A 57,237-nucleotide genomic window follows, 5' to 3' on the forward strand; every position below is an offset into this window, starting at 1 on the left:
CCTCCTGCGCGGACATCCCCACCGCCTCCTCCATCCGCCGCGCCACCCGCACCGCCCGCAGGATCGTCGACGCCCGCTTGTTGTCGACGCCCGCCCGGTGCCACTCCCACGACGGAATCAGCGCCCAGGTCCGCGCCGGGGGCATCACCCACAGCCGTCCGCCGGCCGCGGGTCCCGGTGCCGGCTCCCCGAACTTCCGCACCAGCGACCGCCACGCCCGGTACGCCTCGTCGGTCGTGACCTTCTGCTCGAGAATCGACGGGATCAACGAATCCAGCACCAGTCCGGTCCGCGTCAGCCGCAGCCCCGGCCGCCGGTGCCAGGCGTGCGCCACCACCCGGTGCCTCGGCACGAACGCCTCCGGCTCGTCGCCGGCGCCCAGCAGCTCGGGCAGCCCCTCCAGCAGCCACTCCGCCCCCGGCCCCCACGCCTCTCCCCGTACGACACCGGCGCCGGGCGCCACCGAGACCCGCAGGGTCCCCGCCCCGGCGGGCGTCAGACTGGCCCGCCACACCGACCCGTCCGGCATCGCCCGGAACGTCGGGTCCTGGGCCCCTCGCCGCAACGGCCCCAGCACCAGCCCCAGATCGACCGGCCCCCGCGGCACCCACTCGCGCACCCGCCCCGGCCCGTCGGTGTCCCGCGCCGCCGTCCGCGCGGGCACGGGGACATGCCCGCCGCGCACGGTCGTACGCGTGGACCTGGGTGCGAAACGTCCCGCCACGATGCCCGTCCCGAATCCGGAGAACCGATGGAAGCCCTGCCTGCCGACCCGCCTCTCACCGCACCTCGATGAACCCCTCCACCTCGCGCGCGCCCCGCTCCCGAGGCTCCTCGGCCGCGTGTCCGACGGCCACCGCACCCATCGGATCCCATTCCCGCGGCAGCCCGAGCACCTCCCGCACCACGTCCCGGCAGAACATCGTGGACGACACCCACGCCGAGCCCAGCCGCTCCCCGGCCAGCGCCACCAGGAAGTTCTGCACGCCGGCCCCGGTCGCGACGACGAACATCTCCCGCTCGGCCCCGTCCCGCCGCGGGTCGCCGTAGGTGTGGGAGCCGTCCATCACCAGACAGGGGACCACCAGGTAGGGCGCGTTGCGCAGCACGTCCCCCCGCCGCACCCGCTTGGCGATCGACTCCTCGGACTTACCGTCCCGTCGCAGATCCGCGATCCAGGCGTCCCGCATCGCGTCCAGCAGCCGGGTCCGGGACTCCGGCGACTCCAGCAGCACGAACCGCCACGGCGTCGTGTGATGCGGCGCCGGCGCCGTGACCGCCGCGGCGACCGCCCGCCGGACCGCACCCGGGTCCACCGGCTCGTCGGTGAAGGCCCGCACCGTCCGCCGCTGCGTCACCGCCAGCCGCACCGCCTCCGAGGTCCCCAGCCGGAACATGTCGTCCCGGGCCCCGCGCACCAGCGCCGAGGCGCCCGACTCGAAACCGGAGCCGGCCGGGCCCCCGGATTCCTCGGAGCCCTCGGAGCCCTCGGAGCCCTCGGAGCCCTCGGAGTTCCGGGAGCCGGCCGAGCCGTCCGAGGGTGCCACCACGACATGCGCCAGCCCCCGCACCACGGCGACCGGCAGCCCGGCCGCCTTGCCCTTCACCAGGTCGCCGGCCGCGGCCAGTTCGTCCGCGGTCGCGACGACCGTCGCGCTCAGCGGATTGCCGTGCGCGTCCGTGCCCCCGCGCAGATCGTCCAGCACCCGCACCCCGGCGGCGCCGATCGCCACGTCCGTCAGCCCCGCCCGCCAGGGACGCCCGAAGGTGTCGGTGACGACGACCCCGACCTCGACGCCGAGCGAGTCCCGCAGCCCGTCCCGGATCGCCCGCGCGGACGCGTCCGGGTCCTCGGGCAGCAACAGCACTGTCCCGGCAGGGGTGTTGGAGGCGTCGACCCCCGCCGCCGCCATGATCAGCCCCTGCCGGTTCTCCACGATCCGCAGCGTCCCGCGCCGCGCCACGACCCGTACGGTCTCCGCGTCGATCGCGGCCTCCCGGTCGTCCGCCCGGACGATCCGCCCCTCCGCCTTGGACACGATCTTCGACGTCACCAGGAGCACGTCCCCGTCGGCGAGACCGGGCTCGGCGGCGGCGATCAGCTTGGCGATGTCGTCGCCGTCCCGCACCTCGGGCAGCCCGGCGACCGCCCACACCCGGTAGCCCCGCTCCCCGCTCACGCCGTCCGCACCTCCTCCGCCAGCTCCAGCGCCTCCCGGGCCATCCGCGCGGTCGCGTCGAGGTCGCTCATCATCAGGGGGACGGCCCGGCAGCGGATGCCGGCCGCCTCGATCCGCTCCACCGAGCCCGCGTCCACGGTGTCCACGAGCCAGCCGTCCAGCAGCCCCGAGCCGTAGTGCTCGGCGACCGCGGCGGCCGTCGACTCCACACCGACCGCGGCGAGCACCTTGTCGGCCATGCCCCGCACGGGCGCGTCCCCGACGATGGGGGAGAGGCCCACGACCGGGACCCCCGCGTCGGCGATCGCCTCCCGGATGCCGGGCACGGCGAGGATGGTGCCGACGGAGACGACCGGGTTCGACGGCGGGAACAGCACGACGTCCGCCGCGGCGATCGCCTCCAGCACCCCCGGCGCCGGCTTCGCCTGTTCCGCGCCGACCGGCACGACCGCCTCGGCCGGCACCGACGCCCGCAGCCGCACCCAGTACTCCTGGAAGTGCACGGCCCGGCGCTCGCCGTCGATCTCGGCCGCGACATGCGTCTCGACCCGGTCGTCCGTCATCGGGATCAGCCGCACCCCGGGCTTCCACCGGTCGCACAGCGCCTCGGTCACCGCGCTCAGCGGGTACCCGGCGCCGATCATCTGCGTCCGCACGATGTGCGTGGCGAAGTCCCGGTCGCCCAGCCCGAACCACTCCGGCCCGACGCCGTACGCCGCGAGCTCCTCCTTGACCCGGAAGGACTCCTCCGCCCGGCCCCAGCCCTGCTCCTCGTCGATGCCGCCGCCGAGCGTGTACATCACGGTGTCGAGGTCCGGGCAGACCTTCAGCCCGAAGAGATGGATGTCGTCGCCGGTGTTGCCGATGACGGTGATGTCCGCGTCCGGCACGGCCTGCTTCAGACCGCGCAGGAACCGGGCACCGCCGATGCCGCCTGCCAGAACCACAATGCGCATGGGAGTCAGTCTCGCAGGCCCCGTCGGCGACCCGCCCGGCGGTTGTGGACAACCCCCCGCCTGACCCCCCGCCTGTGGACAACCCGGCCACCCGTACGAGCGCCGGCCCGTGCGTACCGGCCTTGCGCACCGGCCGCGGCCGGCCTACGCGCCGACGGCGTCCACCGTGTCGTACGTCTCCCGCGCCGTGCACGCCGTGTGGTGCATGGGCATCTCGGTGAGCCCGGGGAAGTACACGTGCAGGCTCACCGCCGGCTCCAGCGCGTCGTTGGCCACGTCGTGCGCGTACCCCGGCGCGAACACGCGCTGCGCGCCCGCTCCCAGCACCCGCTCGCCCCGCTCCGTGCGCTCGGTCAGCTCTCCGTCCAGGACGGTCAGCACACCGGAGGAGCGGCCGTGGTCGTGCAGGCCGCTGCCCTGACCCGGCACCCAGGACAGCAGCCACACCTCGTAGCCGGGGCCGGTGCGCAGCCGGTGGTACCAGCGGCTCGCCGCGTCGTAGCGGACGAGGTGCTCCCACGCGGCACGGTCGGCGGCGATCGAGCGGGCCAGACCGACGAACTCGGCCACGGTGGCCGGGTGCTCGCGCGGTGCCTGGAGAAGATGGGGGACTTCGAGGATGTCGCCGGCGATCTGGAGGTCGCTGTCGCTGTTCATGGGGTGGGGTGGTTCCTCGGCGGAAGAGTGGGGGGCGGCTGGGAGTCACGAGCCGTCCACCCGGATCACGGGTGGATCAGGGGTGCCCTGGTGCGGGCCGAAGGGAAACAGCGGCCGGGACGCGGTGGACCCGGGAGGAGCAGCCGGAGCGCGTTGGCTCAACAGCTGGAACAGCGACAACAGCTACAGCGAGCACGAGCAGCACCGTGGGACCCGGCGGAGCGGGTCGAGGTGAGTGCCGAGTTCGCGAGCATGCCCACAAGGACATCGGGTCACACCTGCCGGTGTCAACTCGGCGCCCGGTATGTGGGACACGGTTCACCTCATCCGGTGCATCTGGAAGGTGAAAGGTTTGTGCACAAGTCGGCCGGGACACACGAGGCACAAGTCCGGACGTGTGAGCCGTTGCGACGCAACGGGATCGAACTTCTGGGCGTCTTGCCCCGTGGAAGCACTGTGCGGGGTCCGCCCCCTCCAGGGCCCCCATCTGCATGTCAAGGTTTATGGCGATTTGAACACTTACCGCACGGCCTTGGTTCCGCAGAGTGAATAAGGGGCTCAATAGCAGATCTCGGCTTGACTCGCCCGGAGCAGCACACTTGTAATTTCACTCGTGTCGTTCAGCCGACATCGGTAATGGGCCAAGGCGCCGCCATCGGTGAACGGCCAGGTACACGGGGACGCGAAAGACAGAGCGAGGGGCGCACATGACCGAGCTGGTGCAGCAACTGCTGGTCGACGACGCGGGCGAAGAACTCGGCTGGCAGGAGCGCGCACTGTGCGCCCAGACCGATCCCGAGTCCTTCTTCCCCGAGAAGGGCGGCTCGACCCGCGAGGCCAAGAAGGTCTGTCTCGCCTGCGAGGTCCGCTCCGAATGCCTCGAGTACGCCCTCGCCAACGACGAACGCTTCGGCATCTGGGGCGGGCTGTCCGAGCGCGAGCGCCGCAGGCTCAAGAAGGCCGCCGTCTGACCGACGGGCCCCGCCCGGACGCGAGCCGCCCCCCGGGGCGCGCTGCACCCGGACCGGGCGGACATGGCGGTGAACGGCCCGTCGCAGGTGGGTTGTCCACAGGCGGCGGGCCGCCGTCCTGCCCAGCCGATAGTGTGGGCGCTCGTCCGAGACACCCCGCCGCCCACCCGCGGCGCAGGCGTCCACCACGTCCACCGAACCGGGGCCCGTACCTCGATGTCCGTGCACAGCCACACGGCAGGCCACCAAGGCGGCGCTGCCACACCTGAGTTTCCGCGTCATGTCGTCACCGCGGTCCTCGTCGCCCACGACGGTGCCCGCTGGCTGCCCGACGCGCTCGCCGGGCTGCTCGGCCAGGAGCGCCCCGTCCAGTCCGTCATGGCCGCCGACACCGGCAGCTCGGACGACTCCGCCCGCCTCGTCACCGAGGCCCTCGGCGACGACCGCGTCCTGCACCTCGCCCGGCGCACCGGCTTCGGCCAGGCCGTCGAGGAGGCCAACCGCACCGCACCCGTCCTCACCCCCGAGGAACTGCCGTACCTGAAGCGGCCCAGCGGCTGGGACCCCGTCACGCGCACGTGGCGCGACGACGCCTACGACCTCCCCGACCTCCCGCACGGCGAACCGGTCCAGTGGCTGTGGCTGCTGCACGACGACTGCGCCCCCGAACCCGACGCCCTCGCCGAACTCCTGCGCGTCGCCGACAACGAACTCGAACTCGGCCGCGACGACGTGGCCGTCGTCGGCCCCAAGCTCCGCGGCTGGTACGACCGCCGCCAGCTCCTCGAGGTCGGCGTCACCATCGCCTCCTCCGGCCGCCGCTGGACCGGCCTGGACCGCCGCGAACAGGACCAGGGCCAGCACGACCACGTCCGGCCCGTGCTGTCCGTGTCCACCGCCGGCATGCTGATCCGCCGCGACGTCTTCGAGGAACTCGGCGGCTTCGACCGCCGCCTGCCCCTGATGCGCGACGACGTCGACCTGTGCTGGCGCGCCACCGCCGCCGGCCACCGCGTCCTCGTCGCCCCCGAAGCCGTCGTACGGCACGCCGAGGCCGCCTCCCGCGAGCGCCGAGCCGTCGACTGCGCGGGCCGCACCACCGCCTCCCCGCACAAGGTCGACAAGGCCGGCGCCGTCTACACCCTCCTCGTCAACAGCCGTACCGCACAGCTGCCCTGGATCCTGCTGCGCCTGGTCCTCGGCACCCTGCTGCGCACCGTCGCCTACCTCGTCGGCAAGGTCCCGGGACAGGCCCTCGACGAGATCCGCGGCCTGCTCGGCACCCTGCTGCGTCCCGAGCGGATCATCGCCGGACGCCGCAGGCGCGGCACACCCCGGATCGACAAGGGCGAACTGCGCGCCCTGTTCCCGCCGCCCGGCGCGACCGTACGGGCCACCGTCGAACAGGTCGCCGGCGACCTCTTCGGCTCCTCCGACACCGAGACCCCCGGCGGTGCCGGACGGCACGGCGGCGGACTGGAGTCCGGCCCCGGCGGCGACGACGCCGACTTCCTCGAGATCGAGCAGTTCGCCCGCCTCAAGCGCATCGCCCGCAAACCCGGCCCGGTGCTCTTCCTGGTCCTGCTGCTCGTCTCCCTCGTCGCCTGCCGCGGCCTCCTGGGCGGCGGCGCCCTCGCGGGCGGCGCCCTGCTGCCCGCCCCCGCCGACGCCTCCGACCTCTGGTCGCGCTACCTCGACGCCTGGCACCCGGTCGGCGCCGGCGGCACCTCCGCCGCCCCGCCCTACCTCGCGATCGTCGCGACCCTCGCCACCCTGCTGCTCGGCTCCACCGGCCTCGCCCTCACCCTGCTCCTCGTCTGCTCGGTGCCCCTGGCCGGCCTCACCGCCTACTTCGCGTCACGCCCCCTCGTCGAGTCACGCCTCCTGCGCGCCTGGGCCGCCGTCGTCTACGCCTTCCTGCCCGCGGCCACCGGCGCCCTCGCCGGCGGCCGCGTCGGCACCGCCGTCCTCGCCGTCCTGCTGCCGCTCATCGCCCGCGCGGGAGCCGCCGCGAGCGGCCTGACGCACGCCTCCGGCGCACGCGGCAGCTGGCGCGCCACCTGGGCGTACGCCCTGCTGCTGACGATCACCACCGCGTTCACGCCCATCGTCTGGCCCCTCGCGCTGGTCCTCGGCCTCGCCGTGCTGGCCGTGCGCCGCGCCGACATCACCGCCTACGGCCTGCGCTTCCTCGCCCAGCTCGGCACCCCCCTGCTGGTCCTCGCGCCCTGGTCGCTGTCCCTGCTCCCGTTCGGCTTCTTCACCCAGGCCGGACTCGACTACGCGCCGTCCACCGCGTCCGCCCTCGACCTGCTCGCCGCCAGCCCCGGCGGACCCGGCACCGTCGACGGGCTGATGCTCATCGGCGTCGTCCTCGCCGCGCTCGCCGCCCTGCTGCGCGGCGAGCGCCAGTCCGGCATCTGGACGGCCTGGGCGGTCGCCCTGGTGGCGCTCGTCCTCGCGGTCCTGTCCAACAACTCCACCTGGGCCGGACCCGCCACCCTCGTCTACGGCATCGCGCTCCTGGCCGCCGCCGTCCTCGGCGCCGACGGCGCACGCACGCGTGTCGCCGAACAGAGCTTCGGCTGGCGCCAGCCCGTCGCGGCCCTCATCGCCTTCGCCTCCGCCGCCGGCCCCCTGCTGCTCGCCGCGGGCTGGATGATCGGCGGCGCCGACGGCCCCCTGGAGCGCCGCGACCCCGTCCAGGTCCCCGCGTTCGTCGCCGAGGAGGCCGGCAACCGCGACCAGTCCCGCACCCTCGTCCTCGACAGCGACTCCACCGCCCACGTCGACTACATGCTGGTCCGCGGCTCCGGCGCCCGCCTCGGAGACGCCGAACTCGCCGCGGCCGACGGCGAGAACCCGCAGCTCGACAAGGTCGTCGCCAACCTCGTCGCCGGCTCCGGCGCCGACCAGGCCGACCAGCTCGGCAAGTTCGCCGTCGGATACGTCCTCGTCCACAAGGGCGCCCCCCGTGACGTCACCCGCGTCCTGGACGCCACCCCCGGCCTGAAGCGACTCAGCCAGCAGGACGGCAGCGCCCTGTGGCGGGTCGGCCAGGAGGTCTCCCGCGCGGCGGTCGTCACCGAGTCCGGCAAGGGCACGGCGACCCCGGTGGCCGCCGGCCCGGTCGACATCCACACCACGATCCCGTCGGGCGCCGACGGCCGGATCCTGCGCCTGGCCGACGCCGCGGCCGAGGGCTGGACCGCCACCCTGGACGGCAAACCGCTCACCCGCACCACCGTCGACGGCTGGGCCCAGGGCTTCGAACTGCCCGCCTCCGGCGGCAGGCTGGACGTCACCTACGACGACCCGTTCACCCACACCGCCTGGCTGTGGGCGCAGGGCATCCTGGCCCTCGTCCTCGTCGTCCTCGCCCTGCCCGGCCGCCGCCGCGACGTCGACGACGACCTCCCCGAGGAGGAGCTCGCCGAGGACCGGCCCGCCGAGGGCGAGGGCCGCCGCGCCCGCAGACTGCGCGCCCAGGCCGAGGAGACGGAGGAACCCGCCCCGCAGGACGACGGCTTCCCGTCCTCGCAGGACGACTTCCCCACCCCTCCCCAGGAGGAGACCCCGCAGGACACGCCGGACCAGGCCCCGGTCGACATCCCGCAGCAGCAGTCGTACGGCGACTGGGACCAGCCGAGCTACGCGGGCGCCGAGTACGGCGGCTACCAGGGCGAGCAGTACCAGGGCGCCCAGCAGTACCCGGCGGGCGGCTACGACCAGCAGTCCTACGACCCCTACCAGGCCGGCCAGTACGACCCCTACGCCTACGACGGCCAGGGCGGGCAGGCGCCGTACGAGCAGACGTACGGCTACGACCAGGGCTACGGCAACCAGGGCTACGACCCCGCCTACGACCCGGCGCAGCAGCACCCCCACGGCACCGGCAGCGAGCGTCCCGACGGGAGCCAGCAGTGAACCGCACCACCCTGTCCCTGATCGCCGGCACGGCCGCGCTCGCCGCCGTCACCGGGTTCGCCACGCTCAACGAGCCCAAGGGCGCCGGCGCGGAGGACCCGGCCAAGGCCGCCGCCGTGCTGCCCGTGGAGCGCAGCAGCCTGCTCTGCCCGGCGCCCAGCACCTCCGACATCGCCCAGACGTCCTACACGTCGTTCACCCCCGTCACCAAGGGCACGGCAGGCGACGGCACGGCCGAACTCGCCGCCGCCACCGCGGCGTCGGCGGACCCGGCCGACGACACGTCCGACAAGGACAAGAAGAAGGACGGGACCGGCGGGACGGGCAAGACCGGCGATACCGACAAGGCCGGCAAGGACGGCAAGGACGGCAAGGGTGGCAAGAAGGCGGAGAAGTCCGTCGTCACCCCCAAGGAGCCCGGCACCCCCGCCAGCGGCGACGCCGACGGCGGGGAGTCGCCCGCGCTCGTCGGCACCGCCGAGGGCAAGTTCGCGCCCGGCTGGACGGTCCAGGAGACCACCGAGGTCGCCGCGGGCTCCGGCCGCGGTCTCCTGGGCGTCACCTGCACCCCGGCGGACACCGAGTTCTGGTTCCCCGGCGCCAGCACCGCGGCCGACCGCACGGACTACGTCCACCTCACCAACCCGGACGACTCCGCAGCCGTCGCCGACATCGAGCTCTACGGCAAGGACGGCGCCCTGCAGACCACGGTGGGGGAGGGCATCACGGTCCCGCCGCACTCCAGCGAGCCGATCCTGCTGTCCACGCTCACCGACGCCAAGGAGGACGACCTCACCGTCCACGTCAACGTCCGCGGCGGCCGCGTCGGCGCGGCGGTGCAGGCCCTGGACGACAAGCTCGGCGGCGACTGGCTGGCCGCCGCCACCGACCCGGCGCCCGACCTGGTCGTCCCCGGCATCCCCAAGGACGCCACCGCCGTCCGGCTCGTCGTCTACGCGCCGGGGGACGCCGACGCCGACCTCAAGATCCAGCTCGCCTCCCCGAGCGGACTGATCACCCCGGCCGGGCACGAGACCGTGCACGTCAAGGGCGGCATGACGACCGCCGTCGACCTCGGCGACGTCACCCGCGGCGAGGCGGGCTCGATCGTCCTGACGCCCACCGACCGGTCGGTGCCGGTCGTCGCGGCCGTACGGGTGCTGCGCGGCAAGGGCGGCAACCAGGAGTCGGCGTTCATCCCCGCCTCCGCGCCGGTCGGCACGCGCGCGTCCGCCGCCGACAACACCGCCAAGGGCTCCACCCTCTCCCTGACCGCCCCCAAGGGCACCGCCAAGGTCAAGGTCACCGCGTCCGCGGGCAGCGAGGGCGGAACGGCCGCCTCCAAGACGTACACGATCAAGTCCGGTACGACGCAGGACGTCGAACTCCCCGTCCCCGCCGGCCTGAAAGGCACCTTCGCCCTGACCGTCGAACCCCTCACCGGCACCCCCGTCTACGCGGCCCGCACCCTGGCGGCGACCGAGGAAGGCGTCCCGGGCTTCACGATCCAGACGCTGCCGGACGACCGGGGCACGGTCGAGGTCCCCCGGGCGGACGAGAACATGGCGGTGCTGCAGAAGTGACCCCGGAGACGGTGGTCGGTCGAGACGGCGGTCAGTCCTCGTCGCCGTAGCGCGGATCCACCGTCTCCGGGGTCAGCCCCAGCAGCTCCGCCACTTGTTCCACGACCACCTCGTGCACCAGCGCGGCCCGTTCGTCGCGGCCCTTGGTGCGGATCTCGACCGGGCGCCGGTAGACGACCACCCGCGCCCGCCGCCCCTCCCGCGCGGGAACCGTCCCGCCGAGGGGCACCGCCTCGTCGTTCCACGGCTCACCGGCCGCCGCCGGGCGCGGCACCTCGAGCACCATGAAGTCGATCTCGGCGAGCTGGGGCCAGCGCCGCTCCAGCCGCTCCACGGAGTCCTGCACCAGATCGGCGAACGCGTCGGCGCGACTCGCGGCCAACGGCACCTGAGGGGGCGCGATCGGTCCTCGCATCCCCCGGCCGTGGCGATCACGGCGGCGGGGTCCGGGGCCTGCGGCACGGGGCGGTACGGGGCTGTCCATCACTACTGAAGGGTAGACCCCGCCCCGGCCTGCCGTCCGGCCCCACACCCGCCTCGCGGGACGACCATTCCAGCCAAGGTTGGGCTCGATTCCGTATCTCTCCGAGACCGGTGAACTCACGGCAATTGATGCTGTTTGTACCGCCCGGCGGCAGAGAGGCTCCGTCTTCTTCTCGCCAATGACTGGTGTTCGCGCAGGTCAGCGGGGTATGACTGGAGAGGCCCGTGGGGCGTTTCACAACACGACACGGTGGAGTGACCTGGTGGAGAGTCGTCGCGGCCCGCTCAAGAGTGCGGTACCGTCCAACGTCGTGAGCCCTGTACGTCGCTGTTCGCGAACCGCCTGCGGCCGACCCGCCGTCGCGACGCTGACGTACGTCTACGCCGACTCGACCGCGGTCCTCGGCCCGCTCGCCACCTACGCCGAACCCCACTGCTACGACCTGTGCGCCGAGCACTCCGAGCGCCTCACCGCGCCGCGCGGCTGGGAGGTCGTCCGGCTGCTCGACGGCTCGGCTCCCGCACGGCCCAGCGGCGACGACCTGGAAGCGCTTGCCAACGCCGTCCGCGAGGCGGCCCGCCCACAGGAACGCGCGGCCCAGGCGGGCGGCGGCGGACGCGGCGCGGACCCGATGGAGGTCGCCCGCCGCGGCCACCTGCGCGTCCTGCGCTCACCGGACAACTGAGCCCCCGTAAGCCCCCTGTGCCCGGCACCTTCTGACGCCCCGTCGACACCTGCGGACCGCGCCCGCGACCCCTGCTCCGGCCGACACCGGCGAAACCGCTTTCCGCGCGGACGGCCGCCACGGCGGTCGGCACACGCGCGTGACGCGAGGGGCGCCGCCGCGGGCGAGGGTCGTCACCGGGTGTCCAGGGTTGGTGCGCAAGGTTACTTCTGCGGGTCCACTGCGCGGGCGCACAGCCGCCGCCGAACCCTTCCGGGTAGTTTGTGGCGACTGAACAGGACTTCCAGGAAGGGTGGCCCGTGGCTGCTGATCTGTCGCAGATCGTGAAGGCGTACGACGTCCGCGGGGTGGTCCCGGACCAGTGGGACGAGTCCCTCGCCGCACTCCTCGGAGCGGCCTTCGCCCAGGTGACCGGCGCCGAGGCGATCGTCGTCGGCCACGACATGCGCCCCTCCTCACCCGGACTGAGCGGCGCCTTCGCGCGCGGGGCGGCCGCACTCGGCGTCGACGTCACCGAGATCGGCCTGTGCTCCACGGACCAGCTCTACTACGCCTCCGGCGCCCTCGACCTGCCCGGCGCCATGTTCACCGCCTCGCACAACCCCGCCCGCTACAACGGCATCAAGCTCTGCCGCGCCGGCGCCGCCCCCGTCGGCCAGGACACCGGACTGGCCGACATCCGCGCCCTCGTGGAGCGCTGGACGGACACCGGCGCCCCCGAGGCCGCTCCCGTCCCGGGAACCCTCACCCGGACCGACACGTTGAAGGACTACGCGGCGCACCTGCGCTCACTCGTCGACCTGACCTCCATCCGCCCGCTGAAGGTCGTGGTCGACGCGGGCAACGGCATGGGCGGCCACACCGTCCCCACCGTGTTCGACGGCCTCCCCCTGACCGTCGTCCCCCTCTACTTCGAACTCGACGGCACCTTCCCCAACCACGAGGCCAACCCTCTGGACCCGGCCAACCTCGTCGACCTGCAGCACCGCGTCCGCGAGGAGTCCGCCGACCTCGGCCTCGCCTTCGACGGCGACGCCGACCGCTGCTTCGTCGTCGACGAGCACGGCGACCCGGTCTCCCCGTCCGCGATCACCGCCCTGGTCGCCGCCCGCGAACTCGCGCGCAACGGCGGCCGGGGCACGGTCATCCACAACCTGATCACCTCCCGCACCGTCCCCGAGGTGATCGAGGAGAACGGCGGCAGCCCCGTCCGCACCCGCGTCGGCCACTCCTTCATCAAGGCCGAGATGGCCCGCCACGGCGCGATCTTCGGCGGCGAGCACTCCGCCCACTACTACTTCAAGGACTTCTGGAACGCCGACACCGGCATGCTCGCCGCCCTCCACGTCCTGGCGGCCCTCGGCGGCCAGAACGGCCCCCTGTCCTCCCTCGTGGCGGCCTACGACCGCTACACCGGCTCCGGCGAGATCAACTCCACGGTCGCCGACCAGGCCGACCGCATCGCCGCGATCAAGGCCGCCTACACCGGCGTCCCCGACGTCACCCTCGACGAACTCGACGGCCTCACCGTCTCCACGCCCGACTGGTGGTTCAACGTCCGCCCCTCCAACACCGAGCCCCTCCTGCGCCTCAACGCCGAGGCCCGCGACGAACCCACGATGACCAAGATCAGGGACGAGGTCCTGGCGATCATCCGCGCCTGAGGACACCCCACGGGGCCCGCGGCCCAGCAGCGGTGCGGCCCCGCCCGGGTACGGGCGGCGGGACCGCACCACCCGCCGCACCGCCCCCACCGGCGGTACGCTGACCAGGCACATCCAGCCACCCCCGCACGCACCCGAAGGGACACCTCATGCCGCTCGAAGCCGGCCTCCTGGAGATCCTCGCCTGCCCGGCCTGCCACGCCCCCCTCAAGGAGCAGGACGCCGAGCTGATCTGCACCGGCCAGGACTGCGGTCTGGCGTACCCCGTCCGCGACGGCATCCCCGTCCTCCTCGTCGACGAGGCCCGCCGCCCCGCGTAACGACGAGGCCGCGCCACCCCGCGCGACCACTCCCCGCGACGCCGGCCCACCCGCGCCGCCCGGCCCGGGCGCCGGCAGCGCCGTACCACCACGAACGGCACCGTGGCCCGAACCGCGGCACGACGGCCACGACCGGCACCCGGCCGCAACCACGGCACCACGGCCCGAACCGGCACCACCGCGTCCACCCCGGCACCCCGACGACCCCCCGGCGATCGGAGACCCCCGCCATGCTCGACGACTCACTGCTCGACACGCCGGAGGCCCTCGCCGAGGCCGACCGCCGAGCCCTCCTGCGCGGCGCCGCCGAAGCCGGCGCCCGCGTCCGCGCCGCCGCCCGCCACGCAGCCGAAGCCGGGGTGAACGACCTCAAGCCCGACGGCCGCCCCCGCGCCATCCTCATCGCGGGCCCGGGCGCCGCCGCCACCTGCGTCGCCGACCTCCTCGGCACCCTCGCCGGCGCCGCCTGCCCCGTCATCCGGCTCGCCCCCAGCGGCGTCGCCCCCGCCGCGGGCGCCCTGCGCTGGGAACTCCCCGGCTGGGCCGGCTCCGTCGACCTCCTCCTCATCGCCACCCCCGACGGCACCGAACCCGGCCTCGCCCTCCTCGCCGAGCAGGCCTACCGCAGGGGCTGCACCGTCGTCGCCGTGGCCCCCGCCCGCACCCCCCTCACCGACGCCGCCGACGCCGCGCACGGCCTCTTCGTACCGATGGCGACCGCCCCGTACGAGCACGACGAACAGCCCCCCGTCGCCGCCTCCGCCCCCGGCGTCCTGTGGGCCCTGCTCACCCCCCTCCTCGCGCTCCTCGACCGCATCGCCCTGCTCTCCGCCCCCGCCGGCGCCCTCGAAAAGGTCGCCGACCGCCTCGACCAGGTCGCCGAACGCTGCGGCCCCGCCATCGCCACCTACAGCAACCCGGCGAAGACCCTGGCCGCCGAACTCGCCGACGCCCTCCCGGTGATCTGGACCGAGGGCGTCTCCGCCGGCCCCGCCGGCCGCCGCTTCGCCTCCGCCCTCGCCGAACTGGCCGGCCGCCCCGCCCTCGTCGCCGAACTGCCCGAGGCGCTCGCCGAACACAGCGCCCTCCTCGCCGGCCCCCTCGCCGCCAACGCCGACCCCGACGACTTCTTCCGCGACCGCGTCGAGGAAGCCCCCGCCCTCCACGCGCGCGTGGTGCTCCTGCGCGACCGGCCCCTCGGCGGCCTCACCGCCGCCCCCTCCGCCCGCGACCTGGCCCTCAGCCACGACACCCCGATCAGCGAACTCGAACCCGACGACGGCGACGAACTGGTCACCCTCGCCGAACTGATCGCCACCACGGATTTCGCCGCCGTCTACCTGGCGCTCGCCTCCCAGGCCTGACCGCCGGACAGACACGACAGACGACAAGACAGGCAGAGAACCCGATGGACCGCCTCGACAACACCGTCCGCCCCTACGCCTGGGGTTCCCCCACCGCCATCCCGCACCTCCTCGGCACCGAACCGACCGGCGAACCCCAGGCGGAGATGTGGATGGGCGCCCACCCCGGCGCCCCCTCCCGCACCGGACGCGGCACCCTCGTCGAGGTGATCGACACCGACCCGCGGCGCGAACTCGGCGACCGCACGGTGGCCCGGTTCGGCCCCCGCCTGCCCTTCCTCCTCAAGCTCCTCGCCGCCGGCGCCCCCCTCTCCCTCCAGGTCCACCCCGACCTCACCCAGGCCAAGGAGGGCTACGAGGACGAGGAACGCCGCGGCATCCCCGTCGACGCCCCCCACCGCAACTACAAGGACGCCAACCACAAGCCCGAACTCATCTGCGCCCTCACCGAGTTCGACGGCCTGTGCGGCTTCCGGCACCCCCTGCGGGCCGCCGCCCTCCTCGACGGCCTCGGCGTCGACTCCCTCAAGCCGTACGTCGACCTCCTGCACGCCCACCCCGAAGAAGCCGCCCTGCGCGAGGTCCTCACCGCCGTCCTCACCGCGGACCCCGACGACATGGCCCGCACGGTCACCGCCGCCGCGGCCGCCTGCGACCGCCTCGGCGGCGACTACGCCCCCTACGCCGGCATCGCCCACCACTACCCCGGCGACCCCGGCGTCATCGCCGCCCTGCTCCTCAACCACGTCCGGCTCCAGCCCGGCGAGGCCCTCTACCTCGGCGCCGGCATCCCGCACGCCTACCTGAGCGGCCTCGGCGTCGAGATCATGGCCAACTCCGACAACGTCCTGCGCTGCGGCCTCACCCCCAAGCACGTCGACGTCCCCGAACTCCTGCGCATCGTCCGCTTCGAGCCCGGCGACCCCGGCGTCCTGCGCCCCGAGGCATCCCCCGACGGCGAAGAGGTCTACGAGACCCCCATCGACGAGTTCCGCCTCTCCCGGTACGTCCTCCCCGAGGGCTCCGACCCCCACGACCTCACCCGCGAGACCCCGCAGATCCTCCTCTGCACCGCCGGAACGGTACGAGCCGGAGACCACCCGCTCGCCCCCGGCCAGTCGGTCTTCGTCCCCGCCGGCGAGAAGACCGAGGTGTCCGGCACCGGAACCCTCTTCCGCGCCACGGTGATTGTCTGACCGCAGGTGTGGATACCTGACGAACCGCCGCCGGACCGGGCTGCAACAATGACCCACCGGCAAAGGCCGGGCAAAGAGGCCTTGGACGGCGAACAGGACGTACGACCCACGTACGCGAGGCGAAGGGACAACGCGAACACATGAGCGCGTCAGGCGGCACCAGGGCGATCGTGGCGGCACTCGGCGCCAACCTCGCCATCGCGGCATCCAAATTCGTGGCGTTCGCCTTCAGCGGCTCCTCCTCGATGCTCGCAGAAGGCGTCCACTCGCTCGCCGACTCCGGCAACCAGGCCCTCCTCCTCGTCGGCGGCAAGAAGGCCCAGCGCGAAGCCACCCCCCAACACCCCTTCGGCTACGGCCGCGAGCGCTACATCTACGCCTTCCTCGTCTCCATCGTCCTCTTCTCCGTCGGCGGCATGTTCGCCATCTACGAGGGCTACGAGAAGATCAAGCACCCCCACGAGATCGAGCACTGGTACTGGCCGGTCGGCGTCCTCGGCTTCGCGATCATCGCCGAGGGCTTCTCCTTCCGCACCGCCATCAAGGAGTCCAACGAACTCCGCGGCTCCCTCTCCTGGTCCCAGTTCGTCCGCCGCGCCAAGGCCCCCGAACTCCCCGTCGTCCTCCTCGAGGACTTCGGCGCCCTCATCGGCCTCGTCCTCGCCCTCGGCGGCGTCGGCCTCGCCCTCCTCACCGGCGACGGCATCTGGGACGGCATCGGCACCGTCTGCATCGGTGTCCTCCTCGTCCTGATCGCCCTCGTCCTCGCCGCCGAGACCAAGTCCCTCCTCCTCGGCGAGGCCGCCGGCCTCGAACAGGTCCAGAAGATCGAGACCGCCGTCGTCGACGGCCGCACCGTCACCGGCATCATCCACATGCGCACCCTCCACCTCGGCCCCGAAGAACTCCTCGTCGCCGCCAAGATCGCCGTACGGCACGACGACACCGCCGCCGAGGTCGCCACCGCCATCGACGCCGCCGAGGCCCGCATCCGCGCCGCCGTCCCCATCGCCCGGGTCATCTACCTCGAACCCGACATCTACAGCGAGAGGGAAGCCGCCAAGGGCCCCGACCCCGAAGCCACCCCCGGCGGCCCCGACCGGCACCCCGCCGACCACTGACCACCCCCGACACCTCCCCGACAGGGCCCGCCGCATCCCGGCGGGCCCTGCCGCCTTCCCCTCCCGCCCACCCCGAACGGCGCGATCTGTTCGCAGACGGACTGGGGCCGCCCGCCACCTCCGGTGTAGCTTGGACGGGAGCCAGACGTCGCTGCTGATGGCGGTCGGGCGGTCCCGAAGCGGACCGACCGAGGGAGAGAGGGCCTCCGACGGACTGCGCTGCGCGCACGCGGGCATGCCTGTGTCCCCCCGAGGGCACCCCTGTGTCCGCCGCCGCGCAGACCAGCCCTACCCACACCTCGAACCAACCACCGAGGAGCAGCTCACCATGACGACTGTCGACAACCGACAGGACTTCAAGGTCGCCGACCTTTCCCTGGCCGCCTTCGGCCGCAAGGAGATCACCCTCGCCGAGCACGAGATGCCCGGCCTGATGTCCATCCGCAAGGAGTTCGCCGCCAGCCAGCCGCTGGCCGGCGCCCGGATCATGGGCTCGCTGCACATGACCGTGCAGACCGCCGTCCTGATCGAGACCCTGGTCGCCCTGGGCGCCGAGGTCCGCTGGGTCTCCTGCAACATCTTCTCCACCCAGGACCACGCCGCCGCAGCCGTCGCGGTCGGCCCGAACGGCACGCCCGACAACCCGCAGGGCGTCCCCGTCTTCGCCTGGAAGGGCGAGACCCTGGAAGAGTACTGGTGGTGCACGGAGCAGGCCCTGACCTGGCCGAACAGCCCCACCGGCGGCCCCAACATGATCCTCGACGACGGCGGTGACGCCACCCTCCTCGTCCACAAGGGCGTCGAGTACGAGAAGGCCGGCAAGGTCCCCTCCGTCGACACCGCCGAGAACGACGAGCACAGCGTCATCCTCGAACTCCTCAACCGCACCATCACCGACGGCTCCCAGAAGTGGACCCAGCTCGCCTCGGAGATCCGCGGTGTCACCGAGGAGACCACCACCGGCGTCCACCGCCTGTACGAAATGCAGCGCGACGGCGTGCTCCTCTTCCCGGCGATCAACGTCAACGACGCCGTCACCAAGTCGAAGTTCGACAACAAGTACGGCTGCCGCCACTCCCTCATCGACGGCATCAACCGCGCCACCGACGTCCTCATCGGCGGCAAGACCGCCGTCGTCTGCGGCTACGGCGACGTCGGCAAGGGCTGCGCCGAGTCCCTGCGCGGCCAGGGCGCCCGCGTCATCGTCACCGAGATCGACCCCATCTGCGCCCTCCAGGCCGCGATGGACGGCTACCAGGTCACGACCCTCGACGAGGTCATCGACAAGGCCGACATCTTCATCACCACGACCGGCAACAAGGACATCATCATGGCCGCCGACATGGCCAAGATGAAGCACCAGGCCATCGTCGGCAACATCGGCCACTTCGACAACGAGATCGACATGGCCGGCCTCGCCAAGATCCCCGGCATCGTCAAGGACGAGGTCAAGCCGCAGGTCCACACCTGGACCTTCCCCGACGGCAAGGTGATCATCGTCCTGTCCGAGGGCCGCCTGCTGAACCTGGGCAACGCCACCGGCCACCCCTCGTTCGTGATGTCCAACTCCTTCGCGGACCAGACCCTGGCCCAGATCGAGCTGTTCACCAAGCCCGACGAGTACCCGGTCGGCGTCTACACGCTGCCCAAGCACCTCGACGAGAAGGTCGCCCGCCTCCACCTCGACTCCCTCGGCGTCAAGCTGACGACGCTGCGCCCGGAGCAGGCCGCCTACATCGGCGTCCAGGTCGAAGGCCCGTACAAGTCGGACCACTACCGCTACTGATCCGGCAGCGGGCCCCCGGCCCTCCGCCGCACCAGCGAGCAGCAGCACCTCAGAGACAGGCCCCCGCACCCCCGTGTCGGGGGCCTGCCCCTTCGGCCCCTCGGCCGGACCGCCGCGGCGCCCCGACCAACCCGTCACACCCCAGGACCCCCATGCCCCGCGGCCGCTATGCACTCCACGACCTTCACGATCACACCCTCCTCGCACACGAACACTTCCAGTGCGCCCCCGGCCCCTCCGGCTGGCGCTACGTCTCCCAGCTGACCACCCCCACCGGCGAACACTCCGGCTCCGTCGACCTCACCCTCGACGACCTCGGCCGCCCCCTCCGCCTGGAACTGCACGCGAGCAGCTGGCAGGTCCGCGGTGCCGCCCTGGACGGCGTCACCTGGGTCCGCACCGACCCCACCGGCACCGACGCCACCGAAGGCAACACGCCCGCCCACGCCTTCACCGGCACCTCACCCGCGTTCCTCGTCGCCACCGCCCGCCTCCTGCGCCTCACCCCCTCCACCGCGGCCACCCGCGTACGTCTCGTCGCCTTCACCGACCCGGTCCTCGCCCCCCGCACCGTCGACCAGTCCTGGGCCCTCGTGAACAGCGAAACACACCCCACTGACACCGCCCCCCTGACCGTGGACGAATACCAGGTCACAGCACTGGACACCGGCGAACAGCACACCGTGCACCTCGCCGGCGACGTCGTCCTCGCGGCCCCCGGCATCGAACTCGAAGACCTCGAATCACCCCCGTCGACGTTCACCTGAACCCGACGCCCGACCCCTACGCGGGCGGCACGAACCCGGTCCCCGACCCCTCACCCCGACCACGCTCGCCCCCCTCCACCACGGGACCACCCGAAGACGAGGCCCCTCCAGGCACAGCAGGCCCGTACGACGGCTGCCCGTACGGTGCCCCGGGCCCGGACCGCGGCCCAGGACCGAGGCCCCCACCAGCCACAGCACTCCCACCAGCAGCACCCCCACCGGCCGGACCGCCCCCGAACATCCGCCGCGCCTCCCGGACCTGCCGCTCCTGTACCACCGCCGCCAGATACGCGGCCGGCGGCACCCCCGGCGGCATCGGCACCCCGGTCCGCCCGGCCAGCTCCTCCGCCAGCCGCCCCGCCATCGCCCAGCCGACCTGCGGATCCAGCTGGCCCATCCGACCCAGGTACTGGCGGATCGCCAACCACAGCCCGTCCGGCACCGCCGAAAGATCAAGCTCCTGGAACCGCCCGGCCAGCCACGGCGGAGGCAGCGGCACGAAACCACCCCGCGCCGCCGACACCCGCTCCCGCACGACCAGAGTCCCGGCGAACACGTCACCGAGCCGCCGCCCCCGCGCCGACACCAGCGACGCGACACACGCCACCACCCCGAACGTCAGCAGAATCTCCACCAGCCCGAGCGCACCCCGCACCAGCGCGTGCCGGAACCGGATCGGCCCACCGTCGTCCCGCACCACCCGCAACCCGCACGCCGACTTCCCCAGCGACCGCCCATGGCTGAGCGTCTCCACCGCGATCGGCCCACCCACCAGCACCAGCAGGAACGAGGCGATCGACACCGCCGTCCGCGCCGCGTCGTCCAACGAGGCCGTCGACAGCACCAGAACGACACTCACGACCACATAGACGACCAGCACCACGACCAGGTCCAGCAAGAGGGCCAGCGCCCTGCTGGGCAGCCTGGCGGGCTGCAGCTCCAACGCCACCGCCTCACCCGTCACCAGCTCACTCACGCCCGCCGCCCCTTCCCGACCTGCCCCTGGAGCAGCCAGTCTGCCAAGCTGAGCGCACATCGCGCCGCAGTACGACAACCTGACACCCATACCGGCAGCCGACGCACAGCCGAGGAGCAGGCACACCGATGGACCTCGACGTCTTCGTCTCCGCCCACCGGGCCGAATGGGACCGCCTCGACGCCCTCCTACGGCGCCGCCGCCGCCTCACCGGCGCCGAGGCGGACGAACTCGTCACCCTCTACCAGCGCACCGCCACCCACCTCTCCCTGATCCGGTCCTCAGCCCCCGACCCCCAGCTGACCGGCAGGCTCACCCAACTCGTCGCACGCGCGCGGAGCGCCGTCGTCGGAACCCGCCGCGCCTCCTGGCGCGATGTCACCCGCTTCCTCGCCGAGGGCTTCCCCGCCGCCGTCTACCGCGCGCGCCACTGGTGGATCCCCACCGCCCTCCTCTCCACCGCCGTCGCCACTCTCCTGGGCTGGTGGATCGGCACCCATCCGGAAGTGCAGGCCTCCATAGCGGCCCCCGACGAGCTGCGCGACCTCACCCGGCCCGGCGGCCAGTACGAGACGTACTACTCCAGCCACCCGGCCGTCTCGTTCGCCGCCCAGGTCTGGACGAACAACGCCCAGGCCGCCGCGATGTGCCTGGTCCTGGGCGTCTTCCTGGGGCTTCCGGTGCTGTGGGTCCTCTTCCAGAACATGCTCAACCTCGGCATCGGCGTCGGCCTCATGTTCTCGGCGGGCCGACTCGACACGTTCCTCGGCCTGGTGCTCCCGCACGGCCTGCTCGAACTGACAGCGGTCTTCGTCGCTGCCGGCACCGGACTCCGCCTCGGCTGGACGGTCATCGACCCCGGCCCGCGCTCCCGCCGTACGGCCCTCGCCGAAGAGGGCAGAGCCGCGATCGCGATGGCGATCGGCCTCGCCCTGGTCCTCTTCGTCTCCGGTGCCATCGAAGGCTTCGTCACGCCTTCGGGCCTGCCCACCTGGGCCCGCATCACCATCGGCATCGTCGCCGAGCTGGCCTTCCTCGCGTACGTCTTCGTCCTCGGCGGCAGAGCGGCGCGCGCCGGTCACACGGGCGACGTGGAGGCGGCCGAGCGCAGCGCGACCGTGCCGACAGCCGCCTGATGTGCGAACCGCCCCGCCGAACTGCTACTGTCCTCCTCGTTCCCGCAAAAGCCGTTGACACGGAGCGCGCGGGGAGGTAGATTAGAACAGTTGCCTGGAACTGGATGGGATCCGGTCGGCAGCAGGGAAAACCTATCGGCAGCTCGGAACATCGATTCCGCAGAAGCCCCCGATGATTCGGAAAACCAGCGCCGGTCAGACCGGCCCGGAACTTCTGATAAAGTCGGAACCGCCGGAAAGGAAACCGCGAAACAAAAGCGGGAACCTGGAAAGCACCGAGGAAATCGGATCGAGAAAAGATCTGATAGAGTCGGAAACGCAAGACCGAAGGGAAGCCCGGAGGAAAACCTGAGAGAGTCTCTCAGGCAAGTACAAAGGAAGCTTTCGTTCCTTGAGAACTCAACAGCGTGCCAAAAATCAACGCCAGATTAGTTGATACCCCGTCCCCGGCAGTGATAGCCGAGGATGAGGTTCCTTTGAAAAAAATACAGCGAGGACGCTGTGAACGGTCGGATCATTCCTCCGACTGTTCCGCTCCCGTGAGAAGCATTCACGGAGAGTTTGATCCTGGCTCAGGACGAACGCTGGCGGCGTGCTTAACACATGCAAGTCGAACGATGAAGCCCTTCGGGGTGGATTAGTGGCGAACGGGTGAGTAACACGTGGGCAATCTGCCCTTCACTCTGGGACAAGCCCTGGAAACGGGGTCTAATACCGGATATCACTCTCGCAGGCATCTGTGAGGGTCGAAAGCTCCGGCGGTGAAGGATGAGCCCGCGGCCTATCAGCTTGTTGGTGAGGTAACGGCTCACCAAGGCGACGACGGGTAGCCGGCCTGAGAGGGCGACCGGCCACACTGGGACTGAGACACGGCCCAGACTCCTACGGGAGGCAGCAGTGGGGAATATTGCACAATGGGCGAAAGCCTGATGCAGCGACGCCGCGTGAGGGATGACGGCCTTCGGGTTGTAAACCTCTTTCAGCAGGGAAGAAGCGAAAGTGACGGTACCTGCAGAAGAAGCGCCGGCTAACTACGTGCCAGCAGCCGCGGTAATACGTAGGGCGCAAGCGTTGTCCGGAATTATTGGGCGTAAAGAGCTCGTAGGCGGCTTGTCACGTCGGGTGTGAAAGCCCGGGGCTTAACCCCGGGTCTGCATTCGATACGGGCTAGCTAGAGTGTGGTAGGGGAGATCGGAATTCCTGGTGTAGCGGTGAAATGCGCAGATATCAGGAGGAACACCGGTGGCGAAGGCGGATCTCTGGGCCATTACTGACGCTGAGGAGCGAAAGCGTGGGGAGCGAACAGGATTAGATACCCTGGTAGTCCACGCCGTAAACGGTGGGAACTAGGTGTTGGCGACATTCCACGTCGTCGGTGCCGCAGCTAACGCATTAAGTTCCCCGCCTGGGGAGTACGGCCGCAAGGCTAAAACTCAAAGGAATTGACGGGGGCCCGCACAAGCAGCGGAGCATGTGGCTTAATTCGACGCAACGCGAAGAACCTTACCAAGGCTTGACATACACCGGAAAGCATTAGAGATAGTGCCCCCCTTGTGGTCGGTGTACAGGTGGTGCATGGCTGTCGTCAGCTCGTGTCGTGAGATGTTGGGTTAAGTCCCGCAACGAGCGCAACCCTTGTCCTGTGTTGCCAGCATGCCCTTCGGGGTGATGGGGACTCACAGGAGACCGCCGGGGTCAACTCGGAGGAAGGTGGGGACGACGTCAAGTCATCATGCCCCTTATGTCTTGGGCTGCACACGTGCTACAATGGCAGGTACAAAGAGCTGCGAAACCGTGAGGTGGAGCGAATCTCAAAAAGCCTGTCTCAGTTCGGATTGGGGTCTGCAACTCGACCCCATGAAGTCGGAGTTGCTAGTAATCGCAGATCAGCATTGCTGCGGTGAATACGTTCCCGGGCCTTGTACACACCGCCCGTCACGTCACGAAAGTCGGTAACACCCGAAGCCGGTGGCCCAACCCCTTGTGGGAGGGAGCTGTCGAAGGTGGGACTGGCGATTGGGACGAAGTCGTAACAAGGTAGCCGTACCGGAAGGTGCGGCTGGATCACCTCCTTTCTAAGGAGCACTTCTAGGCCGCTATGCGGTCCAGAGGCCAGTACACCGGCGAACGTCCGGTGCTGGTTGCTCATGGGTGGAACGTTGATTATTCGGCACACTTGACCTGCTCTGGTCGCTAGTACTGCTTCGGCGTGGAACGCGATTTGGAGAGGCGGGAGTGTCGGGCACGCTGTTGGGTGTCTGAGGGAATGAACCCTCGGATGCCGGCCCCGGTGAAGCATCAGAGTTCTGGTGTGTGACGGGTGGCTGGTCGTTGTTTGAGAACTGCACAGTGGACGCGAGCATCTGTGGCCAAGTTTTTAAGGGCGCACGGTGGATGCCTTGGCACCAGGAACCGATGAAGGACGTGGGAGGCCACGATAGTCCCCGGGGAGTCGTCAACCAGGCTTTGATCCGGGGGTTTCCGAATGGGGAAACCCGGCAGTCGTCATGGGCTGTCACCCGCTGCTGAACACATAGGCAGTGTGGAGGGAACGCGGGGAAGTGAAACATCTCAGTACCCGCAGGAAGAGAAAACAACCGTGATTCCGGGAGTAGTGGCGAGCGAAACCGGATGAGGCCAAACCGTATGCGTGTGAGACCCGGCAGGGGTTGCGCATGCGGGGTTGTGGGATCTCTCTTCCACGGTCTGCCGGCCGTGGGACGAGTCAGAAACCGTTGATGTAGGCGAAGGACATGCGAAAGGTCCGGCGTAGAGGGTAAGACCCCCGTAGTCGAAACGTCAGCGGCTCGTTTGAGAGACACCCAAGTAGCACGGGGCCCGAGAAATCCCGTGTGAATCTGGCGGGACCACCCGCTAAGCCTAAATATTCCCTGGTGACCGATAGCGGATAGTACCGTGAGGGAATGGTGAAAAGTACCGCGGGAGCGGAGTGAAATAGTACCTGAAACCGTGTGCCTACAAGCCGTGGGAGCGTCGGAACAAGGCTTGCCTTGTTCTCGTGACTGCGTGCCTTTTGAAGAATGAGCCTGCGAGTTTGCGGTGTGTTGCGAGGTTAACCCGGGTGGGGTAGCCGTAGCGAAAGCGAGTCCGAACAGGGCGTTTCAGTAGCACGCTCAAGACCCGAAGCGGAGTGATCTAGCCATGGGCAGGTTGAAGCGGAGGTAAGACTTCGTGGAGGACCGAACCCACCAGGGTTGAAAACCTGGGGGATGACCTGTGGTTAGGGGTGAAAGGCCAATCAAACTCCGTGATAGCTGGTTCTCCCCGAAATGCATTTAGGTGCAGCGTCGTGTGTTTCTTGCCGGAGGTAGAGCACTGGATAGGCGATGGGCCCTACCGGGTTACTGACCTTAGCCAAACTCCGAATGCCGGTAAGTGAGAGCGCGGCAGTGAGACTGTGGGGGATAAGCTCCATGGTCGAGAGGGAAACAGCCCAGAGCATCGACTAAGGCCCCTAAGCGTACGCTAAGTGGGAAAGGATGTGGAGTCGCAGAGACAACCAGGAGGTTGGCTTAGAAGCAGCCACCCTTGAAAGAGTGCGTAATAGCTCACTGGTCTAGTGATTCCGCGCCGACAATGTAGCGGGGCTCAAGCGTACCGCCGAAGTCGTGTCATTGCAGTATATAGCCCCAACGGGTGCTGTGATGGGTAGGGGAGCGTCGTGTGCCGGGTGAAGCAGCACCGGAAGGTAGTTGTGGACGGTTCACGAGTGAGAATGCAGGCATGAGTAGCGATTCACACGTGAGAAACGTGTGCGCCGATTGACTAAGGGTTCCTGGGTCAAGCTGATCTGCCCAGGGTAAGTCGGGACCTAAGGCGAGGCCGACAGGCGTAGTCGATGGATAACCGGTTGATATTCCGGTACCCGCTGTGAAGCGTCAAACATCGAACCAGGCGATGCTAAGTCCGTGAAGCCGCCCCGGAGCCTTCGGGCAAAGGGGAGTGGTGGAGCCGACGGACCAGACTTGTAGTAGGTGAGTGATGGGGTGACGCAGGAAGGTAGTCCAGCCCGGGCGGTGGTTGTCCCGGGGTAAGGGTGTAGGCCGTGCGATAGGCAAATCCGTCGTACATGTGGCTGAGACCTGATGCCGAGCCGATTGTGGTGAAGTGGATGATCCTATGCTGTCGAGAAAAGCCTCTAGCGAGTTTCATGGCGGCCCGTACCCTAAACCGACTCAGGTGGTCAGGTAGAGAATACCGAGGCGTTCGGGTGAACTATGGTTAAGGAACTCGGCAAAATGCCCCCGTAACTTCGGGAGAAGGGGGGCCACGTCTGGTGAGGGGACTTGCTCTCCGAGCTGGGGGTGGCCGCAGAGACCAGCGAGAAGCGACTGTTTACTAAAAACACAGGTCCGTGCGAAGCCGTAAGGCGATGTATACGGACTGACGCCTGCCCGGTGCTGGAACGTTAAGGGGACCGGTTAGTCGAGATTCGTCTCGGCGAAGCTGAGAACTTAAGCGCCAGTAAACGGCGGTGGTAACTATAACCATCCTAAGGTAGCGAAATTCCTTGTCGGGTAAGTTCCGACCTGCACGAATGGCGTAACGACTTCTCGACTGTCTCAACCATAGGCCCGGTGAAATTGCACTACGAGTAAAGATGCTCGTTTCGCGCAGCAGGACGGAAAGACCCCGGGACCTTTACTACAGTTTGATATTGGTGTTCGGTTCGGCTTGTGTAGGATAGGTGGGAGACTGTGAAGCTTGGACGCCAGTTCAGGTGGAGTCGTCGTTGAAATACCACTCTGGTCGTGCTGGATGTCTAACCTGGGTCCGTGATCCGGATCAGGGACAGTGTCTGATGGGTAGTTTAACTGGGGCGGTTGCCTCCTAAAGAGTAACGGAGGCGCCCAAAGGTTCCCTCAGCCTGGTTGGCAATCAGGTGTTGAGTGTAAGTGCACAAGGGAGCTTGACTGTGAGACCGACGGGTCGAGCAGGGACGAAAGTCGGGACTAGTGATCCGGCGGTGGCTTGTGGAAGCGCCGTCGCTCAACGGATAAAAGGTACCCCGGGGATAACAGGCTGATCTTCCCCAAGAGTCCATATCGACGGGATGGTTTGGCACCTCGATGTCGGCTCGTCGCATCCTGGGGCTGGAGTCGGTCCCAAGGGTTGGGCTGTTCGCCCATTAAAGCGGTACGCGAGCTGGGTTTAGAACGTCGTGAGACAGTTCGGTCCCTATCCGCTGTGCGCGTAGGAGTCTTGAGAAGGGCTGTCCCTAGTACGAGAGGACCGGGACGGACGAACCTCTGGTGTGCCAGTTGTTCTGCCAAGGGCATGGCTGGTTGGCTACGTTCGGGAGGGATAACCGCTGAAAGCATCTAAGCGGGAAGCCTGCTTCGAGATGAGGACTCCCACCCACTTGATGGGGTAAGGCTCCCAGTAGACGACTGGGTTGATAGGCCGGATCTGGAAGCACAGTAATGTGTGGAGGTGACCGGTACTAATAGGCCGAGGGCTTGTCCTCAGTTGCTCGCGTCCACTGTGTTGGTTCTGAAACCACGAACAGCCCCGTATGCCACATACGGTGCGGCTGACAGTTTCATAGTGTTTCGGTGGTCATAGCGTGAGGGAAACGCCCGGTTACATTCCGAACCCGGAAGCTAAGCCTCACAGCGCCGATGGTACTGCAGGGGGGACCCTGTGGGAGAGTAGGACACCGCCGAACAATCATTCCGGGAGACCCCCGCACCGTATGGTGCGGGGGTTTTCTGCGTTCAGGGCATTTTGGCTGCTCGTGGATTCCCGCGGACTCCTTGGCGGAGCCCGCTTTTTCTCATAGCCGTCCCGCTGCCTTCAGCGCCAGGTAGGCGTCCGCGAGGGCCGGGGCGAGGTCGTCGGGGGTCGCATCCACGACGGTGACTCCGTGTCGGCGGAGTTGTTCAGCTGTGCGCTGGCGTTCGGCTTGGGCCTGGGCGGCGGACGCGGCGTCGTAGACCGCGTCGGCACTGCCGCGGAAGGTGGCCATGCGGGCGATGTGGGGGTCGGCGACCGACGCGACGAGAACGGTGTGGCGCTGGGTGAGTTGAGGGAGGACCGGGAGGAGGCCTTCCTCGACCGGGGCGGCGTCGAGTGTGGTCAGCAGGACGATGAGGGACCGGCGGGGAGCCGTACGGAGCGCTGTGGTGGTAAGGGCCCTGGCGTCCGTCTCGACCAGTTCGGGTTCGAGGGGGGCCATGGCGTCGACGAGGGAGGGCAGGACGTCGCGGGCCGAGCGGCCCTGCACAAGGGCGCGGACCCGCCGGTCGTAGGCGAGGAGGTCGACGCGGTCGCCGGCGCGGGATGCCAGGGCGGCGAGGAGGAGGGCGGCGTCCATGGAGGCGTCGAGGCGAGGGGCGTCGCCGACACGGGCGGCGGACGTGCGGCCGGTGTCCAGGACCAGGAGGATGTGGCGGTCGCGTTCCGGGCGCCACGTGCGGACGGCGACCGTGGCGTGGCGGGCTGTGGCGCGCCAGTCGATGGAGCGGGTGTCGTCGCCGGGGACGTAGGCGCGCAGGCTGTCGAATTCGGTGCCCTCGCCGCGGGTGAGGGCGCTGGTGCGGCCGTCGAGTTCGCGGAGGCGGGCGAGTTTCGAGGGGAGGTGCTTGCGGCTGGTGAACGGGGGCAGGACGCGTACCGTCCAGGGGACCTTGTGGGTGCCTTGCCGGGCGAGGAGGCCGAGGGGGCCGTAGGAGCGGATGGTCACGCGGTCGGCTCGGCGGTCACCGCGGCGGGTGGGGCGCAGGCGGGTGGTGATGCGACGGCGCTCGCCGGCGGGGACGGTCAGCTGGTGGCGGGATGCCTCGCTTTCCGTGCCGGGCTGCCAGCTGCTGGGCGGCCAGCCGTCGCGGATGCGGGCCCGCAGAGGGCGTCGGGAGGGGTTGGTGAGGGTCAGGGTGACGTCTGCCGGCTCACCGAGGCGTGCGGTGGTGTCACCGGAGCGGGTGAGGCGTAGGGGGCGTACGGGGGCTGCCAGGGCGTAGTCGCAGGCGCAGGCGAGGGCCAGGGGGGCGTTGACGGCGAGGAGGCCTGTCCAGCCGGGGCCCCAGATGCCGATGGGGAGGGCGCCGAGGGCCGCGAGCAGGGCGGCGCGTCCGGTGACTGCCATCAGCGGGGGACGGGGACGTGGGCGAGGAGTGCGGTGATGACGGAGTCGGCCGTCACGCCTTCCATTTCGGCTTCCGGGCGGAGCTGGACGCGGTGGCGGAGGGTGGGGAGGGCGAGGGCTTTGACGTCGTCGGGGATGACGTAGTCGCGGCCGGTGAGCCAGGCCCAGGCACGGGAGGTGGCGAGGAGCGCTGTGGCGCCGCGCGGCGAAACGCCGAGGGTGAGGGAGGGGGATTCGCGGGTGGCCCGGCAGATGTCGACGACGTAGGCGGTGATCTCGGGGGAGATGGTCGTCTTGGCGACGGCCGCGCGGGCGGCTTCCAGGTCTGCCGTGCCGGCGACGGGGCGCACGCCGGCGGCCTGGAGGTCGCGCGGGTTGAAGCCTTCGGCGTGGCGGGTGAGGACGTCGATCTCTTCCTGGCGGGAGGGGAGAGGGATCGTCAGTTTGAGGAGGAAGCGGTCGAGTTGGGCTTCGGGGAGGGGGTAGGTGCCCTCGTACTCGACGGGGTTCTGGGTCGCGGCGACGAGGAACGGGTCGGGCAGGGGGCGGGGGGTGCCGTCGACGGTGACCTGCCGTTCCTCCATGGCCTCGAGGAGGGAGGACTGGGTCTTCGGCGGGGTGCGGTTGATCTCGTCGGCGAGGAGGAGGTGGGTGAAGACCGGGCCGGGCTGGAAGGAGAACTCGGCGGTGCGCGCGTCGTAGACGAGCGAGCCCGTGATGTCGCTGGGCATGAGGTCGGGGGTGAACTGGACGCGTTTGGTGTCGAGTTCGAGTGCGGAGGCGAGGGCGCGGACGAGCAACGTTTTGGCCACTCCGGGGACTCCTTCAAGGAGAACGTGTCCGCGGCACAGGAGAGCGACGACGAGGCCGGTCACGGCGGGGTCCTGGCCGACCACGGCCTTGGAGATCTCGGCGCGCAGGGCCTCCAGGGAGGCGCGGGCGCGGCCCGGGTCCCCGGTGTTCCCGGCGTTGTCAGTGGTCGGGTCCATCATGGACGGCGTACCTCTCTTTCGAGGGCGTCGAGTTGGTCGGCGAGTGCGATGAGGGCCGTGTCGTCGCTGGGCGGCGGGCCGAAGAGAAGGGAGTGCAGGGGCTGTCCGCCGGAGGGGAGGCGGGCGGACAGGGCGGGCAGGAGTGCTTCGGGCGTGTGCGCCTGGGTGACGGGAGTGCCTACGAGGGGGGCCAGTCGGGTGCGGGTGGTGGCGCGAAGAGCGGTGGCCGCGCGGCCTCGGGCGCGGGCTGTGCGGTAGAGGCGGGCGCGGCCTTCGACGGTTTCCGAGGCGCGGATCGCCACGGGGAGTTTCTCGGGTACGAGCGGGCCGAGTCGGCGTGCCCGCCAGAGGGCGGCGAGCGCTGCCGCGACGAAGAGTTGCAGGGTGCCCCAGAGCCAGCCGGAGGGCAGCAGGTCGAAGAAGGTCTTCTCGTCGCCGGTTTCGGTGGCGGAGGTGTCGGAGAGCGAGGGGAGGTACCAGGTCAGATGGGGGCGGGAGCCGAGGAGTTGAAGGGCGAGCGAGGCGTTGCCCTGCTGGTCGAGTCGCGTGTTGTAGAGGATGTCGGGTGCGCCGATGACGACGGTGTCGCCGCTGGTGGAACGGTCCGGGATGCGCAGGAGGGTGGCCAGGCGCCGGCTGGGGTAGCACTTGTCGGCGTCGAGGTGGCGGGTGCTGTAGCGGATGCCGCCGGTCTCGGCGGTGCGGGCGCGTCGGGCCTCGGGGAGGGCGCAGTCGGGGGCGAGGGCGGAGCCGCGGCTGGTGGCCGGGTCCGCGGTGACCCCGGGGGCGAGGGTGGAGACGGAGGGGGTGCCGGGGGCGATGAGGACGGTGCGGCCGCCGGAGCCGGAGGTCGTGGCGTGCAGTTCCTGCTGCTGGTGCTCCGTCAGGAGGTCGGGGGAGGCGACCAGGAGGGTGGTGTCGGGGCCGGTGGCGGCGCGGGCCGCGGCGAGGGTGGTCACGACACGGGTGGAGACGCCTCGGTCGGCGAGGAGTTCGGTGACGGCGCGGCTTCCGTAGGGGTCGGCGGAGCGGGGGTCGAGGGCACCGTGCCGGGCGTCGGAGCGCAGGACGGCGAGTACGACGCCGGCGGCCAGGAGGAGCGTGACGGCGAAGGCCACTCCTCGCGTGCGGGTCCACAGTTGGCGGACGCTGGGCGAGGTCGCGGTGGCGGGGAGCGTGGCCTCGGTGGTCATCCGTCGGCTCCCCGGTGGGTCGTGGGGGCCCTGTCGGCGGTGCTGCGGGTGGTGAGCAGGGGTTTGGCGCGCTCGAGGTCGAGGTCGAGTTCGGCGATGCGGCGGTACGCCTGCTCGGTCGCCGGGCGGCCTCCGTACGTCACGTCGTCGAAGACGCGGGCGGCGGCGCGGAGTCGGTCGCTGTGGTCGGGGAGGGTGCGGCCGGCTTCCGCGGCGGCCTCGTCGGCGGTGCGGCCGGGACGGGTGTCGAGGAGGGCGCGTTCTTCGAGTGAGCGGACGACGGCCCGCATGCGTTCCTGGAGGGCCTGGCTCCAGTGGCCCTGGGAGGCGTGCGCCTCGGCGGCGGCCCGGTGTTCGGAGGCGGTGCGCGGGCGGTCGTCGAACAGGGCCGCGGTGGAGGTGGGATGGCGGCGGGGGGTGCCCAGGCGCCACCACAGGGCGCCCACCACCGCAACGACGGCCGCGAGGATCACCAGCACGCCGACGTTGCCTCCCGGGGTGGCGCCGGACGCGGTGGCGAACAGGTCGCCGATCCAGTCCCAGAGGGTGGTGAGGGCGCGCTGGAGGAGGCTGGGGTCGTGCTCGTGGTACAGGCGTTCGGACAGCTCGCGTCGGGCCGCCTCGCGCGCGGGATCGCGGGGGATGGTCAGCGGAGGCGCGTCGTCGGAGCGGACGAGTGTGCCGTGCGGAAGCGGTGGTGCGGTGAGGGTTCCCCCCGTCAGGCTCACCGCATCAGCTCCCCGAGGTGGTGCCGGGGTCGGGGGAGCCGTAGCCCTGGACGCCGGCGGAGCGGGCCAGGTCGAGGTCGAGGGCCTCGCGGCGGATGCGCTGGTCGATGTAGAGGAGGACGACGACTCCGGCCGCGATCGGGAAGGTGATCATGGAGCCGATCACCGAGCCGATGCCGCTGACGATCAGGTAGGTCCAGCCGTAGTCGCCCGTGCCGTCGACGAGGCCGCCGATGCCGCTGTCGCTCATCGCGGCGCCGGCGAAGGCGAAGGGGACGAGGACGATCGTCGCGACGATGTTCGCGATGATCAGGGCGAGCAGCTGGATGCCGAAGACCCGCCACCAGGAACCGCGGACGAGTTTGGCGGAGCGGCCCATCGCCTTCGTGATGCTCTGCTTCTCCAGCATCAGCGCGGGCGAGGAGAGGGAGAGCCGCACCAGCAGCCACAGGGCGACGAAGACTGCCGCAAAGGTGCCGAGGACCGACAGCGCGGCACCGCCCTCGCCGGCCCCGGCGACACTCGCCAGGATGCCGGGCAGTGCGCCGACGGCGCCCACCGCGCCCGCGATGAGCAGCAGCAGGAAGATCAGCCCGAACAGCCGGGGGATCCGGGGACGGGCGTCGCGCCAGGCGTCCTGGAGGGTGGCGGGCCTGCCGAGGACCGCACGGCTGATGACGGCCGTGAGCAGAGCGGTCGCGAAGATGGTGCCGACCAGCGAGACCAGCAGCAGGACCCCGGAGTTGAGCATGACGTCGCCCATGGCGCGGGTCTGCTCGTCGAGGGTGGCGCTCGGGTCGCTGAGCGCGGAGGTGTCCGTGCTGTGGTCCAGGACCAGGCCCTGGAGCAGGACGACGATGACCTCGGTGACGATCGCGACGGTCAGCGAGATGCCCAGCACCGTGCGCCAGTAGGTGCGCATCGTGGTGACCGCGCCGTCGAGGATCTCGCCGACGCCCAGCGGGCGCAGCGGGATCACACCGGGCTTGGCCGCGGGCGGAGGGCCGCCCCAGCCGTTGCCCCAGGCCGGGTAGGGGGCGTAGCCCGGGTGGCCGTTGGGGGCACCGCCGTACGGACCGGCGGGCGTGCGACCGCCCCAGCCGGGGCCGGGCGGTGGTGGCGGAGGCTGGACGGGGTTCTGCGGAGCGGCCTGGCCCGGCTGCTGGGGGCCTGCGGGCGCGGACCACGGGCCGGGGGGCGGCTGCTCCTTGGACCACTTCGTGTGGGGGTCCGCTGGATTCGCGGCCGACTGGCTCTCGGGCTGCGCGTCGGCGGGCTGGTCAGCGGGGTCGGACGCGCCGGGCTCCCGCCCGTCGGACGGGGCGGATCCGGGCGAGGCCCAGCCCGGAGTGTCTTTCATCGTCGCTCCTTCACGATGCCCGTCCGCGGGCGCGGCGGCAGGTTGGCTGCCATCGTGCCATGGGGCGGTCATGAGGAGACCGGCCGCGGTAGGGGCTGCACACCTTCAATTGTCCGCCGGACTCGGGGCAGACTGACCGCATGGCTGATCAGTACGCGCAATCCGGTGAGGACAAGCGGCAGGCCGAGATACCGGCGATCCGTTGGGAAGAGCCACCCGAAGGCCCTGTGCTGGTGCTTCTGGACCAGACGAGGCTGCCGGCCGAGGAGGTCGAGCTGGTCTGCACGGACGCGTCGGCGCTGGTGGAGGCGATCCGTTCGCTGGCGGTGCGAGGTGCGCCGCTGCTCGGCATCGCCGGGGCGTACGGTGTCGCGCTCGCCGCCGCCCGGGGCTTCGACGTGGAGGAGGCGGCCACCGCGCTGGCGGGAGCACGGCCCACCGCGGTGAACCTGTCCCTCGGCGTGAACCGGGCCCGGGCCGCCTACCGGGCGGAGCTGGCCGGCGGAGCCGATCCGGTGCAGGGGGCGCAGGCCGCGCTGGCTGCGGCGCGGCGACTGCACCGGGAGGACGCCGAGGCCAGCACCCGGATGGCCGGGCACGGGCTGGCGCTCCTGGACGAGCTGCTGCCCGGCGGCGGGCACCGGATCCTCACGCACTGCAACACCGGCTCGCTGGTGTCGGGCGGGGAAGGGACGGCGTTCGCCGTGGCGCTGGCCGCGCACCGGGTGGGAAGGCTGCGGCGACTGTGGGTGGACGAGACCCGTCCGCTGCTGCAGGGCGCCCGCCTGACCGCGTACGAGGCGGCGCGCAGCGGGATGGCGTACACCCTGCTGACGGACAACGCGGCGGGCTCGCTGTTCGCGGCGGGCGAGGTGGACGCGGTGCTGATCGGGGCGGACCGGATCGCGGCCGATGGTTCGGTGGCGAACAAGGTGGGGAGCTATCCGCTCGCGGTGCTCGCGCGGTACCACCATGTGCCGTTCATCGTGGTCGCGCCGGTGACGACCGTCGACCCGCACACGGCGAGCGGGGCCGCGATCGAGGTCGAGCAGCGCCCCGGGTTCGAGGTGACCGAGGTGACGGCGCCGCAGGCGCCGGTGACGGGAGCGGGAGGCGGGATACCGGTGGCGCCGCTGGGCACCCAGGCGTACAACCCGGCGTTCGACGTGACGCCGCCGGAGCTGGTGACGGCGATCGTGACGGAGGAGGGCGTGGTGTCGCCGGTGACCGCCGAAGGGCTCGCCGAACTCTGCGCGAGGGCCCGTCCGGGGGCGGGTGCCTGATGCCCCTGAGATCACGGTCTGTCGGCGAGGGCAGACAGTGACGGTCCCGTACGACTATCGTCACCGGGCGGTGAGGCTTCTCACCTGCGTCACCTTCACCGTTATGAGAATGGGATGCTCCCGGCCTGATCAACGGGAACGGCCCCCCTACCTGCGACGATGCGCGGGGAGAGGGGCCGTGACATCCAACAGCTACATCAAGCGGCGGTTTCCAGGTCTGATGCGGCCTCCAGCTCACGGAGGCGGGCGGGCTGCCGCAGCAGGCGGTCAAGCTGCCCGACGGCTTCGACGACGTCCGGGTCCAGAGCCTCAGCGTAGATGTCCATGGTGGTCGCGATCCGGCTGTGCCGCAGGATCGTCTTGACGATGCGGGGATGCACCCGCAGGTGGACCAGCAGGGTGCCGCACGACTTCCGCAGCCCCTTCGGGTTCATCTTGCTGAGCCCCTCCACCCTGATGATCCGTTGCAGCACGATGTAGAGGTGATCGGGCGTGAGCGGCCGACCGGTACGGGTCACGAACACGTGGCCGTCGGGGTCCTCGAACCAGGGCCGCCCCTTGCTCAGCGCGCGCTCCCGCAGCATGGCCGTGCGCATCCGGGTCCAGCGCAAGGGCGCGATGCACTGGGCGGGCAGCGGCAGCGGTGCCTTGGAGGTCTCGGTCTTGAGTTCCGCGTCGATCGTGCCGGCGCTGGCCCGCTGGTGCTGCTGCTCCACCCAGACGACGCGGTTGTCCAGGTCGATGTTCTCCCAGCGCAGGCCACACACCTCAGCCCGGCGCAGACCGAGGAGGCAGAGCAGGAGGAACGTCGGGTAGTACGGGGTGAGGCGCCGGGCGGCGGCCAGGAAGCGGAGCACGGTCACCGCGTCCCAGCTCTTGCCGCTGTCGGTGGACGCCCGCACGTGGACGAGCTTGGTCACGTTCCGGGTCAGCCCGATGTCTTCGACCATCGCGGCCGTGAGAGCCGCTGAGAGGACCCGAAGCGCCCTCTTGGCGGTCTTGGCCCCCTCGTCCTGTGCGAGGACCTGAATGACCCCACGCAGCTCCTTGACGCCCAGCTTGACCATGACCTTGGAGCCCAGACGCGGGCGAAGGTGGTGCCGCACGGCGGTCTCGTACGCCCGGTAGCTGTTCGGCGCCAGGTTGGGCTTCACGACGATCTCTAGCCAGTAGTCGAACCACTGGCCCAAGGTCATGTCCCGCGTCGGAGTCGGGATGCCACCGTTGGAACGGTCGATCAGCTCACGGCGCTTGCGGTCGCACTCCTCGAAGGTCTTGCCGTACGCGTACTTCCGCTTGGTGGTGCCGTCCGGCTGGGGAACGTACACCGCCGCTTGGTACCGGCCGTCAGCACGCCGTGTCACCGTGCCCGAGCCGTTGGGGTTCCGCTTGCGGGGAGGCATCAGGCAGCCTCCTCAAGCCGGGTGTCGATGTAGTTCTGAAGGGCGCTTGCCGGGATCCGGCGGGACCGTCCCTCGGTGATCGAGGCCAGCCGCTTGGAGCGGATCAGGTCGTACACCTTGGAGCGCCCGAACTTCAGCCGAGTCATGACCTCCGGCACGGTGAGCAGCTCAGGGGCGGCGGTGGTCATGCGGCGGCTCCGTCCAGGTCGAGGTGGTCTTGCAGGGCTTCACGGGCGGTCTCGCGGTTGAGTTGGATGTCGCGGCGGATGTTCGCGGCGAGCCAGGATTCGCCGGGGGTGTGGCCATGACCGGCGTACGCCCAGTGCGCCAGGGTCAGAGTGGTTGCCTCCGGGGCGTCGGGGTCGGGCAGGCCGAGGGCTTCGCGCTGCTGCCGTGCGCGGTAGTCGGCGCGGGTCTGGCGGAGGGCGCCGAGGGTCGTGGAGTAGCGGCGGGACTTGGTGGAGAAGTGGCCGCGGAAGCCGAGCATGTGAGCCCAGTCCCGAAGCTTGCGGTCCGGGTAGAGCGCGTGGAGGTCGAGGCAGGCCGCGATCAGGCGCGCGGGGTGTTCCGGGACGTCGAGAAGGATCAGCGCTTCCTTGTTGCCGATGCGGCGGTCAACGGTGCCGGTGGTCTCGGCGGCTTTGGTGGCGTACTTGGCGACGTAGGAGGCGACGGCCTGTTCGGTGATCTCCTCGCCGTCGCCGAAGGCTCCGATGGGCTGTACGTCGAGCTGGGTGCCCCAGCGCAGGGTTCGGGCGGGCTGGTCACCGGCCGGAGGCACGTCGACCGCGACGCGGGCAGCGGCAGCCTTGATCGCGTCGGTGAGGAGGTCGAGTGTGGCCCAGGCCGGGGGCAGCGAGTCAGGACCGTCGGGCCCGTCGAAGCGGATCACGGCATGGAAGTGCACGGCCCCGCGCTTCTGGTACTCGGCGACCTTGCCGAAGGCGACGCGCGACTGTGCGTGGGCGTCCTTCTGCGTGAGGCCGGCGCGGCGGGCGATCTCGCGACGCAAGTAGATCGCGAAGTACCGCCACAGCTCAGAAGCGTGGTTGTTCCACAGCACCGCGCTCGCGTAGTCGTACGCGTCCGGGTCGAGCGGGGTGCCGAGTTCCGGCGCGTCCTCGGCGTGACGGACGCCGCAGCGGCAGGACCGGTTGCCCGGCCGGTTGTGGACCGGCCCGAACGACGGGGCGGTCAGCGTGGCGAAGACTCGAGGGTGATCCCTGATGGTGTCCGGGGTGCCCTTGGCAGGGTCGCCGACCAGGCCCGCACGGATCAGGTGGTACGTGTCCCCCGCGTAGGTCCAGGCGCAGGCGGGGCACCGGGAGGCGCGCCGGTTGCCGCAGGCGACGCGGAGACGGCCGCCGGGTTCGCTGTCGGTGTTGTAGGTGTGCAGAACCTGCCCGGTGGCACGGTCACGGATGACCGTGGTGCCTTGCAGATGGATCGGGTCGGAGCAGCCGCCGGTGCGGCGGATCTGGTCTTGTACGCGGTCGAACCCGGGGGACCCAGCCAGCCTCAGCACGTCGGCGAGGGCGGCCGGATCCAGGCCCGCCATGGTGGCGGAGTCGGTCACGCCTTGTGCTCCTTGAGGATCGAGCGGATGACGACCGCGCAGACTGCGACGGAGGCGGCGGTGATCGCGACCGCGAGGAGCATGGAGACCAGGACCGTGCCCACGACCAGGACCAGGGCGCCGCCCCCCGCGACGAGGGTCAGCGTGCTGCCGGGGGTGAGCTGCACCGTGGGCCGGTTGGAGGCCGGGGCGGACGCAGCCGGGGCGTGGGTCGGGTTGTACGGCACCGGGCTGTAGACGTTCGGGGCCGGAGTGGTGGGGACCGGGGCGGTGTCCTGCGGCGGGTACTTCGGGGTGAACACGTGAGTACTCCCTTCGGCGATCAGTCGAGGAGCGTGGCGACGGCGGGGGCGAGGACGCTGTTCGCGACCAGGTAGCCGCCGAGGAGCAGCAGGGCGACCAGCCACCACGGCGGGCGGGCGAGCTGGATGCCGAGGACGGCGACGACGAGCACGGCGAACCAGAGGGGAACGTCCATGGCGTGATCTCCTGTCAGGCCTTGCAGCGGTGGATGCGGGCGGCGAGTTCGGCGGCGGCGCGGCTGTCGTACTCGGCGGAGAAGTCGCAGCGGGGCGCGGTGCAGGCGGCGAGGTGGCGGTTACGGCCACGGGCGAGGAACGAGGCGACCTGTACGGGACCGAAGCGGCGGACGTTGCGGAAGCGCGGAGTCATGCGGGCGGTCCTTTCTCAGAGGTGGGCAGCGACGGAGGGCGTCATGGCCGGAGGCAGGCCGAGCCGGGCGCGTACGGCATCGGGGTCGGCCGGTTGGCCGGTCGCGGCGCGGTGTTCTGCGGCGAGAGCCCGGACACGGTCGACGAGGGCGGGCGGGAGGGCGACGGCGGGAACGGGCGCCGGAACGGCGGTCACGAGGCCGGTCGGGGGTTTCTCGGTCGCCGGAGCAGGAGCGGGCGCAGGGAGTTCGTCACGGCGGGGCGGGTCGACCGGGACAGGGGCCGACGGCGGTACGGATTCTGTCTCCGCCGTCACGGAGGCCGCCGGTTGCTCTGCGACGCGAGGCCCGTGGGCTAGCAGGGTTCCGCCGAAGAAGGCGACGGCGGGCCACCCCGCCACCACGACGCGGAGCCATGCGGGAACGTGGTCCAGGTCGAGGAGGCCGGCGGTGGCGATGTTGGCGCCGAGGGAGGCGGCCAGGGCGACCAGGAACCACAGCCGGGAGCTCCCGGCCGGGCGTCCGGCGCGTTGCTGTTCGCGCATCCGGCGCCAGGCGGCGACCAGCAGCAGATCAACGCTGACCGGGTAGGCCCACGCCTTCCAGCCGCCCTGTCCTGCCGCCTCCGCCAGGTCGTGAAGGTGGGCGAAGGACAGGCCGCCCGCAATGACGGCTTGGACGATCACGGCGTCCACGCGGGCGAGGTGGGCACGCATCGGCTCGACTCCTTTCGGCGAGATCAGTCGGCGGACTTGAGCGAGTCAGCGCGCTCACGGGCGAGGCGAGCCACCTCGGCGGCCTCGGCGTCGTCGGGTGTGTGGGTGGCGATGCGCTCCAGCAGCTCGGCCTTACGGGCCATGAGCGCGGCGAACTCGCCAGAGGTGCGGTTCTGACGGTGCGCGGCCAGGTCGGCGATGAGCGCGCTGACCTCGGCGATGGAGGGGCGGGACATGGGGCGTCCTTCCGGCTTCGGGCATGGGAGGGGTAGGGACTTGGCGCGAGGCGGTCACGCCGAACCGTGGGAAGGGGGTGCGGCTACTCGGTCACCGGGCGGGCCGTGGGCACGGCAGCAGCGGCAGGCGAGGCGACGTCAGCGGGCTCGACAGCGACGGCGGGCCGGAAGGCGTCGAGGCGGGACAGCTCCGGCACGAGGGCGGAGGTGGTGCGGCAGACGGCCGCAGCTTCTTCGAGGGTGAGGTGCGGGGAGCGGGCGCGGGACCAGCCGCCGGAGGAGTCGCCGACGATCGCGACGCCGGGGCGTTCGGCAGGAATGGCAGTTGCGGCGAGAGCGGCCTCAGGGGAGATGTCGGCAAGCGCCATGTTCGCCGACGACTCGTCGTTGACGCGGTGGCAGATACGGCCGGTGAGCTGGGCGCGGAGCATGGTGGCGCCCTTGCCGAGTTCGGAGCCGAAGCGCTGCCCGCAGACTTCCAGGTAGATGCCGGCCGCGCGGCCGAGCTGGGCGATACGGATCAGCTTGGTGACCATGGCATCGCGCCGCTTCTCCTCGTCGCGGCTCGCGGCGAGGAAGAGTTCCGCCACCTCGTCGACGACGACCACGACCGGCACCGGCCGTACCTTCTCCGGCAGGCCCCACACGTCCGAGGTGAGGACGGAGTCCGGCCCGATCGTGGAGCTGAGGCCGATCAGCCGGAACCGTGCCTCCATCTCTTCCAGCAGGACGTCAAGGAGTTCGTTCGCCCGGTCCGGGGTGTCGGCGAGGGCCGACAGGCGGGGCACGAACGGCGCCAGTTCCACGCCCCACTTGCAGTCGATCCCGACGAGCACGACCGGTCGCCGAGCGAGGCCGCAGAGCAGGTTGCGCAGGTACACGGACTTGCCGGACTGCGTGGCGCCGAGGATGAGTTCGTGCGGCACGGTGCGGAAGTCCCGTACGTGCCAGTGCCCGTCATCCCGCAGTGCGAGCGGCAGGGACAGCGGCCCGCCGTCCTTCTGCCACCGGCGGGGACGCCGTACGTCCGCGAGGACGTCCCAGCCGATCAGCCGCAGTTCGAGCCACCCCGGCTTGGTCGGACGGATGTGGACGGCATGGGCTGCCCAGGCATGGCGCAGCCGGTCAGCCGAGGCAATGAAGTCTTCCGGGGCCTGCCCGGCCGCCATGCGCAGCCGCATCACGAGCCCGGCCCCGGTCGGCACCGGAAACGAGCGACGAGGCGGTACAGGTGCCGCTTCCCGCCCGACCAGGCGGGCCGTGGCGCGTCGTACGGCGGAGGCCGGGACCGTCAGGCCGCAGGCGTCCATCGTGGCCCGGTACGTGGTCAGCACCCGCAGCGCGACGAGCGGGTAGCCGACGAGCCACCAGAACGCGACCGGCATACGCCGACGCAGCACCAGCAGGGCGACGAGTGCCACGAGGCACAGCGTCAGTGTCCACACGGTGTTGGTCACGGCGATCAGCCCCGCACCGGCGCGGGAGCGTTGATCATGACCGCATCCGCCCGGTAGGCGATGCCGTGGCGCATGCGCCCGCCGAACTCGCTCTCCCACGGCCGGGCGACCAGGCCGGAGAGGACGACCGGCGCGCCCATGACCAGGCCCTCACCGATGCCCGGCTCCGGAACGGTGACCTTGATCATGTCCGAACCGCCCGCCGCGATGAACACCAGCTCCAGGACCATGAGCCGTTGGTTCGTCACCGGGTCCACGGCAACCTCACCGGTCTGACGGTCCCTCACCTTGACCTCCGGCAGCTTGGTGACGAGGAGCGTCGCGGCCGAGACGTCTACGGGGATGACACGCATTTCTTGAACCTCACTCGTTGTCGGTGCCCTTGCGGGCCCGTTCCGTCTGGATACCCCCCTAGACAGCAAGGGGAGTGGCCCGCCCTAACTGTCTAGGGGGGGTGACGGAAACAGTAAACCGTCGACCATCGAACTGTCTAGGGGGGTATACGGGTGAGTTTCGAGGCGCGTGGATGCGCTACGGCAGAGCCCAGTACACGGCGGTGGCGTCGTCGTGTGTCTTGCCCCGTGGCCAACGCAGTCCCTCGCGGTCGCCGGCCTCCGCTTCCCGAACTCGGCGGATCAACTCGGCGGGCCCCGATGAGCTGAGGACGTCCAACATTCCTTGCCAAGTGGCGAGTTGGAAGCGGTCGACGAGCCGGGTCGCGCCGTCGCTCAGCAGCGACACGGCGGTCAGCGAGTCCAGAGAGAGGGTGCCGGTAAGGGCGTGTTCGGCCGCTCGCGGGTCAGGCCCGGCGATCCAGAAGCCGTCAGGCTGGTTGCGAAGTCCTGTCAGGGCATCGCGGTACTCGGCCAGCGCGGCGGCATGCTCGGGTGAGCCGGTGGGCAACGCGTCGACCCGTCCGCGTAGCCGCCTGCCCACGTCACTCAGACGCTGATCGGTGACGACGGTCGTCCCCCCGGCCTTGTCGCCAAGGAGGAGGGCCGAGTCACCGAGAACCAGGTACTCCAGGCTTCTGCCACGGGCGCGCACGGCGACGACTGTGCTCGTCGGACTAGCCCGGTACGCCAGGTCGCAACTGCCCTCATGCAGGGAGCGGACGACACGGATGGAGTCAGCCAGACAGGCGGCCAACGACCGAGCCGGAGACGCCGTGACGGCGCTCAGCAGCAGCCCGCCCAGCGTCGAGGAGAACCAGGCGACACCATGTGTGCACCCGGTGTCCGCCCCGGCCACACCCGCGCCGTCCAGGAGAACGGCCGCCCCAGGAGCGGCAGCGGCGAAGTCTTCGTTCTCCCGGCCGGCTTCAGCGGGCTGTGAGCCGAGGGTGACCCTCACGCCGTCGGTTCCTCGTCGTGCCGGTAGAGGGGGGTGAGCAGTTCGAAGGAGCGCGGTTCGCTGGTCTCCGGGTCGTACTCGACACCCACCAGGGCGGAGAAGCGATGGTCACCCACCTGCCCCCACAACGCATTCAGGTCGGAGGCGAGCAGCTGCACGACGCCGAGGGAGCCTTGCGTGTGGATACCGGCGATCGCAAGCAACGACCCCTTGCCGTCGGGTCGGGGGAGCCTGCCCACATAGCCGACGTCGTAGGGGCGGGCCGGGTCACTGTCCTGCCCGGACCGGTACACGGTGCCGGTTCGCCGGTCGGCGACCGTCCAGGGGCCGTCTTCCGCCTGTTCCCAGTGAAGGACGGGATCCTGGGCGTACGTGTCCCACATCTGCTGAGACATGCGCGGGCCGCAGACGACGACCAGGCCGTCACGGTTGAGTTCGATGTCGCCGCTCACCGGTACGTGCTCGGAGACGACGTCCAGGCCGTACGACCGCGCGAGATCTTCCAGCCGCTTTCCGGAACTGACGTCGTCCACGGCGACGACCGTGCGCCCGCGTTCGTCGTCCCGCCGCAGCGGAGTCGCGATGACGACCGCACCGCGCCCGAGGAAGGCACCTTCCGGCGCCGGTCCGGTGTGGCGGATCTGGTGGATGCGTCCACGGCTCAGGCCGGCCTTCGTCGCGATCTGCGCGTACGACAACCCTTGCGCGTGGAGATCCTGAACCACCCTTCGGCGAAGCCGGGCGAGTTCGGTCACCTCCTGCTGAGCATCGGCCAAGCGCGTCGTGACCTCCCGCAGGAGCAGGTAGGGATCATCGATAGCCATGATGCGTTGAAATTCGTCCGACATGACTTCACCTCCTAGCAGCACTGAGGAGGAGTCTAGGGCCCTAGACAGAACGGGCGCGAGACGGCGTCCAGATCTCACGTCGACCACGTAGAACGCGGCCCTTCGTCGAGGCACACCCTTGGGGCTCACCCTTCGCTGCCCGCGAGGCAGGCATGGGCCAGCGTTGCACCGCATGCCATCACACGCCCACCCGTGCCAGGTCCACCCAGATGCAGCGCCCGCCGGCGGGCCGATCCTTCACGCCCCAGTCTTTCGCGCAGGCCGAGACGAGCATCAGTCCACGGCCGCCCTGGTCCAGTGGGGCGTTCACGCTCCGCACGGTGGGTTCGTCGTCGCCGCCCTGGTCGATGACCTGAAGCCGTACGAAGTCGTCGGCGAAGCCGACGATCACCAGGAACCATCCCCGGTACCAGCCGCTTCGCGTGTGCCGTACGGCATTGGCCGCCAGTTCGCCGACGACCAGGACGGCGTCATCGACGAGGCTTGGGGCCTCGCCCTCCAGCAGGGCGGCGACGAAGTGGCGGGCTTCGGCGACTTGCCAGACTTGGCCAGGGAAGATGCGGGACCACTCTTTGGGCATACCGAAACACTCCTTAGCGTCTAGGGGGCTAGACGATGGAGCAGCAGCGTATTCCCGTGCGAGGTCAACTAGCCAGGCATCTTGAGGAATTATTCCTCTATCGAGTGGCGGAGCCGTCCAGGTCTCGGAAGTCCTTCATCACTTGGAGAAGCAGTTCACGCACGTCAGGCCCGAAGGTCGCGGCATCCTCGAACTTGCTGAACGTCTCCTCGTACGAGGCCACCGCGGAGGAGTCGTCCACGACCCGCTCACCTTGGAACGTCTCGACGACCACCGTCGCGTGATCGCACAAGGTGAAGCCGTTACGAGGCATGACAGGCACGGCTTGATGCCAGGGGATCACCCCGAGGCGAACCGTGCTCAGGCTCTCAACAGCCAGGAGCCGGTCAAGCTGGGCGAGCATCAGGGCCGGACTCCCCGGCCACGTCCGCAACACGCCCTCGGTCAGCACGAACACCGACTCCCGGCCCCGCTCGTACAAGAGACTCTGCCGCTCCACGCGGGCAGCGACCGCACGGCCGACGGCTTCCGGACTGGCGTTCGGCGCACTGTCGAAGACGTGTCGGGCGTACTCCGCACTCTGGAGCATGGCCGGCAGGATGACGCATTGGAAGGAACGGACCAGGCGAGCGGACCGGACCGCTTCATCGAGCGTTGCCCCGGCCGGAGCCTCATCGCTGGGAGCCTCTGCGGCACCGGGAGCGGTCTCGACGGCGAGCAGGAGGTCAAGCACCTCCCGAGTGGTCGACTCGTCGAGGCCGAGAGCACGAGACAAGCGGCCCAAGACGTCGGCACTGGGGACCATGCGCCCGTTCTCCACCTTGGACACGGTGGGTTGCCCCACCCCGGCCCGCTGTGCCAGTACGGCCCCGGTCAGACTGGCCTCGGTACGAAGCCCTTTCAGGCGTGCCCCGAGCGCCTTCATTCGCTGCTGCCGCTCACTCCCCATGACCAGGGTTCTACACCACGAGGCAGCAGAGACCAGATGCCTGGACGGCGATGATCGCCAGTTCCAGACGGCCCATCATGATCACCTGTTACAGGTTTCCCTACCTCATCAAGCACCCGTCGTCGCTTCGCTCCTCCGGGCGGGAGCGGGCCGCCGTCCGCGCCCGCGCTCATGTCTCCGCCCCGCTCGGCACGGCCGGCGGCCCACTCCCGCCCAAGAGGCAGGCGGACAGGAGCATGAGGTCAGAACACGTCGTGGCGGGCGGTCCGCGAGTTCACGTGTGCCCGGTGATTCACCCGAATGAAGTGAACATTAGCCCGTTTCAACGCGTCACCAAGCGATGTAGCTGCGAATGATGCATGATCCTCACATATGCCAATGCCGTGCAGGAGGAGATCGGGAGAAGTGCGATGACAAACGACAATGGTAACGGCGAGTACGCGCACAGTCCGGGTGGAAATGGGGCAGGCCCATACGTGTGCACTGCGGATTTGCTTGGAAAGTCTGTAATTGATCTGCACAGGAGGCCTGTAGGGGAAATCCTAGATCTGTACCGCGATGCGAAACATTCTCTGGCAATTCTAGCCAGGGTCAAACTTTCAGACGGCAGCAGTACGCGAGCAATCCCCATCGCACACGCGCGAATCGTGGAAGAGGGAGTTCAAGTCGACCTCAGCTTGGATTCTCTGCACGAGAGGCCGGCTCTTAAGTCCGGCCGGAGTGTAGTAGTGTCACCGTTGCGCGTTCGGGAAATTTATCGCGCTTACGGCATCAAACTACCGAAAGCCTTGGAAGGGAATTCCTCAAAGGCCGTCAAAGCCACTGGCCGTCGAGGCGGAAAGATCAGCTTCCCTGGATCCGGCGCCGAAAGTGGAAATGGTCATGGGTGATGCAACTCTGGAGCTAGCCTATAAGGCGATCGAGAATCACCTGAAGGCGCAAACCGATGCATTTCTTCAATTCAGAAATAGGGCAACAACTCTCTTCTCGGCCGCAGCCATCGTCGCGACGCTTTCCACCAGTATAGGTTTCGTGAAGCAAAAAGGGGGCCCGTCCTTGCCTGCGTGGGCCCCTTGGGTTCTCCTGGCTCTGCTGGCAGCCATTGGGGCCACGTCGATGATCGTCATATGGCCTGTTCGCTCCTGGAACTTCTGTCCGCCATACAAGCTCGTACTCGAGCGCCATGCAGCAAGAACAGCCATCGATACAGTTCTCATTGATTCGATAAATGAAATGAAGAAGCGAGTTGATTCCAACAATCAGGTCATCGCGAAATGCTCCGTCTGTCTGCAAATTTCAGCCTCACTTTTTTTTGGCGAGATGGTCACGCTGGTCATAGCCGCCGGAATGCGCTAGGGATGGAGGCCCTACTGTCCGCGAGCGAAAAGCGTAAGGAGAATTACGATCTCAATGAGCAGCAGGAGAATCGACACTTGGAGCAGACGGGATCGGAGCTCTAGACATTTATTGTTGGCGGTCCAGCGGTTTCCTGACATTTCTACTGCAAGATCCCGAACCAGGTTGTTCTCTGTGACATTCAGTTGTTGGCGTTCAATAATTACTTCTGGTGGGGGACCTCCGCGCCATGGCTGTCGCGGCGGCGACAGGATGAGCATGACTAGAATGAAGACTATGACCAGGATTCCGAGTGCGAGCCAAGCGGACCACTCGGGGATGGCACTCTTTGCCGCAGCGCCGTTTCCTGAGAACCTCAATAGCCCTACAGGTAGCATCAATGCAGTGGCAAGTACGATAACCACGAGAACGACAAAGGCACGATTTCTGATCCTGGCGAGCTCACTTGTTTGGGCGGCGAGCCGCTTTTCGGCAGCCTCGTATGCCATCTGAAGGCGGAAGTCGGGCATAGCTCCACCCCTTGAAGGGAATTTTAAACCATTTGCCAAACGGGGCCTATTTAACCGACCATACCTCTCGAACAGTTCTAGCCTGCGTCGTCTTTTTCTATCGCGCATCTTGATCAAGCTCTGGGGAAATCTGTGCTGAGAGCCTTGAGGGAGCGGACCTGTGCCGACCAGCCTGAGGCCAGTGCGGCTTCCCGTGATTGACGGCATGGCAGCGTGGCTGAGGCTGGTGGGGGTGCAGCGAGGCACACGCGTGCGTGGTCGGTCGGCGCGCCAGCCGTCGTGGCTGGCTGTCGTCGGCTGAAGGTCGGATGGCCCGCATCGAAGGGGCCCGTGCCCCTGCGCGCCTGATCGGCCAGGAGTTGAGTGGAAACCACGTTGATTGACGGATAGCGCGCACGGGAGCGGCCCCTGATCAAAAGAGCTGGTCAGGGGCCGTTCGCATGCGGAGACGGTGAGATTCGAACTGACGGTGACATGGTCGCCACGACGGATTTTTCAAGATCGCCTAAGGCTTGGTGCGCCCCTTGAGGCCCCCGAACTAGTCGTCGTCCGCCACGTTTTCTACGGGTTCAGCTCTCACCCATCGGTCAACAAAAGCCCGCCCGGCCGGGGTTACAACGAACTCTTGATGCATCGGGAGGCCTGCGATGGAGATCCCGCCGTTGCCCCGTATCACGGACAGCAGCCCATCCTTGATCAGATACATCAGTTGGATATCCCAACCGCCGGGCAATCTGATCCGATCGGCTTGGGGGGATTCCGCCAGGAGGCCGAGGATCCTCCGCTCCATCTCTCCATACCGATCCGAGATGACTGAAAGGTTCGCCTTGTACGTCTTCATGGAGAGTCGGTCGATGTCGCCTCGGTCGTACCGAGTGTGACATGTGGGGCAGAGTGCAATCAGGTTCTCGAACGAGTGCTCCTGAACCTTGGACCAAGGTTCGATGTGTGCCAGTTCTACCGGGACAGTGCGGCATGTTGGGATGGCGCACCGATGACCGGCCTCCACCAACACCCGGCGCTCCAGCGGTCGCGGGATAGCGGGTCTTCCCTCAGGCATGCGGACCAGAGTACGAGCCCGGGGCCGGCGTCGATGTCGATTGGCAGGTTCTCTCCAGTGGCACCCCCGCGTGTCCACGTAACCGCGGAACCGGCGGTGAGGAACCGCTGGGCACGGATAGGCCGTCGTGGGTTGCTCTGGCCGACGTCCCGGTAGCGTGGCTGAGGCCGGTGGGGGTGCAGCGAGGCACACGCGTGCGTGGTCGGTCGGCGCGCCCGCCGTCGTGGCTGACTGTCGTCGGCTGAGGTGCAGACGGGCTCCCGATCGACTCTGCGAGTGGTGACCACGCCGCCGCTGCAAGGAGCGAGGGCACCGGAGCGCGCCCCGCTGGAAGGACGCGCGGTTGGTGGTGCGACAGGGGCGGCGGGAGGGAACGATCCTTCGCCGGTCGAGCTGACATCAGTCCTGACATCAACGGCGGCGGACGGGGGCAGACAGTGACCGTCCCGTACGACTATCGTCACCGGGCGGTGAGGCTTCTCACCTGCGTCACCTTCACCGTTATGAGAATGGGATGATGTCGTTTATGAAGGGACGAGTCCTTGTCGTCGACGACGACACCGCACTGGCCGAGATGCTCGGCATCGTGCTGCGTGGTGAAGGTTTTGAGCCGTCTTTCGTAGCCGACGGTGACAAGGCGCTGGCCGCTTTCCGGGAGGCGAAGCCCGATCTGGTGCTGCTGGACCTGATGCTGCCCGGACGGGACGGCATCGAGGTGTGCCGCCTGATCCGGGCGGAGTCCGGTGTGCCGATCGTGATGCTCACGGCGAAGAGCGACACCGTCGACGTGGTCGTCGGGCTGGAGTCCGGCGCCGACGACTACATCGTCAAGCCGTTCAAGCCGAAGGAGCTCGTCGCCCGTATCCGGGCGAGGCTGCGCAGGTCGGAGGAGCCGGCGCCGGAGCAGTTGGCGATCGGTGACCTCGTGATCGACGTCGCCGGGCACTCCGTGAAGCGCGACGGGCAGTCCATCGCACTGACGCCGCTGGAGTTCGACCTGCTGGTCGCCCTGGCGCGCAAGCCGTGGCAGGTCTTCACCCGCGAAGTCCTCCTCGAACAGGTGTGGGGTTACCGGCACGCCGCCGACACCCGCCTCGTCAACGTCCACGTCCAGCGGCTGCGCTCCAAGGTCGAGAAGGACCCCGAGCGCCCGGAGATCGTGGTGACCGTCCGAGGCGTCGGATACAAGGCGGGGCCGAGCTGACATGCCCGGGGACAGTGCCGCTTCGGCCCCCGGCCGGTCCGGGGTCCGACCGGAGCGGCCTGTCGGCCGGAAGACCATGGATTCACGTTTCGGACGCCTCCTCGAAGGCGGGCTGCTCCAGGGCGGGATGCAGAACAGCCCCGTCCTGCGCCTGCTCCTGCGCTGGGTACGCAGGCCGCTGCTGCCCGTCATGCGGCTGTGGCGCCGCAACATCCAGCTCAAGGTCGTCGCGACCACCCTGCTGATGTCGCTGGGCGTCGTCCTGCTGCTCGGCTTCGTCGTCATCGGCCAGGTCCGCAACGGACTCCTCGACGCCAAGGTCAGGGCCTCACAGAGCCAGGCCGCCGGCGGATTCGCCGTCGCCAAACAGAAGGCCGACGAGGCGGTCGCCGCGGGCGGCGACGGGAACGCCGTCGACAGAAGCTCCCTGCAGAACGTCACCGAGTGGATGAGCGAACTCGTGTCGTCGCTGTCCAGCGGCGGCCAGGGCGCCTTCGACGTCGTCACCCTCCCCCCGGGCGACGACAGCGGTGGCGGGCCGGGACCCCGGTCCTCGGGCTACGTCGACCCCAACAAGAGCGTCCCCGAAGCCCTGCGCGACCACATCAACGGCAACGCCGGAGCGGCCCAGAGCTACTCCCGCATCCTCTACAGCAACGACAAGGACTCCCAGCCGGCCCTCGTCATCGGCAAACAGCTCAACGACCCCTACGGCGACCCCTACGAGCTGTACTACCTCTTCCCGCTCACCCAGGAGGAGAAGTCCCTCAGCCTCGTCAAGGGCACCCTCGCGACCGCCGGGCTCTTCGTCGTCGTCCTCCTCGGCGCGATCGCCTGGCTCGTCGTACGGCAGGTCGTCACACCGGTACGGATGGCCGCAGGCATCGCCGAACGGCTCTCCGCCGGGCGTCTGCAGGAACGTATGAAGGTCACCGGAGAGGACGACATCGCCCGCCTCGGTGAGGCCTTCAACAAGATGGCGCAGAACCTCCAGCTCAAGATCCAACAGCTGGAGGACCTCTCCCGCATGCAGCGGCGCTTCGTGTCCGACGTGTCGCACGAACTGCGCACACCGCTGACCACCGTACGGATGGCCGCCGACGTCATCCACGAGGCGCGTGAGGACTTCGACCCCGTCACCGCGCGGTCCGCGGAACTCCTCGCCGACCAGCTCGACCGGTTCGAGTCCCTGCTGGCCGACCTGCTGGAGATCAGCCGCTTCGACGCCGGCGCCGCCGCCCTGGAGGCCGAACCCATCGACCTGCGCGAGGTCGTCCGGCGCGTCGTCAGCGGCGCCGCGCCCCTCGCCGACCGCAAGGGCACGACCATCCGCGTCCTCGGCGACCAGCAGCCCGTCGTCGCCGAAGCGGACGCCCGGCGCGTCGAGCGGGTCCTGCGCAACCTCGTCGTCAACGCCGTCGAGCACGGCGAGGGCAAGGACGTCGTCGTCAAGCTCGCCGCGGCCGGCGGGGCGGTCGCCGTCGCCGTACGGGACTACGGCGTCGGACTCAAGCCCGGCGAGGCCACCCGTGTCTTCAGCCGCTTCTGGCGCGCCGATCCGGCACGGGCGCGGACCACCGGCGGCACGGGTCTCGGACTGTCCATCGCCCTGGAGGACGCCCGGCTGCACGGCGGCTGGCTGCAGGCCTGGGGCGAACCCGGCGGCGGCTCCCAGTTCCGCCTCACCCTGCCCAGGACCGCCGACGAACCCCTGCGGGGCTCGCCGATACCGCTGGAACCCAAGGACTCGCGGCGCAACCGCGGCCTCGGCGACTCCGGACAGGGCGGCCGGGGTGGCGAGAAGAGCGCCACCGTACCCGTGCAGCCCGCCCGCGAACCCCACTCGCCCGCACACGCCCCGCTCGCACCCCGCATGGCCACGGTCACCCCCACCGCCGACCCGACCGCCCTGCCCGGCAACGGCGCACGCGTCGTGGCCCGGCCCGCCGCCCCGACCGCCCGGACCGGCGACGATCCGGCCGACGGCACCGCCGCGGAACGCGCCGACGCGGTGCACAGGGACGCGGTGCGAACAGACGCGGCGCGCAAGGACACCGCGTACGGCGACACCCCTGGCCGGCCGGACGCCGGACCGCAGGGTCCGGACGAACAAGGGGAGGCATTCCGTGGGCGCTGACCGCCAGAAGCGCGCCCGGCGCACACCGGCGCGCGTGGTGGCGTACGCCGCCTGCGGTGTCGTACTGCTCGCCGGATGCGCCTCCATGCCCGACCGCGGCGACCTGCGTGACGTCGACTCCACACCGCGCCAGGACACCCAGGTACGGGTGTTCGCCATGCCGCCCCGCGACGACGCGCCGCCCTCCGAGATCGTCCAGGGCTTCCTCGAGGCCCTGACCAGCGACGACCCCAGCTTTGCGACGGCCCGGCAGTACCTGACCACCTCCGCGGCCCAGAGCTGGCAACCGGAGCTCTCCACCACCGTCCTCGCCGACGGACCCGGCGCGGAGGCCGGACGGTCGGGCGGCCGGGACGGCGACGACACCTCCTTCACCCTGACCGGCACGAAGGTCGCCACCGTCGACGCCCAGCAGTCCTACGCACCCGCCTCCGGCGGCTACAACCAGACGGTCCACCTCACCCGCGACAAGAAGACCGAACAGTGGCGCATCGACGTACTCCCCCAGGGGGTCGTCATGGGCAAGTCGGACTTCCAGCGCAACTACATGTCCGTCAACAAGTACTACTTCGCCTCCAACACCACCTCCGCCGCCTCCGGGCAGCCCATGGCCGTCGCCGACCCCGTCTACGTACGGGAACGGGTCGACCCCACGACCCAGATGGTCCGCTCCCTGCTCAACGGGCCCACCAGCTGGCTCCGCCCGGTCGTCCGGTCCAGCTTCCCCACCGGCACCGCACTGCGGAAGGGCGTCAGCGCGCTCGCGCCCGACGACCAGAACAAGCTGACCGTGCCGCTCAACGACAAGGCCGCCCACATCGGCCGGGGCAAGTGCGCCGAGATGGCCGCCCAGCTGCTGTTCACCATCCAGAGCGTCACCCCCACCGTGCAGGAGATCGCCCTACGGGCAGGCGGCCGCCAGCTGTGCTCGCTCAACGGCGACGCCGCCGCGGCCGTCGCCGCCCGCGGCAGCGAGGCCGACCCCGAGTACCTCTACTTCATCGACGGCCGCCACCAGCTCCGCCGCATGCCCTCCGGCGTCGGCGCCGGAGGCAACGCCAACGCCGACCCCGTCCCCGGAGCGCTCGGCGACGGCACCAAACCACTGCTCTCGGTGGCCGTGGCCCGCGACGAACACAGCGCCGCCGGAGTCTCCCTCGACGGCAGGAGCCTCTACGTCACCTCCACCGTGGCCAGCGCCTCCCTAGGCGACCCCGTCCTCACCAGCACCGGCAGGACCGAGGCCGACCGCCTCACCACCCCCACCTGGGACGCGCAGGGCGACCTGTGGATCGCCGACCGCAACCCGGTGGACCCCCGGCTCCTGCTCCTGCAGAAGGGCGGCGGCAAACCCGTCGAGGTGCTCACGCCGCGGCTGGACGGCCGTATCAACGCCGTACGGGTCGCCGCCGACGGGGCGCGCATCGCACTCGTCGTGGACAGGGACGGCAAGCAGTCCCTGCTCATCGGGCGCATCGAACGGGCCGCCGGCAGCGGCGACCAGCCGTCCGTGTCCGTACAGGAACTGCGCTCGGCCACACCCGAACTGGAGCAGGTCACGGCCGTGGCATGGGCCGGCGACAGCCGTCTCGTCGTGGTCGGGCAGGAATCCGGCGGCGTCGAACAGGTGCAGTACATGCAGTGCGACGGCTCGATCCCCGAGTCCGGCACCCTGCCCGGCCTCACCGAGGTCACCAGCATCGCCGCCTCCGAGAACAGCGACAAACCCCTCTTCGCGACCTCCAAGGACGGGCTGCTGTGGCTGCCCGGCGGCAGCGGGTGGCGCACGCTGAAGGAAACCGCCTCGACGGCGTTTTATCCGGGGTGATCCCTTCGACGGCCGCCTTTCCGGGGTGGTCCTCCGATTAGACCGGCCGGGCTCTGCGGAGAGCCCGGCCGACCTTTTATCTGACTTACCGGTCGGTTTTCCACAGCCCCCCGCCCACGGTTTTCCACAGGGGTGGTCGCCGCCTTCTTCCCCCGGCACAGTGAAGACGTGGACGGAGTACGCAGGTGGTGGCAGGAGATCGCCGGCCTGGTGCTGCCGGCCGAGTGCGCGGGCTGCGGGCGGGCCCGTACGGCACTCTGCCCGCGGTGCCGGGGCGCGCTCCTCGGAAACCGACCGCGGCGGGTACGACCGGAACCGGAACCGGCCGGCCTCCCCGCCGTGCACGCGGCGGCGCCCTACGCGGACGAGATCAGAGCGGTGCTGCTGGCGCACAAGGAAAGGGGCGGGCTGGGGCTGGCGGGGGTGCTGGGGGTGGCGGTGGCGGGGGCGGTGCGGGTGGGGTTGGGGGAGGCGGGGGTGGGGGTGGGGGAGGGGCCCCCGCCCCAGACCCCCCTTCTTCTCCTGGTCCCCGTCCCCTCCGCCCCCGCAGCCACCCGCGCCCGAGGCCACGACCCCGCCCGCCGTATCGCGCTGGCCGCGGCCGGGGAGCTGCGCCGGGCCGGGGTGCGGGCGCGGGTGGCCCCGGTGCTGCGGCAGCGCGGGGCGGTGGCCGATCAGACGGGGCTGAACGCGCGAGAGCGGCAGGAGAACCTGGTCGGCGCGCTGGCGGTGGTGCGCGGGGGCGGGCGGTTGCTGTGCGCTGGGTCGGTGGTGCTCGTCGACGACCTGATGACGACGGGTGCCTCGCTCGCGGAGGCGGCGCGAGCGGTACGGGCCGCTGTGGCGGCGGAGCCCTCGGGACGGGCGCAGGGGCAGCGCGGGGCTGCGGCCGGACGGGCGCGCGGTGCCTCCGGCGGGACGGACCCGGGCGGGCAGGCGGCCAGTGGGGTGAGGCGGGTTCCCGGCGCGCAGGCGGTCCCTGAGATGCCCGGGCTCTCCGGCGCGCACGGCGTCCCCGGGCCGGCGGTGCGTCCCGGGGCGGAGGACGGCTCGTACCCGATGAGAGGCCGTCCGGAGGACGGCCCGGGGCCGATGAGGGATCCCGGTCCGCAGGACGGCTCGGCCTCGGCCGGGGATCGCCGTCCCGAGGAGGTTCTCAGGGGTGGTCGTGGTGGGTCGGCTGTGTACCTCGGGGACGGTCGGGAAGGGAGAGGGGTACGGCGGTTCCGGACGGCGGAGGGAGGTGCGGGGGCGGGACGTGGCGGTGACGTGCTCTGCGCGGCCGTGGTCGCGGCGTCGCCGGATTCCTTCGTAATAAACCGGAACTGACTGCGAACTTGCGTCGTTGCAGCTAATGACAGGGTCAATTCACCTGAACGGAGGTATGGCGCAGGAGAGGGTGACGACATCCGTCCGAGCGAGATATGTTCGGTTGTGAGGGAAAGCCGCAGGCCACACCTCTCATTTCCGAATGCCGTGCTGCGGTTTGGGGAATCGTCCGCCGCACCTGGGGTGTAGATCTCGCCGATGGGGGAGGAGGAGGTGGAAGTCACCAAGTCCGAGGTTCCGGTGCTCACCGGGGCCTGGTGCAAAAGGGAGACGCTCCGCACTGAGGCGGAGTGATCCGGGAACGGAGTTCTGCGTGGACATCGTCGTCAAGGGCCGCAAGACCGAGGTGCCCGAGCGGTTCCGCAAGCACGTGGCCGAGAAGCTGAACCTGGAGAAGATCCAGAAGCTCGACGGCAAGGTGATCAGCCTCGACGTCGAGGTGTCCAAGGAGCCCAACCCCCGACAGGCCGACCGGTGCGAGCGAGTGGAGATCACGCTCCGCTCCCGCGGCCCTGTGATCCGGGCGGAGGCCGCGGCCAGCGACCCGTATGCGGCACTCGACCTGGCGGCGGAGAAGCTGGACGCCCAGCTGCGCAAGCAGCACGACAAGCGGTACACGCGCCGTGGCGCACGCCGGCTCAGCGCGGCAGAGGTTCCCGACCACGTCCCGGGCGTGGCGACGCTCAACGGCAACGGACACCCCGTTCCGGCCGAAGCGTCGGACAGCGTGCCGACGAAGAAGATCGGTTCGCTGGAGGTGCAGGGCGACGGCCCCCTGGTGGTCCGCGAGAAGACCCACGTCGCCGCTCCGATGACTCTCGACCAGGCCCTCTACGAGATGGAGCTGGTCGGCCATGACTTCTATCTGTTCGTCGACTCCGAGACCAAGCAGCCGAGCGTCGTCTACCGGCGCCACGCCTACGACTACGGCGTGATCCACCTCGACACGGACCCCATGGTCGCCCAGGCGCACTCTCCCGAGGCCGGCGGGGCGCTGGGCGGCTGACCCTGCCCGGTGACAGTGGTTGACGCGGTGTGCCCCTGGAGCGCTGTGTGCGCCCCCAGGGGCACCCGTGCGCGACCCCCAGGGGCAGCGCTCTGTCACCGCTTTGTCGTACAGGCATGGAATCATGGCCGGTGCGGCCCAATCGGTGGGCCGCAGCCTTGGGTTGGCGCTGGCTCAGGACCACAGCCGCAGCCTTGCAGGGGGAGGAACGATGGCGGACAGCTTCGGACCGATGCGGGACGAGGACGCCGACGACGGCGTCGTCGGCATGGGCCCGGACGCGGGTGCTTCACGCAAGGAGCCGATCAGAGTCCTTGTCGTGGACGACCACGCCTTGTTCCGCCGGGGGCTGGAGATCGTGCTCGCGGCCGAGGAGGACATCCAGGTCGTCGGTGAGGCCGGGGACGGCGCGGAGGCCGTGGACAAGGCGGCCGATCTGCTGCCGGACATCGTGCTGATGGATGTGCGGATGCCCAAGCGCGGCGGTATCGAGGCGTGCACCTCCATCAAGGAGGTGGCTCCCAGCGCGAAGATCATCATGCTGACGATCAGCGACGAGGAGGCCGACCTCTACGACGCGATCAAGGCGGGCGCGACGGGTTACCTGCTGAAGGAGATCTCGACGGACGAGGTCGCCACCGCGATCCGGGCGGTCGCGGACGGGCAGTCGCAGATCAGCCCGTCGATGGCGTCGAAGCTGCTCACCGAGTTCAAGTCGATGATCCAGCGCACCGACGAGCGCCGACTGGTGCCCGCGCCCCGGCTGACGGACCGTGAGCTGGAGGTGCTCAAGCTGGTGGCGACCGGGATGAACAACCGGGACATCGCCAAGGAGCTGTTCATCTCCGAGAACACCGTGAAGAACCATGTGCGCAACATCCTGGAGAAGCTGCAGCTGCACTCCAGGATGGAGGCGGTGGTGTACGCGATGCGGGAGAAGATCCTCGAGATCCGCTGAGGTCGTCAGCGCAGGGCGGTGGCGAGGGCGCGGGTCACCGCCTGGGTGAGGGTGTCGCGCAGTTCCGGTGCGTCGACCCGTTCCACCCGTACGTCCGTGCAGTCGACCCAGCTCGCCGCCTCGACCAGCGCCTCGGCGACCGCGGGCACCGCCTTGGGGCTCTTCAGGCCGACCTGTCTGGCGACCAGGGTGTGGCCCTCGCGGGCCGGGTCGACGCGGCCCACGAGCCGACCGCCGGCCAGGACGGGCATCGCGAAGTAGCCGTGGATCCGCTTGGGCTTGGGGACGTAGGCCTCCAGGCGGTGGGTGAAGCCGAAGATCCGCTCGGTGCGGGCCCGTTCCCAGATGAGCGAGTCGAACGGGGACAGCAGGGTGGTGCGGTGGCGGCCGCGCGGCGGGGTCGCCAGGGCCGCCGGGTCGGCCCAGGCCGGTTTGCCCCAGCCTTCGACGGTGACCGGGACCAGGCCCGAGTCGGCGATCACCGCGTCGACCTGCTCGCCCTTGAGGCGGTGGTAGTCGGCGATGTCCGCGCGCGTGCCGACGCCGAGGGCCTGGCCGGCGAGGCCCACCAGGCGGCGCAGGCATTCGGGGTCGTCGAGTTCGTCGTGCAGCAGGTCGGCGGGGACGGCGCGCTCGGCGAGGTCGTAGACGCGTTTCCAGCCGCGGCGCTCCACGCAGACGACCTCGCCGTACATCAGGGCGCGTTCCACGGCGACCTTGGTGCCGGACCAGTCCCACCACTCGCTGGTCTTCTTCGCGCCGCCGAGTTCGGTGGCGGTGAGGGGGCCCTCCGCGTGGAGCTGTTTGACGACCTGGTCGTAGGTGCCCTCGGGGAGGTCGTGGTTCCACTGGGGTCGGTTCCGGTAGGCGCGGCGGCGGAAGGCGAAGTGGGGCCACTCCTCGATGGGGAGGATGCAGGCGGCGTGGGACCAGTACTCGAAGGCGTGGGTGTCCTTCCAGTAGGCGTCCTCGACGGTTGCCCGGCCCACGCGTCCGAGGCGGGCGTAGGGGATCAGTTCGTGGGAGCGGGCGAGGACGGAGATGGTGTCGAGTTGGACCGCGCCGAGGCGGCGGAGGACACCGCGGACGCCGGCCCTGCGGTCGGCGCTGCCGAGGAAGCCCTGGGCGCGCAGGACGATCCGGCGGGCTTCGTCTGCGGAGAGCTCGGTGGAGGGGCGCGGGGTGGTCATGTCTCGCACGATAGGCGGTGGCACTGACAGTCCGGGGTGAGCTGGGGATTCGTCCGGCGAGGGGGTGGTCCTACGGCGTGTGCCGGGCCGGTGGCGGCAGGTAGGGGGCGGCGGAGGGCAGGCCGAGGTCGGAGGGGAGGAGGGAGCCGACCCAGCAGTCGCGTCGTACGCCTTTGTTGTTGAGGGCCGAGCGGAGGGTGCCCTCCAGGGTGAAGCCGGCGGCGCGGGCGACCGCGCGGGAGGCCTGGTTGCCGACTTCGGCGCGCCATTCGACGCGGTCGACGGCGAGGTGGGTGAAGGCCCAGCGGGTGGCGGTGCGGGCGGCCTCGGTGGTGTAGCCGTGGCCGCGGTGTTCCTTGGCGGTCCAGAAGCCGATCTCGGCGGTGCCGAGGGAGCGCATGGTGAGGCCGAGCATTCCGGTGAGGGTTCCGTCGG

48 protein-coding genes, 3 rRNA genes and 1 pseudogene (2 of these 52 cut by a window edge) are annotated in these 57,237 nt (G+C 70.0%); 23 read left to right on the top strand and 29 right to left on the bottom strand.

What is annotated here, in order from left to right:
- From U5640_RS27450 to U5640_RS27465, 4 genes are all read right to left on the bottom strand, one after another.
- Window positions 1–724, bottom strand: partial view of a DNA-3-methyladenine glycosylase 2 family protein gene (locus tag U5640_RS27450; RefSeq protein WP_340378395.1) — the 5' portion only. 290 nt of this gene lie to the left of the window's left edge; only the first 724 of its 1,014 coding nucleotides appear in the window; the start codon lies at window positions 722–724; the stop codon falls past the left edge of the window.
- A 55-nt stretch (window positions 725–779) separates the two neighbouring features.
- Window positions 780–2,180, bottom strand: a complete 1,401-nt coding sequence (locus U5640_RS27455; protein ID WP_340378396.1) for a coenzyme F420-0:L-glutamate ligase — start codon at window positions 2,178–2,180, stop codon at window positions 780–782.
- The gene (cofD, locus tag U5640_RS27460) at window positions 2,177–3,136 is read right to left on the bottom strand and encodes a 2-phospho-L-lactate transferase (protein WP_340378397.1); all 960 of its coding nucleotides are present in this window, start codon (window positions 3,134–3,136) and stop codon (window positions 2,177–2,179) included. Before cofD ends, U5640_RS27455 begins: the two co-directional genes overlap by 4 nt.
- Window positions 3,137–3,280: 144 nt before the next feature.
- On the bottom strand, window positions 3,281–3,793 hold the full coding sequence (locus tag U5640_RS27465; protein ID WP_340378398.1) for a cysteine dioxygenase family protein: 513 nt from the start codon (window positions 3,791–3,793) through the stop codon (window positions 3,281–3,283).
- A gap of 707 nt (window positions 3,794–4,500) precedes the next feature.
- Between U5640_RS27465 and U5640_RS27470 the strand changes: the two genes are divergently transcribed.
- From U5640_RS27470 to U5640_RS27480, 3 genes are all read left to right on the top strand, one after another.
- Window positions 4,501–4,764 carry a WhiB family transcriptional regulator gene (locus U5640_RS27470; RefSeq protein ID WP_030792866.1) on the top strand — a complete coding sequence of 88 codons (264 nt, stop codon included), beginning with the start codon at window positions 4,501–4,503 and terminating at the stop codon, window positions 4,762–4,764.
- A gap of 216 nt (window positions 4,765–4,980) precedes the next feature.
- Window positions 4,981–8,691, top strand: coding sequence for a glycosyltransferase (locus tag U5640_RS27475; RefSeq protein WP_340378399.1), 3,711 nt, complete (start codon window positions 4,981–4,983; stop codon window positions 8,689–8,691).
- Complete coding sequence (locus tag U5640_RS27480; protein WP_340378400.1) at window positions 8,688–10,274, top strand: DUF5719 family protein; 1,587 nt, start codon at window positions 8,688–8,690, stop codon at window positions 10,272–10,274. The genes U5640_RS27475 and U5640_RS27480 overlap by 4 nt, the downstream gene beginning before the upstream one ends.
- Window positions 10,275–10,305: 31 nt before the next feature.
- Here the strand turns inward: U5640_RS27480 and U5640_RS27485 are convergent, their stop codons facing one another.
- On the bottom strand, window positions 10,306–10,758 hold the full coding sequence (locus U5640_RS27485) for a metallopeptidase family protein (RefSeq protein WP_340378401.1): 453 nt from the start codon (window positions 10,756–10,758) through the stop codon (window positions 10,306–10,308).
- A gap of 262 nt (window positions 10,759–11,020) precedes the next feature.
- Between U5640_RS27485 and U5640_RS27490 the strand changes: the two genes are divergently transcribed.
- From U5640_RS27490 to U5640_RS27525, 8 genes are all read left to right on the top strand, one after another.
- Complete coding sequence (locus U5640_RS27490) at window positions 11,021–11,443, top strand: DUF3499 domain-containing protein (protein WP_059196228.1); 423 nt, start codon at window positions 11,021–11,023, stop codon at window positions 11,441–11,443.
- Between the two features lie 299 nt (window positions 11,444–11,742).
- On the top strand, window positions 11,743–13,107 hold the full coding sequence (locus tag U5640_RS27495) for a phosphomannomutase/phosphoglucomutase (protein ID WP_340378402.1): 1,365 nt from the start codon (window positions 11,743–11,745) through the stop codon (window positions 13,105–13,107).
- A 149-nt stretch (window positions 13,108–13,256) separates the two neighbouring features.
- The gene (locus U5640_RS27500; RefSeq protein ID WP_020940431.1) at window positions 13,257–13,427 is read left to right on the top strand and encodes a Trm112 family protein; all 171 of its coding nucleotides are present in this window, start codon (window positions 13,257–13,259) and stop codon (window positions 13,425–13,427) included.
- A 230-nt stretch (window positions 13,428–13,657) separates the two neighbouring features.
- Window positions 13,658–14,791 carry an SIS domain-containing protein gene (locus U5640_RS27505; RefSeq protein WP_340378403.1) on the top strand — a complete coding sequence of 378 codons (1,134 nt, stop codon included), beginning with the start codon at window positions 13,658–13,660 and terminating at the stop codon, window positions 14,789–14,791.
- 44 nt (window positions 14,792–14,835) lie between these two features.
- Window positions 14,836–15,987, top strand: coding sequence for a mannose-6-phosphate isomerase, class I (manA, locus tag U5640_RS27510; RefSeq protein WP_340378404.1), 1,152 nt, complete (start codon window positions 14,836–14,838; stop codon window positions 15,985–15,987).
- A gap of 140 nt (window positions 15,988–16,127) precedes the next feature.
- Window positions 16,128–17,108 carry a cation diffusion facilitator family transporter gene (locus U5640_RS27515; RefSeq protein ID WP_340378405.1) on the top strand — a complete coding sequence of 327 codons (981 nt, stop codon included), beginning with the start codon at window positions 16,128–16,130 and terminating at the stop codon, window positions 17,106–17,108.
- Window positions 17,109–17,436: 328 nt separating this feature from the next.
- Entirely contained in the window at window positions 17,437–18,894 is a 1,458-nt protein-coding gene (ahcY, locus tag U5640_RS27520; protein ID WP_340378406.1) for an adenosylhomocysteinase, read from the top strand.
- Between the two features lie 152 nt (window positions 18,895–19,046).
- Window positions 19,047–19,661: a hypothetical protein gene (locus tag U5640_RS27525; protein WP_340378407.1), complete on the top strand. Its 615-nt coding sequence runs from the start codon at window positions 19,047–19,049 to the stop codon at window positions 19,659–19,661.
- A gap of 16 nt (window positions 19,662–19,677) precedes the next feature.
- On the opposite strand, the gene U5640_RS27530 is transcribed toward U5640_RS27525, so the two are convergent.
- A complete protein-coding gene (locus U5640_RS27530) occupies window positions 19,678–20,637 on the bottom strand; it encodes an RDD family protein (protein WP_340378408.1) in 960 nt (319 codons plus the stop codon).
- A gap of 128 nt (window positions 20,638–20,765) precedes the next feature.
- Between U5640_RS27530 and U5640_RS27535 the strand changes: the two genes are divergently transcribed.
- From U5640_RS27535 to rrf, 4 genes are all read left to right on the top strand, one after another.
- A complete protein-coding gene (locus U5640_RS27535; protein ID WP_340378409.1) occupies window positions 20,766–21,773 on the top strand; it encodes a stage II sporulation protein M in 1,008 nt (335 codons plus the stop codon).
- A gap of 549 nt (window positions 21,774–22,322) precedes the next feature.
- Window positions 22,323–23,848, top strand: a 16S ribosomal RNA gene (locus tag U5640_RS27540).
- 292 nt (window positions 23,849–24,140) lie between these two features.
- Window positions 24,141–27,261, top strand: a 23S ribosomal RNA gene (locus U5640_RS27545).
- Window positions 27,262–27,345: 84 nt separating this feature from the next.
- Window positions 27,346–27,462, top strand: a 5S ribosomal RNA gene (gene rrf, locus U5640_RS27550).
- Together the 16S, 23S and 5S rRNA genes form the textbook arrangement of a ribosomal RNA operon.
- Before the next feature lie 108 nt (window positions 27,463–27,570).
- On the opposite strand, the gene U5640_RS27555 is transcribed toward rrf, so the two are convergent.
- Genes U5640_RS27555 through U5640_RS27575 form a run of 5 tightly spaced genes read right to left on the bottom strand, consistent with a single transcriptional unit; the run spans window position 27,571 to window position 33,154 of the window.
- Window positions 27,571–28,881: a DUF58 domain-containing protein gene (locus U5640_RS27555; protein WP_340378410.1), complete on the bottom strand. Its 1,311-nt coding sequence runs from the start codon at window positions 28,879–28,881 to the stop codon at window positions 27,571–27,573.
- The gene (locus U5640_RS27560; protein WP_340378411.1) at window positions 28,881–29,870 is read right to left on the bottom strand and encodes a MoxR family ATPase; all 990 of its coding nucleotides are present in this window, start codon (window positions 29,868–29,870) and stop codon (window positions 28,881–28,883) included. The genes U5640_RS27555 and U5640_RS27560 overlap by 1 nt, the downstream gene beginning before the upstream one ends.
- Window positions 29,870–31,066 (bottom strand): DUF4350 domain-containing protein, encoded by a 1,197-nt coding sequence (locus U5640_RS27565; RefSeq protein ID WP_340378412.1) that lies wholly within the window; start codon window positions 31,064–31,066, stop codon window positions 29,870–29,872. The genes U5640_RS27560 and U5640_RS27565 overlap by 1 nt, the downstream gene beginning before the upstream one ends.
- The gene (locus U5640_RS27570) at window positions 31,063–31,794 is read right to left on the bottom strand and encodes a DUF4129 domain-containing protein (protein ID WP_340378413.1); all 732 of its coding nucleotides are present in this window, start codon (window positions 31,792–31,794) and stop codon (window positions 31,063–31,065) included. Before U5640_RS27570 ends, U5640_RS27565 begins: the two co-directional genes overlap by 4 nt.
- Before the next feature lie 4 nt (window positions 31,795–31,798).
- Window positions 31,799–33,154, bottom strand: coding sequence for a glycerophosphoryl diester phosphodiesterase membrane domain-containing protein (locus tag U5640_RS27575; RefSeq protein WP_340378414.1), 1,356 nt, complete (start codon window positions 33,152–33,154; stop codon window positions 31,799–31,801).
- A gap of 140 nt (window positions 33,155–33,294) precedes the next feature.
- On the opposite strand from U5640_RS27575, the gene mtnA reads away from it, so the two are divergent.
- On the top strand, window positions 33,295–34,437 hold the full coding sequence (gene mtnA, locus U5640_RS27580) for an S-methyl-5-thioribose-1-phosphate isomerase (protein WP_340378415.1): 1,143 nt from the start codon (window positions 33,295–33,297) through the stop codon (window positions 34,435–34,437).
- A 197-nt stretch (window positions 34,438–34,634) separates the two neighbouring features.
- On the opposite strand, the gene U5640_RS27585 is transcribed toward mtnA, so the two are convergent.
- The 14 genes from U5640_RS27585 to U5640_RS27650 form a co-directional block, all read right to left on the bottom strand.
- Complete coding sequence (locus tag U5640_RS27585) at window positions 34,635–35,765, bottom strand: tyrosine-type recombinase/integrase (protein WP_340378416.1); 1,131 nt, start codon at window positions 35,763–35,765, stop codon at window positions 34,635–34,637.
- A 74-nt stretch (window positions 35,766–35,839) separates the two neighbouring features.
- Window positions 35,840–36,028 carry a helix-turn-helix domain-containing protein gene (locus U5640_RS27590; RefSeq protein WP_340378417.1) on the bottom strand — a complete coding sequence of 63 codons (189 nt, stop codon included), beginning with the start codon at window positions 36,026–36,028 and terminating at the stop codon, window positions 35,840–35,842.
- On the bottom strand, window positions 36,025–37,416 hold the full coding sequence (gene repSA, locus U5640_RS27595; RefSeq protein WP_340378418.1) for a replication initiator protein RepSA: 1,392 nt from the start codon (window positions 37,414–37,416) through the stop codon (window positions 36,025–36,027). Before repSA ends, U5640_RS27590 begins: the two co-directional genes overlap by 4 nt.
- Window positions 37,413–37,718, bottom strand: coding sequence for a SpdD protein (locus U5640_RS27600; protein WP_340378419.1), 306 nt, complete (start codon window positions 37,716–37,718; stop codon window positions 37,413–37,415). Before U5640_RS27600 ends, repSA begins: the two co-directional genes overlap by 4 nt.
- Before the next feature lie 20 nt (window positions 37,719–37,738).
- Window positions 37,739–37,894, bottom strand: a complete 156-nt coding sequence (locus tag U5640_RS27605; protein ID WP_167795700.1) for a hypothetical protein — start codon at window positions 37,892–37,894, stop codon at window positions 37,739–37,741.
- 14 nt (window positions 37,895–37,908) lie between these two features.
- Window positions 37,909–38,088: a mobile element transfer protein gene (locus tag U5640_RS27610; protein WP_340378420.1), complete on the bottom strand. Its 180-nt coding sequence runs from the start codon at window positions 38,086–38,088 to the stop codon at window positions 37,909–37,911.
- A 15-nt stretch (window positions 38,089–38,103) separates the two neighbouring features.
- Window positions 38,104–38,802, bottom strand: a complete 699-nt coding sequence (locus U5640_RS27615; protein WP_340378421.1) for a DUF2637 domain-containing protein — start codon at window positions 38,800–38,802, stop codon at window positions 38,104–38,106.
- Between the two features lie 23 nt (window positions 38,803–38,825).
- Window positions 38,826–39,038, bottom strand: coding sequence for a hypothetical protein (locus tag U5640_RS27620; RefSeq protein ID WP_340378422.1), 213 nt, complete (start codon window positions 39,036–39,038; stop codon window positions 38,826–38,828).
- 83 nt (window positions 39,039–39,121) lie between these two features.
- Window positions 39,122–40,495 carry an FtsK/SpoIIIE domain-containing protein gene (locus tag U5640_RS27625; RefSeq protein WP_340378423.1) on the bottom strand — a complete coding sequence of 458 codons (1,374 nt, stop codon included), beginning with the start codon at window positions 40,493–40,495 and terminating at the stop codon, window positions 39,122–39,124.
- Between the two features lie 5 nt (window positions 40,496–40,500).
- On the bottom strand, window positions 40,501–40,848 hold the full coding sequence (locus tag U5640_RS27630) for a hypothetical protein (RefSeq protein ID WP_340378424.1): 348 nt from the start codon (window positions 40,846–40,848) through the stop codon (window positions 40,501–40,503).
- 178 nt (window positions 40,849–41,026) lie between these two features.
- Entirely contained in the window at window positions 41,027–41,848 is an 822-nt protein-coding gene (locus U5640_RS27635; protein ID WP_340378425.1) for an integrase, read from the bottom strand.
- Window positions 41,845–42,696 carry a sigma-70 family RNA polymerase sigma factor gene (locus U5640_RS27640; protein WP_340385373.1) on the bottom strand — a complete coding sequence of 284 codons (852 nt, stop codon included), beginning with the start codon at window positions 42,694–42,696 and terminating at the stop codon, window positions 41,845–41,847. The genes U5640_RS27635 and U5640_RS27640 overlap by 4 nt, the downstream gene beginning before the upstream one ends.
- A 178-nt stretch (window positions 42,697–42,874) precedes the next feature.
- Window positions 42,875–43,276, bottom strand: coding sequence for an ATP-binding protein (locus U5640_RS27645; RefSeq protein ID WP_340378426.1), 402 nt, complete (start codon window positions 43,274–43,276; stop codon window positions 42,875–42,877).
- A gap of 97 nt (window positions 43,277–43,373) precedes the next feature.
- Window positions 43,374–44,225 carry a helix-turn-helix transcriptional regulator gene (locus tag U5640_RS27650; protein ID WP_340378427.1) on the bottom strand — a complete coding sequence of 284 codons (852 nt, stop codon included), beginning with the start codon at window positions 44,223–44,225 and terminating at the stop codon, window positions 43,374–43,376.
- Window positions 44,226–45,107: 882 nt separating this feature from the next.
- On the opposite strand from U5640_RS27650, the gene U5640_RS27655 reads away from it, so the two are divergent.
- On the top strand, window positions 45,108–45,581 hold the full coding sequence (locus U5640_RS27655; RefSeq protein ID WP_340378428.1) for a hypothetical protein: 474 nt from the start codon (window positions 45,108–45,110) through the stop codon (window positions 45,579–45,581).
- Between the two features lie 11 nt (window positions 45,582–45,592).
- Here the strand turns inward: U5640_RS27655 and U5640_RS27660 are convergent, their stop codons facing one another.
- Entirely contained in the window at window positions 45,593–46,090 is a 498-nt protein-coding gene (locus tag U5640_RS27660; protein WP_340378429.1) for a hypothetical protein, read from the bottom strand.
- A 538-nt stretch (window positions 46,091–46,628) separates the two neighbouring features.
- A complete protein-coding gene (locus tag U5640_RS27665) occupies window positions 46,629–46,931 on the bottom strand; it encodes a hypothetical protein (RefSeq protein ID WP_340378430.1) in 303 nt (100 codons plus the stop codon).
- A 733-nt stretch (window positions 46,932–47,664) separates the two neighbouring features.
- Between U5640_RS27665 and mtrA the strand changes: the two genes are divergently transcribed.
- From mtrA to U5640_RS27695, 6 genes and pseudogenes are all read left to right on the top strand, one after another.
- Window positions 47,665–48,354, top strand: a complete 690-nt coding sequence (gene mtrA / locus U5640_RS27670) for a two-component system response regulator MtrA (protein ID WP_187283109.1) — start codon at window positions 47,665–47,667, stop codon at window positions 48,352–48,354.
- A gap of 1 nt (window position 48,355) precedes the next feature.
- Window positions 48,356–50,491, top strand: coding sequence for an MtrAB system histidine kinase MtrB (mtrB, locus tag U5640_RS27675; RefSeq protein ID WP_340378431.1), 2,136 nt, complete (start codon window positions 48,356–48,358; stop codon window positions 50,489–50,491).
- A complete protein-coding gene (locus tag U5640_RS27680) occupies window positions 50,481–52,319 on the top strand; it encodes an LpqB family beta-propeller domain-containing protein (RefSeq protein ID WP_340378432.1) in 1,839 nt (612 codons plus the stop codon). The genes mtrB and U5640_RS27680 overlap by 11 nt, the downstream gene beginning before the upstream one ends.
- Before the next feature lie 168 nt (window positions 52,320–52,487).
- Window positions 52,488–53,162: pseudogene (locus U5640_RS27685) on the top strand (ComF family protein); the annotation flags it as partial.
- A gap of 799 nt (window positions 53,163–53,961) precedes the next feature.
- Complete coding sequence (raiA, locus tag U5640_RS27690; protein WP_055638881.1) at window positions 53,962–54,654, top strand: ribosome-associated translation inhibitor RaiA; 693 nt, start codon at window positions 53,962–53,964, stop codon at window positions 54,652–54,654.
- A gap of 211 nt (window positions 54,655–54,865) precedes the next feature.
- Window positions 54,866–55,612 carry a response regulator transcription factor gene (locus U5640_RS27695; protein WP_055638882.1) on the top strand — a complete coding sequence of 249 codons (747 nt, stop codon included), beginning with the start codon at window positions 54,866–54,868 and terminating at the stop codon, window positions 55,610–55,612.
- Window positions 55,613–55,617: 5 nt separating this feature from the next.
- Here the strand turns inward: U5640_RS27695 and U5640_RS27700 are convergent, their stop codons facing one another.
- Together U5640_RS27700 and U5640_RS27705 are read right to left on the bottom strand one after the other, a co-directional pair.
- Entirely contained in the window at window positions 55,618–56,802 is a 1,185-nt protein-coding gene (locus U5640_RS27700; protein WP_340378433.1) for a crosslink repair DNA glycosylase YcaQ family protein, read from the bottom strand.
- Window positions 56,803–56,872: 70 nt separating this feature from the next.
- Window positions 56,873–57,237, bottom strand: partial view of a GNAT family protein gene (locus U5640_RS27705; RefSeq protein ID WP_340378434.1) — the 3' portion only. It continues 217 nt past the right edge of the window; the window shows 365 of its 582 coding nt (coding positions 218–582); the start codon falls outside the window, past its right edge; its stop codon occupies window positions 56,873–56,875.

The organism is Streptomyces sp. SS7 (assembly GCF_037993025.1).
Taxonomy (GTDB): Bacteria; Actinomycetota; Actinomycetes; order Streptomycetales; family Streptomycetaceae; genus Streptomyces.

Excerpts from the sequence above, each read along its gene's own strand:
- cofD (WP_340378397.1), bottom strand. The coding sequence starts at position 3,136 with ATGCGCATTGTGGTTCTGGCAGGCGGCATCGGCGGTGCCCGGTTCCTG.
- U5640_RS27465 (WP_340378398.1), bottom strand. The coding sequence starts at position 3,793 with ATGAACAGCGACAGCGACCTCCAGATCGCCGGCGACATCCTCGAAGTC.
- U5640_RS27470 (WP_030792866.1), top strand. The coding sequence starts at position 4,501 with ATGACCGAGCTGGTGCAGCAACTGCTGGTCGACGACGCGGGCGAAGAA.
- U5640_RS27475 (WP_340378399.1), top strand. The coding sequence starts at position 4,981 with ATGTCCGTGCACAGCCACACGGCAGGCCACCAAGGCGGCGCTGCCACA.
- U5640_RS27485 (WP_340378401.1), bottom strand. The coding sequence starts at position 10,758 with ATGGACAGCCCCGTACCGCCCCGTGCCGCAGGCCCCGGACCCCGCCGC.
- U5640_RS27500 (WP_020940431.1), top strand. The coding sequence starts at position 13,257 with ATGCCGCTCGAAGCCGGCCTCCTGGAGATCCTCGCCTGCCCGGCCTGC.
- U5640_RS27505 (WP_340378403.1), top strand. The coding sequence starts at position 13,658 with ATGCTCGACGACTCACTGCTCGACACGCCGGAGGCCCTCGCCGAGGCC.
- manA (WP_340378404.1), top strand. The coding sequence starts at position 14,836 with ATGGACCGCCTCGACAACACCGTCCGCCCCTACGCCTGGGGTTCCCCC.
- U5640_RS27515 (WP_340378405.1), top strand. The coding sequence starts at position 16,128 with ATGAGCGCGTCAGGCGGCACCAGGGCGATCGTGGCGGCACTCGGCGCC.
- ahcY (WP_340378406.1), top strand. The coding sequence starts at position 17,437 with ATGACGACTGTCGACAACCGACAGGACTTCAAGGTCGCCGACCTTTCC.
- U5640_RS27525 (WP_340378407.1), top strand. The coding sequence starts at position 19,047 with ATGCCCCGCGGCCGCTATGCACTCCACGACCTTCACGATCACACCCTC.
- U5640_RS27535 (WP_340378409.1), top strand. The coding sequence starts at position 20,766 with ATGGACCTCGACGTCTTCGTCTCCGCCCACCGGGCCGAATGGGACCGC.
- U5640_RS27555 (WP_340378410.1), bottom strand. The coding sequence starts at position 28,881 with ATGGCAGTCACCGGACGCGCCGCCCTGCTCGCGGCCCTCGGCGCCCTC.
- U5640_RS27560 (WP_340378411.1), bottom strand. The coding sequence starts at position 29,870 with ATGGACCCGACCACTGACAACGCCGGGAACACCGGGGACCCGGGCCGC.
- U5640_RS27565 (WP_340378412.1), bottom strand. The coding sequence starts at position 31,066 with ATGACCACCGAGGCCACGCTCCCCGCCACCGCGACCTCGCCCAGCGTC.
- U5640_RS27575 (WP_340378414.1), bottom strand. The coding sequence starts at position 33,154 with ATGAAAGACACTCCGGGCTGGGCCTCGCCCGGATCCGCCCCGTCCGAC.
- mtnA (WP_340378415.1), top strand. The coding sequence starts at position 33,295 with ATGGCTGATCAGTACGCGCAATCCGGTGAGGACAAGCGGCAGGCCGAG.
- U5640_RS27590 (WP_340378417.1), bottom strand. The coding sequence starts at position 36,028 with ATGACCACCGCCGCCCCTGAGCTGCTCACCGTGCCGGAGGTCATGACT.
- U5640_RS27605 (WP_167795700.1), bottom strand. The coding sequence starts at position 37,894 with ATGGACGTTCCCCTCTGGTTCGCCGTGCTCGTCGTCGCCGTCCTCGGC.
- U5640_RS27610 (WP_340378420.1), bottom strand. The coding sequence starts at position 38,088 with ATGACTCCGCGCTTCCGCAACGTCCGCCGCTTCGGTCCCGTACAGGTC.
- U5640_RS27615 (WP_340378421.1), bottom strand. The coding sequence starts at position 38,802 with ATGCGTGCCCACCTCGCCCGCGTGGACGCCGTGATCGTCCAAGCCGTC.
- U5640_RS27620 (WP_340378422.1), bottom strand. The coding sequence starts at position 39,038 with ATGTCCCGCCCCTCCATCGCCGAGGTCAGCGCGCTCATCGCCGACCTG.
- U5640_RS27630 (WP_340378424.1), bottom strand. The coding sequence starts at position 40,848 with ATGCGTGTCATCCCCGTAGACGTCTCGGCCGCGACGCTCCTCGTCACC.
- U5640_RS27640 (WP_340385373.1), bottom strand. The coding sequence starts at position 42,696 with ATGTCGGACGAATTTCAACGCATCATGGCTATCGATGATCCCTACCTG.
- U5640_RS27645 (WP_340378426.1), bottom strand. The coding sequence starts at position 43,276 with ATGCCCAAAGAGTGGTCCCGCATCTTCCCTGGCCAAGTCTGGCAAGTC.
- U5640_RS27650 (WP_340378427.1), bottom strand. The coding sequence starts at position 44,225 with ATGGGGAGTGAGCGGCAGCAGCGAATGAAGGCGCTCGGGGCACGCCTG.
- U5640_RS27655 (WP_340378428.1), top strand. The coding sequence starts at position 45,108 with ATGGGTGATGCAACTCTGGAGCTAGCCTATAAGGCGATCGAGAATCAC.
- U5640_RS27660 (WP_340378429.1), bottom strand. The coding sequence starts at position 46,090 with ATGCCCGACTTCCGCCTTCAGATGGCATACGAGGCTGCCGAAAAGCGG.
- U5640_RS27665 (WP_340378430.1), bottom strand. The coding sequence starts at position 46,931 with ATGAAGACGTACAAGGCGAACCTTTCAGTCATCTCGGATCGGTATGGA.
- mtrA (WP_187283109.1), top strand. The coding sequence starts at position 47,665 with ATGATGTCGTTTATGAAGGGACGAGTCCTTGTCGTCGACGACGACACC.
- mtrB (WP_340378431.1), top strand. The coding sequence starts at position 48,356 with ATGCCCGGGGACAGTGCCGCTTCGGCCCCCGGCCGGTCCGGGGTCCGA.
- U5640_RS27695 (WP_055638882.1), top strand. The coding sequence starts at position 54,866 with ATGGCGGACAGCTTCGGACCGATGCGGGACGAGGACGCCGACGACGGC.
- U5640_RS27700 (WP_340378433.1), bottom strand. The coding sequence starts at position 56,802 with ATGACCACCCCGCGCCCCTCCACCGAGCTCTCCGCAGACGAAGCCCGC.